Genomic DNA, 57,671 nt, shown 5'->3' with positions numbered 1-57,671 from the left:
CGACGTCAGCACCCTGTACGCCGACATGGCCGACGAGGGCTACGGCTACGGCCCCGCCTTCCACGGCGTCCGCGCCGCCTGGCTGCTCGACGGCGAGGTGTACGCCGACGTCGAACTCCCGGAGCACGTACGCGCCGACGCGGCCGGTTACGGCCTGCATCCGGCCCTGCTCGACGCCGCCCTGCACCCCGCCGACCACGCCCTCGCCACGGTCGGCGACCGGCCCGAGGGCACCTGGATTCCCTTCTCCTGGAACGGCGCGACCCTGTACGCGGCCGGCGCGTCCGCCGTGCGCGTACGCATCGCCGCGCGCGGCCCCGAGGAGCTGGCCGTGACGGTCGCGGACGCGGCCGGTGCCCCCGTCGCCCGCGTCGAGTCCCTGCTCCTGCGCGCCGTCACCGCCGATCAGTTGGCCGCCGACCGCTCGGACCCGCTGCTCGCCGTGCGCTGGAACGCGGCTGAACTGCCTTCGAACGCGGTCGGCCTTGCTGCGTTCGGCGAGGTCACGGGTGAGGTGGTCCCGCCTGTCGTCGTGTACCGCACCCCGCCCACGCCGGACGGCGATGTGCCCGCCGCCGTCCGTGCGGTCACCGCCGACGCGCTGGCCGCCGTGCAGACCTGGCTCGCGGACGAGCGGTACGCCGGGTCGCGGCTCGCCGTCGTCACGCGGGGCGGGGCCGCCGTACCGGGTACGGACGTCGACCTCGGCCAGGCACCCGTCTGGGGGCTCGTGCGGTCGGCTGAGGCGGAGAACCCGGGCCGGTTCGTGCTGGTCGACACCGATGAGGCCGGTGTCTCGCTTCTCGGCCGCGCCCTGGCCGCCTCCTCGGAACCCGAACTGGCCCTGCGCGGCGACCGCTTGTACGTCCCCCGGCTGGCCGCCGTGCCCGCCCCCGACGAGGAGCGCCCGGCGCCCTGGGACGGGACCGGCACCGTACTCCTGACCGGCGGCACCGGCGGTGTGGGCGCCGAACTCGCCCGCCACCTGGTCCGCGAGCACGGCGTACGGCACCTGATTCTCACCAGCCGGCGCGGTGCGGACGCCCCCGGGGCGCGCGAACTCCTCGCCGACCTGGCCGAGTCGGGCGCCGAGGTCACCGTCAGCGCCACCGACGTCGCGGACCGGGACGCCCTGGCCGCCCTGCTCGCCGCCGTCCCGTCCGCGCACCCGCTGCGGGCCGTGGTGCACGCGGCGGGCGTCATCGACGACGGCCTGGTGGGCCACCTCACCGCCGACCGGCTCGACACCGTGCTGCGGCCCAAGGTGGACGCCGCCTGGCACCTGCACCAGCTGACGGCGGACCTGGACCTCGCCGCCTTCGTCCTGTTCTCCTCCGCCTCGACCGTCCTGGACGGCGCCGGGCAGGGCAACTACGCCGCCGCCAACCTCTTCCTGGACGCCCTGGCCGCCCGCCGGGCAGCAGCCGGGCAGGTCGTCACCTCGCTCGCCTGGGGCCTGTGGGCCGGTGGCGGAGGGATGGGCGCCTCGCTCGACGCCGCCGCCCTCACCCGCATCGAACGCCTCGGCCTGGACTCCCTCTCCTTCGAGGAGAACCTCGCCCAGCTCGACAAGGCCCTCGGCACGGACGAGCCTGCCGTCGTGCCCGTACGCGTCAACCAGCGCGCCGTGCGCGCCCGCACGGACGGCACCCCCACCCTGCTGCGCGCCCTCGTGCGCCCCCGCACGGTCCCCGCCGCCCGGACGGCAGGGGCGACCGCCGCCACCACCGGGGCGGCCCCGCTCGCCGCGCGCCTCGCGGAGCTGGGCGCGGCCGACCGCCTCGCGCACGTCCTGCGGATGGTCCGCACCGAGACCGCCGCCGTCCTCGGCTACCAGAGCGCCGACGAGGTCAGTGCGACCCGGGCCTTCATGGAGACGGGCTTCGACTCCCTGGCCGCCGTGGAGCTGCGCAACCGCCTCGCCACCGCGACCGGGCTGCGGCTGAGCGCCACCCTGACCTTCGACTACCCCACGGCGACGGCCCTGGCCGAACACCTGGTGACCAAGCTCGTGGGCGCGGCCACGGGCGCGGGCCCGGCGGCGCCGGTCGCCCGTACCGGGGCCACGGACGACGACCCGATCGTCATCGTCTCCATGGCCTGCCGTTACCCGGGCGGGGTGACCTCGCCCGAGGAGCTGTGGCAGCTCGTCGCCGAGGGCTCCGACGCCATCGGCCCCTTTCCCACCGACCGGGGCTGGGACACCGACCTCTACGACCCGGAGATCGGCAAGCCCGGCCGTACGTACTCCACCGAGGGCGCGTTCCTGTACGACGCCGCCCAGTTCGACCCCGCCTTCTTCGGGATCAGCCCGCGCGAGGCCCAGGCCATGGACCCGCAGCAGCGGCTCCTCCTTGAGGTCGCCTGGGAGACCTTCGAGCGCGCGGGGATCGACCCGCGTTCGGTGAAGGGCAGCTCGACCGGCGTGTTCGCCGGGGTGATGTACCACGACTGGGGGCTGCGGCTCGGCCCGCTCCCCGAGGACGTGGCCGGCTACCACGGCAACGGCAGCCTCGCGAGCGTGGTGTCCGGCCGGGTCGCGTACACGCTGGGCCTTGAGGGTCCGGCGGTCAGCGTGGACACGGCGTGCTCGTCGTCGCTGGTCGCGCTGCACATGGCCGCCCGTGCCCTGCGGGCGGGCGAGTGCTCGCTCGCCCTGGCCGGCGGCGTCACGATCATGTCGACGCCCGACACCTTCCTCGACATGGCCCGGCAGCGCGGCCTCGCCTCGGACGGCCGCTGCAAGTCCTTCGGCGCCGGTGCGGACGGTACGGGCTGGGGCGAGGGCGCGGGTGTCCTGCTCCTTGAGCGGCTGTCCGACGCCCGCCGCAACGGCCACCGCGTGCTGGCCGTGGTCCGTGGTTCGGCCCTCAACCAGGACGGCGCGAGCAACGGCCTCACCGCCCCCAACGGACCGGCCCAGCAGCGCGTGATCCGTGGGGCCCTGGCCAACGCGGGCCTGTCGGCCGCCGAGGTCGACGTCGTGGAGGCGCACGGCACGGGTACCCGCCTGGGGGACCCGATCGAGGCACAGGCGCTGCTTGAGACCTACGGGCAGGAGCGGCCCGAGGGTCGGCCCCTGTGGCTGGGCTCCATCAAGTCGAACATGGGCCACACGCAGGCGGCGGCCGGTGTCGCGGGCATCATCAAGATGGTCATGGCGATGCGCCACGGCGTGCTTCCCAAGTCGCTGTACGCGGAAACTCCTTCGGACCAGGTGGACTGGTCGGCCGGGGAGGTGGAACTGCTCACCGAGGCCCGGGAGTGGCAGCCGGCGGGCCGCCCGAGGCGTGCGGGCATCTCGTCCTTCGGGATCAGCGGGACGAACGCCCACGTGATCATCGAGGAGGCGCAGGAGGCGGCGGAGGCGGTGGCCGCTCCTGCCCCCGCCCTCCTCGCCTGGCCCGTCTCCGGGGCGACCCCCGAGGCTTTGCGGGCCCAGGCCGACCGCCTGCGCGACCGGCTCGCCCAGCTCACCGACGAGGAGCTGGCCCCGGCCGCCCTCACTCTTGCTTCCGGCCGCGCGGCCCTGGAGCACCGTGCCCTCGCCCTCGGCGCCGACCGCGCGGAGCTGGCCGACGCGCTGGAGCTGCTGACGGGCGCCGGGAGCGTTCAGGAGGCCAAGACGGCGTTCCTGTTCACGGGGCAGGGTGCGCAGCGGCTCGGGATGGGCCGTGAGCTGTATGAGGCGTTTCCGGTGTTCGCGGAGGCGTTTGACGCGGTGTGCGGGGAGGTGGACGCGCATCTTGGTACGGGGTTGCGTGAGGTGGTGTGGGGGGAGGACGCGGAGGAGCTGAACAAGACGTCCTTCACTCAGCCCGCGCTCTTCGCGTTCGAGGTGGCGTTGTTCCGGCTCGTTGAGGCGTGGGGGGTTACGCCTGACGTGGTGGTCGGGCACTCGATCGGTGAGCTGGCCGCCGCGCATGTGGCGGGTGTGCTGTCGCTCGCGGATGCCGCGCGGCTGGTGGTCGCCCGTGGTCGGTTGATGCAGGCGCTGCCGGCCGGTGGCGCGATGGTGGCCGTGCAGGCGAGCGAGGCCGAAGTCCTTGCCGTCCTCACCGACGGCGTATCCATCGCAGCCGTCAACGGGCCGCAGTCCGTGGTGGTCTCCGGTACCGAGGAAGCCGCTTCGGCGGTGGGCGAGCACTTCGCCGCGCTGGGGCGTAAGACCAGCCGTCTTTCCGTCTCGCACGCGTTCCACTCGGCGTTGATGGAGCCGATGTTGGACGAGTTCCGGGCGGTGGCCGAGGGGTTGGTCTTCGCCGAGCCGGGTATCCCCGTCGTCTCCACTGTCTCCGGCGAGCTGTCTTCGGAGTGGCAGTCCGCCGACTACTGGGTCGGCCAGGTCCGCGAGGCCGTCCGGTTCGCGGACGCGGTCGTGGCTGCCGAGGCATTCGGCGCGCGTACGTTCATCGAGATCGGGCCGGACGCGGTGCTCACCGCGCTCGGGGCCGGGTCCGCGTTCGCTGACGGCAGCACGTTCGTACCGTTGGTACGCAAGAAGGGCGACGAGGCCCGTGAGGTGCTGGGTGGCGTCGGGGCGGCCTGGGCGCGGGGCGCCGATGTCGACTGGGCTGCCGTTCTCGGTGCCGGCGGGCCCCTGGTCGACCTGCCCACGTACGCCTTCCAGCGCAAGCGCTACTGGCTCGACGTCACCGCCAAGGCGGGCGATGTCGGCTCGGCCGGGCTGGATGCCGTCGACCATCCCGTGCTCAGCGCCGCCGTGCTCGCGCCGGAGTCGGGGTCGGTCGTCCTGACGGGCCGGCTGTCGGCCGCCGGTCAGCCGTGGGTCGCGGACCACGGGGTGCACGGGGCGGTTTTGCTGCCCGGGACCGGCTTCGTCGAGCTGGCCGTCCGCCTCGGTGACCAGGTCGGCTGCGACCTCCTGGAGGAGCTGACCCTGGAGGCGCCGCTCGTCCTGCCCGAGCACGGTGGCGCGTCCCTGCGGGTCGCCGCCGGCGCCCCCGACGCCTCGGGCCGGCGACCGCTGCACATCCACTCGCGCCTCGACGGCGCACCCGAGGACGCCTGGACCCGGCACGCCACCGGCTTCCTCGCCACCGGCGCACCGCCGGAGGTGGCCGGTGCGGACCTCACCCAGTGGCCGCCGCGCGGCGCCACGCCCGTGGAGGTCGAGGGCGCCTACGAGCGGCTGAGTGAGCGCGGGTACGGGTACGGGCCCGCGTTCCAGGGCCTGACGGCGGCCTGGCGGCGCGGCGACGAGCTGTTCGCCGAGGTCGCGCTGCCCGAGTCCGTGCGCGCCGAGGCCACCGACTACGGGCTGCACCCGGCGCTCCTGGACACCGCCATGCACGTGGACGTCCTGGTGGACCAGGGCGAGGGCGGCACCGAGGCCCTTCTGCCCTTCGCCTGGAGCGGGGTGTCCCTGCACGCGGCGGGGGCCGCCGCGCTGCGGGTGTACGTACGGCGCATCCGGGGTGCGGAGGAGTCGGCGATGGTCGTCGCCGACGAGACCGGCAGCCCCGTGATGACGGTTTCCTCGCTGATCTGCCGCCCCGTCTCCGCCGACCAGCTGGCCCCGGCAGACGGGCCCCTCTCCGACGCCCTGCACCACATCGAGTGGACGCAGCTCCGGCAGCCGGCCGCACCGCTGCCGTCCTCCGCCGCCGTGCTGGACGAGTACGGGCTCGCTATCCTCTCCGACCCGTCGGCCGCCGTCCTTGCCTGCTGCCCCACCCCGGGCGGCTGGCCGGTGCCCGAGGCCACGCGCGCGATCACCTCGTACGTCCTCGACCTGATGCAGTCCTGGCTGACGGACGAGCGGTTCGAGTCCACCACCCTGGTCGTCGTCACCCGGGGCGCGGTCGCCGTCGACGGGGCCACCGCCCCCGACCTGACCCAGGCCCCCGTGTGGGGCATCGTCCGGGCGGCCCAGGCCGAGAACCCGGGCCGGATCGTCCTGCTGGACGCCGACCCCGGCGACGCCCTCGACGCGGAAGGGCTCCCGGCCGTCGTCGGTGCGGCCCTGGCCCAGGGCGAACCCGAACTCGCCCTGCGTGACGGCCGCTTCCTCATCCCCCGGCTCGTCCGGACCGCCGTGCCCGAGGCCGACGCGCCCTGGGACGGCGAGCGCACCGTCCTGGTCACCGGCGGTACGGGCGGCCTCGGCGCACGCCTCGCCCACCACCTGGTCGAGCACCACGGCGTCCGCCACCTGGTGCTCACCAGCCGCCGGGGCCTCGACGCACCCGGCGCCACCGACCTGCGCGACCGGCTGATCGGGGCCGGGGCCGTGGACGTCCGGATCGCGGCCTGCGACGTCGCGGACCGGGACGCCGTGGCCGGTGTCCTCGACTCCGTGCCGCACGCGCACCCGCTGGGCGGTGTCGTGCACGCGGCCGGCGTGGTCGACCCCGGCCTGATCGGCGCGCTCACCCCGCAGCGACTGGACACCGTGCTGCGGCCCAAGGCGGACGCCGCCTGGCACCTGCACGAACTCACCGCGGAACTGGACCTGTCGGCGTTCGTGATGTTCTCCTCGGCCGGCGGGCTCGTCCTGCCCGCCGGACAGGGCAACTACGCGGCGGCCAACGTCTTCCTGGACGCCCTCGCCGCCCACCGCCACTCCCTCGGCCTGCCCGCCACCTCACTCGCGTACGGGCTGTGGGCCGTCAACACCGGGCTCGGCGGCGAACTCACCGACGCCGACGTCGAGAAGATGAACCGGCTCGGCCTGCCCGCCCTGCCCGCCGAACGGGGCATCGCCCTGTTCGACGAGGCACTGCGCACCCGGCACGCCCTGGTCGCCCCGCTCCTCGTCGACCCGGCCGCCCTGCACGCCCGGGGCTCCGACGTGCCGCCGCTGCTGCGGGCCGCCGCGGCCGCCGCCCGGCCCGCGCTCCGCCGCAGCGCCGCTGCCGCACCGGTCGGCGACAGCCTGGCCCGCCGGCTGGCGTCCCTGACCGCCGCCGAGCGCGCCCGGACCCTGCGCGAGCTGGTCGCCGGGCAGGTCGCGGCCGTCCTCGGCCACGAGTCCGCCGACACCGTGGGCATCGACCGCGCCTTCAAGGAGCTGGGCTTCGACTCCCTGGCCGCCGTGGAACTGCGTAACGCGCTCAACGCCGCCACCGGGCTGCGGCTGCCCGTCACGCTCGTCTTCGACTACCCGAACACCCGGGTCGTCGCGGATTACCTGGACGCCGAACTCGGCGGCGCGCAGGAGGAATCGGCCGCCGAGCCGGTTCCGGTGGCAGCACTCTCGGACGACGAGCCCATCGCGATCGTCGGCATCGGCTGCCGCTTCCCCGGTGGGGTCCGCAACGCCGACGAACTGTGGGACCTGGTCGCCGAGGGCCGCGACGCCGTCGCCGGCTTCCCCGCCGACCGCGGCTGGGACACCGACGGCATCTACGACCCGGAGCCGGGCCTGCACGGCAAGACGTACGCCCGCGAAGGCGGATTCCTCTACGACGCCGCCGAGTTCGACCCCGCCTTCTTCGGGATCAGCCCGCGCGAGGCCGTGGCCATGGACCCGCAGCAGCGGCTCCTGCTCCAGTCGGCGTGGGAGGCGTTCGAGGACGCGGGCATCGACCCGACCGCCATGCGCGGCAGCCAGACCGGTGTCTACGCCGGCGTGATGTACCACGACTACGCGTCCCGCCTCCAGCACATCCCCGACGACGTCGCCGGCTACCTCGGCAACGGCACCGCGGCCTCGATCCTCACCGGCCGGGTCGCCTACACCCTCGGCCTGGAGGGGCCCGCCGTCAGCGTCGACACCGCTTGCTCCTCCTCCCTGGTCGCCCTCCACATGGCCTGCCAGGCCCTGCGGCGCGGCGAGGTCGGCATGGCGCTGGCGGGCGGTGTCACGGTGATGTCGACGCCGGAGATCTACGTGGAGTTCGCCCAGCAGCGCGGGCTCTCGGCCGACGGCCGCTGCAAGGCGTTCGCGGGCGGCGCCGACGGCACGGGCTGGGCGGAGGGCGTCGGCCTGCTCCTGGTCGAGCGGCTGTCCGACGCGGAACGCCTCGGCCACGACGTCCTCGCCGTCATCCGGGGCTCCGCCATCAACCAGGACGGCGCGAGCAACGGGCTCACCGCCCCGAACGGCCCCTCGCAGCAGCGCGTCATCCAGCGTGCCCTGGCCGCGAGCGGCCTCACCACGGCCGACGTGGACCTCGTGGAGGGCCACGGCACCGGCACCCGCCTCGGTGACCCCATCGAGGCGCAGGCCCTCCTCGCCACCTACGGGCAGGGGCGGACCGCCGACGACCCGGTGTGGCTCGGCTCCATCAAGTCCAACATCGGCCACGCCCAGGCGGCGGCCGGCGTCAGCGGTGTCATCAAGTCCGTCATGGCCCTGCGCAACGGCCTGATGCCCAAGACCCTTCACGTGGACGAGCCCTCGTCCGAGGTCGACTGGGAGGCCGGGCACGTACGCCTGCTCACCGAGGCCCGCCCCTGGCCCCGCCGCGAGGACCGGCCGCGCCGCGCGACCGTCTCCTCCTTCGGGCTCAGCGGGACGAACGCCCACCTGATCGTGGAGGAGGCCCCGCAGCCGACGAGCACGGCCGAGGCCCCGCAGACCCGGCCGGATCTCGGCCACCCGGTGCCCCTGGTGCTGTCCGGCTCGGACCCCGAGGCCCCCGCCCGCCAGGCCGCCGCCCTCCGCACCCGCCTGCTCAGCGCCCCCGAACTGGACCTCCGCGACATCGCCCACACCCTGGCCGGCGGCCGGGCACGGCTCGAACACCGAGGCGTGGTCCTGGCCACGGACACCGAGAGCGCCCTGCACGAACTGGCCGCCTTCGCGGACGGCGAGGGCATACGGGGAGCGGTGACGAAGGGGAAGTCGGCGTTCCTGTTCACGGGTCAGGGTGCGCAGCGGCTGGGTATGGGTCGTGGGTTGTATGAGGCGTTCCCGGCGTTCGCGGAGGCGTTTGACGCGGTGTGCGGGGAGGTGGACGCACATCTCGGTTCGTCGTTGCGTGAGGTGGTGTGGGGGGAAGACGCGGAGGCGCTGAACAAGACGTCCTTCACGCAGCCCGCGCTCTTCGCGTTCGAGGTGGCGTTGTTCCGGCTGGTCGAGGCGTGGGGGGTTACGCCTGACATGGTCGTCGGGCACTCGATCGGTGAGCTGGCCGCCGCGCACGTGGCGGGTGTGCTCTCCCTCGCGGATGCCGCACGGCTGGTTGTCGCCCGTGGTCGGTTGATGCAGGCGCTGCCGGCCGGTGGCGCGATGGTGGCGGTGCAGGCGACCGAGGACGAGGTGCTTCCCGTCCTCACTGGCGGGGTAGGCATCGCAGCCGTCAACGGGCCGCAGTCCGTGGTGGTCTCCGGTACCGAGGAAGCCGCTTCGGCGGTGGGGGAGCACTTCTCAGCCATCGGCCGTAAGACCAGCCGTCTTGCCGTCTCGCACGCGTTCCACTCGGCGTTGATGGAGCCGATGCTCACCGAGTTCCGCGCGATCGCAGGCGAACTGACCTATGCCGAGCCCCGCGTCCCTGTCGTCTCCACCGTCACCGGGGCCGTGTCCTCCGCCTGGCAGACCCCGGAGTACTGGGTCGACCAGGTCCGCGAGCCCGTCCGTTTCGCGGACGCGGTCGTGGCCGCCGAAGCCCTCGGCGCCCGTACGTTCATCGAGATCGGCCCGGACGCGGTGCTCACCGCGCTCGCCGCCGCGTCCGCCACCGCCGACACCAGCACCTTCGTCCCGCTGGTACGCAAGAAGCACGACGAGGCCCAGGCCGCCCTGGCGGGGGCCGGGGCGGTGTGGGTCCGGGGTGGCGAGGTCGACTGGGAGGCGTTGCAGGCGGGTACGGGCGCGCGCAGGGTCGACCTGCCCACGTACCCCTTCCAGCGCACCCGTTACTGGCTCGACGCACCTGCGGCGGTCGGGGACGCGGCCGGGCTCGGGCAGCTGCCCGCCGGGCACCCGTTGCTCAGTGCCGTGGTCGTCTCGCCGGAGACCGGGGCCCCCGTGCTCACCGGCCGGCTGTCCGTCGCCACGCATCCCTGGATCGCAGATCACGCCGTGCACGGCAGCGTCCTGCTGCCCGGTACCGCGTACATCGAACTGGCGCTCCGCGCCGGGCACGAGGCGGGCTGCGCGCGGCTGGAGGAGCTGACGCAGGAGACCCCGATGCTGCTGCCGGGCAAGGCCGGTGTCGCCGTCCAGGTGACCGTGGGCGAGGCGGACGAGGACGGGCGGCGTGAGGTCGTCGTGTACTCGCGGGCCGAGGACCTGCCGGCCGACGCGCCGTGGACGCGTAACGCACGCGGTGTGCTCGCCACCGAGCCCGCGCCCGTAGTGGCGGACCTGGAGTCCTGGCCGCCGGCCGGGGCGCAGGCGGTGGACGTGAGCGGGATGTACGAGGACCTGGCCGGGCTCGGATACGGGTACGGGCCGGTCTTCCAGGGCCTGACGGCGGCCTGGCGGCGCGGGGACGAGCTGTTCGCGGAGATCAGCCTGCCCGAGCACGCCCGCACCGAGGCCGCCGCGTTCGCCCTGCACCCGGCGCTGCTCGACGCCGCGCTGCACGCGGAGCGGATCTTCGACGCGGACCACGAGGGGCCCGTCCGGGCGGCGCTGCCGTTCGCCTGGAACGGGGTCACCCTGCACGCCACCGGCTCCACCGCCCTGCGGGTGCGGCTGACGAAGCCGGGCCCGGACGCCGTCGCGCTGCGGATCACCGCGCCGACCGGCGAGCCCGTGGCCACGGTCGAATCGCTGGTCGTCCGCGAGGTGTCCGCCGCCCAGCTGGCGGGCGACGGGAACGGGCGGGGCGCCGAGCTGTTCCGGGTCGACTGGCAGGCCCCGCAGCCGGGCGGGCCGGCGGCACCGGCCGCGTCCACCGAGGACTGGCTCGTCGTCGGGAGCGCGCTGCCGGGCATCCGGTCGGTCGCCACGCTCGCCGAGGCCGTCGCGGAGTCGTCGGTGCCGGGCACGGTCCTGCTGACCGCGCCCGACATCTCCGACGTCTTCGGCACCACGGGCGGCGTGCCCGAGCAGGTCCGCGCGTCCGTGGGCCGGCTCCTCGACACGCTCGGCCAGTGGCTGGCCGACGCACGGTTCACCGACGCGCGGCTGGTGCTCGTCACCCGCAACGCCGTCGTCGCGGGCGACGGGGACGAGGTGGACTGCGTACAGGCCCCGCTGTGGGGGGTGCTGCGGGCGGCGCAGGCCGAGAACCCGGGCCGGTTCACCGTGGTCGACCTCGACGCGTCCGCCGCATCGGTGGCTGCCCTGCCCACCGCGCTGGCCTCGGCCGAGACCGAGATCGCCGTCCGCGGGGGCCAGGTCCTGGTACCCCGCTACACGGCCGCCACCGGCAGCGGCGAGCCCCTGACCTGGTCCCCGGACGGCACCGTCCTGATCACCGGCGGCACCGGCCTGCTGGGCGCGGTACTCGCCCGGCACCTGGTCACCGAGAAGGGCGTACGCCACCTGGTCCTCACCAGCCGGCGCGGCACGGACGCCCCGGGCACGGCGGAACTCCACGCCGACCTCACCGCCTCGGGCGCCGAGTCGGTCCGGATCGTCGCCGTGGACGCGGCCGACCGGTACGCCCTCGCCGCGCTGCTGGACGACATCCCGGCCGAGCACCCGCTCACCGGGGTCGTGCACGCCGCCGGCGTCATGGACAACGCGCTGGTCGGCGCCGTCACCCCGGAGCAGGTCGGCAAGGTGCTGCGGCCCAAGGTGGACGCCGCCTGGCACCTGCACGAGCTGACCCGGAACCTGGGCCTGGCGGCGTTCGTCCTGTACTCCTCGGCCGGCGGCCAGATCCTCCCCGCCGGGCAGGCCACCTACGCGGCGGCCAACGTCTTCCTGGACGCCCTGGCCGCCGAACGCCGGGCCGCCGGGCTCGCCGCCACCTCCCTGGCCTGGGGTTTGTGGGAGGGCACGGTCGGGGAAGGCCCCGAACTCACCGACGCCGACCTGCGCCGCATGGGCCGTTCCGGAGTCCTTGAGCTGTCCTTCCCCGACGGCCTCGCGCTGTTCGACGCGGCGCTGGCCCAGGACGCGGCGCTGCTCGCACCGGTCCGGCTCGACCGGGCTGCGCTGCGCGAGCGGGCCGACGAGATCCCGGCCCTGCTGCGGGGCCTGGCCGGCCCGCCCGCCCGCAAGGGGCCCAGGCCCGCCGCCGTGCCGGCGGCCGGTGCCGAAGACACCGGGGGCTCCCTCGTACGCGCCAAGCTCGCCGGGCTGCGGACCGGCCTGGAGCAGGGCCGCTACCTGGAGGAGCTGGTACGCGGCCACGCCGCCGCCGTGCTCGGCCACGGCGACCCGGCGGGCGTCCCCGCCGACCGGGGCTTCACCGAACTGGGCCTCGACTCCCTCGGCGCGATCGAACTCCGCAACCGCCTCCAGAAGGCCACCGGGCTGCGCCTGCCCGCCACCCTGATGTTCGACTACCCCAACTCGACCGCCCTGGCCGGCTTCCTGCGTGAGGGCCTGGAGCCGGAACCCGCGGCGGACGCCACGGGCGGCGGGGAGGCCCTGGACGACGAGGCCGTCAGGCGGGCCCTGCTGTCGATCCCGGCCGCCCGCCTGCGCGAGTCCGGCCTGCTCGACACCCTGCTCGGCCTGGCGCGGACCGAACCGGCCCAGTCCTCTGCGGCCTTGGCCGACGAACCGGGCCCCGCCATCGAGGAGATGGCCGTGGACGACCTCGTACGAGCCGCCCTGGCCGGCGGCGAACTCAGCTGACCCGACGCTGGATGATGAGGATGACGTGACCAGCACATCGATGGAACAGGTCGTGGCGGCACTCCGTAAGTCGCTCACGGACAACGAGCGGCTGCGCGAGGAGAACGCCCGGCTCACCGCCGCGAGCAACGACCCGATCGCGATCGTGGCCATGGCGTGCCGCTACCCCGGCGGGGCCGGCACACCGGAGGACCTGTGGCGGCTGGTGGCCGGGGGCGTCGACGCGGTGTCCGGCTTCCCGGCCGACCGGGGCTGGGACCCGGACGTGTACGACCCGGAGCCGGGTGTGCCGGGGAAGTCGTATGCCCGGGACGGCGCGTTCCTGTACGACGCGGCGGAGTTCGACCCGGACTTCTTCGGGATCAGCCCCCGCGAGGCGCTGACGATGGACCCGCAGCAGCGGCTGCTCCTGGAGGTGGCCTGGGAGGCGATCGAGCGGGCCGGGGTCGACCCGACGACGCTCAAGGGCAGCCGCACCGGCGTCTACGCCGGGGTGATGTACCACGACTACGCGGACGGCGCGGCGGGCAGCTTCGTCTCCGGCCGGGTCGCGTACACGCTCGGCCTCGAAGGCCCCGCGGTCACCATCGACACCGCCTGCTCGTCCTCGCTGGTCGCGCTGCACACGGCCGCCCAGGCGCTGCGCTCCGGGGAGTGCTCGCTCGCCCTCGCGGGCGGTGTGACGGTCATGTCGACGCCCGACATGCTCGTCTACTTCAGTGGGCAGCGCGGTCTCGCCCCCGACGGCCGCTGCAAGCCGTTCGCCGCAGCCGCCGACGGCACGGGCTGGGGCGAGGGCGCGGGCGTCCTGCTCCTGGAGCGGCTGTCCGACGCCCGCCGCAACGGCCACCCCGTGCTCGCGCTGGTCAGCGGCTCGGCGGTCAACCAGGACGGCGCGTCCAGCGCCATGACCGTGCCCAACGGCCCCGCCCAGCAGCGCGTGATCCGCAACGCGCTCGCGGACGCGGGCCTGTCGGCCGCCGAGGTCGACGCGGTCGAGGCCCACGGCACGGGCACCCGCCTCGGCGACCCCATCGAGGCCCAGGCCCTGCTCGCCACCTACGGCCGGGGCAGGCCCGGGGACCGGCCGCTGTGGCTGGGCTCGGTCAAGTCCAACTTCGGCCACACGCAGGCGGCGGCCGGTGTCGCGGGCATCATCAAGATGGTCATGGCGATGCGTCACGGCGTCCTGCCCAAGTCCCTGCACGTGGACGCGCCCTCGGACCAGGTGGACTGGTCGGCCGGTGCGGTGGAACTGCTCACCGAGGCCCGGGAGTGGCAGCCGGTGGGGCGCCCGAGGCGGGCGGGTGTGTCGTCGTTCGGGCTGAGCGGGACGAACGCGCACGTGATCGTGGAGGAGGCCCCCGAGCTTCCGGCGCACGCCGCCGAGGCGGTGGGCGAACTCCCGGTGATCCCCTGGCTGGTGTCCGCGAAGACCCCGGACGCGCTGGCCGCTCAGGCGGAACGGCTGCTGTCCGTGGCCGGCGACCACCGTCCCGAGGACCTGGCGTATGCGCTGGCCACGACGCGTACGGCATTCGCCCAGCGGGCGGTGGTCCTCGGTGACCGTACGGCTGCCCTCGCCGCCCTCGCCGCCGGGGACGAACACCCGGGACTGGTGAAGGGAGCCACGCGTACCACCGGAAAGACGGCGTTCCTGTTCACGGGTCAGGGCGCGCAGCGGCTGGGGATGGGCCGTGAGTTGTATGAGGCGTTCCCGGTGTTCGCGGAGGCGTTTGACGCGGTGTGCGGGGAGGTGGACGCGCATCTCGGTGTGGCGTTGCGTGAGGTGGTGTGGGGGGAAGACGCGGAGGCGCTGAACAACACGGCCTTCGCTCAGCCCGCGTTGTTCGCGTTCGAGGTGGCGTTGTTCCGGCTGGTCGAGGCGTGGGGTGTCACGCCTGATGTGGTCGCGGGGCACTCGATCGGTGAGTTGGCCGCCGCGCATGTGGCGGGGGTGCTGTCGCTGGCGGATGCCGCACGGCTGGTGGTGGCGCGTGGCCGTCTGATGCAGGCGCTGCCGGCCGGTGGTGCGATGGTGGCGGTGCAGGCGACCGAGGACGAGGTGCTTACGCGCCTCACCAGCGGGGTAGGCATCGCGGCCGTCAATGGCCCGCAGTCGGTTGTGGTTTCGGGCGTGGAGGCGGAAGCCCTCGCCGTGGGCGAGCACTTCGCCGCTCTGGGCCGTAAGACGACCCGTCTTTCCGTCTCGCACGCGTTCCACTCCGCGCTGATGGAGCCGATGCTCGACGAGTTCCGCTCGGTCGCCCGGCAGTTGGTCTATGCCGAGCCCCGCATTCCCGTCGTGTCCACCGTCACCGGCGAACTGTCGAACGACTGGCAGTCGGCTGACTACTGGGCCGGCCAGGTCCGCGAGGCCGTCCGGTTCGCCGACGCGGTGCGCACGGTCGAAGGGCTGGGTGCGCGTACGTTCATCGAGATCGGGCCGGACGCGGTGCTCACCGCGCTCGGGGCCGGTTCGGCGTCCGACGAGAACAGCGCTTTCATACCGTTGGTACGTAGGAACCGCCCCGAGGCCGAGTCCCTGGTCGGGTCCATGGGCCGGCTGTACGTCGACGGGGTCGTCATCGACTGGGAGGCGTTCTTCGCCGGTACGGGTGCGCGCGGGGTCGACCTGCCCACGTACCCCTTCCAGCGCAGCCGCTTCTGGCTCGACGCGGTCAGGCCGGGGGGCGCGGCCCACCCGCATCCTCTGCTCGGTTCCGTGGTCACCCTGGCCGACTCCGGGGGCGCGGTGCTCACGGGCAGGCTCGCCGTGGCCGCTCAGCCGTGGCTCGCGGACCATGTGGTGCGGGACGCGGTGATCTTCCCCGGGGCCGGGTTCGTGGAGCTGGCGGTGCGCGCGGGCGACCACGTGGGCTGCGAGGCGCTGGAGGAACTGGCCCTGCACGCGCCGCTCGTCCTCGCCGGGGACGGGGCCGTCGCCGTGCAGGTCGTCGTGGGGGCCGCCGACGCGACGGGCCGGCGCACGGTCGGGGTCTACGCGCGGGACGAGAGCCTGCCCGACGCCGACTGGGTGCTGCACGCCGAAGGGGTGTTGGCCGAGGAGGCGGAGGCGCCCGACTTTGAGCTGTCCGCCTGGCCTCCGGCGGGCGCGGTGCCGGTCGCTCTGGACGGCGCGTACGAGAGCCTGCGCGAGCAGGGCCTGGCGTACGGGCCGGCCTTCCAGGGGCTGACGGCCGCCTGGCGGCTCGACGGCGACCTCTACGCCGAGGTCGCGCCGGCCGAGGACGTGGAGGCCGACGCCTACGGGCTGCACCCGGCGCTGCTGGACGCCTCGATGCACGCCGCGCTGGTGGCGGGGGCCGAGGAGAACGACGGGTCCACGGTCCTGCCGTTCGTGTGGAAGGACGTGCGGCTGTTCGCGGACGGGACGTCCACCGCCCGGGTACGCATCTCCCGGCCGACCCCGCAGAGCCTGGCCCTGGAGATCGCGGACGCCTCGGGTGCCCCGGTCGCGTCGGTCGGCGGGGTCGTCGGCCGGGCGTTGGAGGCCGCGCCGGGTGGTGCGGGGGCGGCGGCGGACCCGCTGTACCGGGTCGTCTGGCAGCCGGTCGGGGCCGCGCCGGCGCCGGACGCGTGGCTGCGGTGGGAGGACGTACCCGCCGAGGGCCCCGTGACCGGCACGGTCGTCCTGGACTGCGCCCCGGAGGCGGCAGCGGAGGCGGACGTGCCGTCGGCCGCCCACGCCGTGGCCGTCCACGTCCTGGACGTGATCCGGCAGTGGCTGGCCGACCAGCGCTTCGCCGCCGCCACCCTCCTGGTCGTCACACGCGGCGCGGTGGCCGTGGCGGACGGCGAGCCGGTCGACGTACGGCAGGCCCCGGTGTGGGGTCTGGTCCGGGCGGCACAGGCGGAGAACCCGGGCAGGTTCGTCCTGCTCGACACGGACGCCCCCGAGGGCCTTCCACTCGCGGGGGCCGGCGAGGAACCGGAGTCGGCGGTACGCGACGGGCGGGCGCTGACCCCCCGGCTGGCCCGCGTCACCGCACCGGCCGGGACCGCCGGAACCACTGGAACCGCCGGAACCACTGGAACCGCCGGGACCGGACCGGTGTGGGACGAGGCCGGGACCGTACTGATCACCGGCGGTACGGGCGGGCTGGGCGCGCTCGTGGCACGCCACCTGGTCGCGGAGCACGGCGTACGGCACCTGCTGCTGGCCGGCCGCCGTGGCGCGCAGGCGCCCGGGGCCGAGGAACTGCGGGCGGCACTGGCCGAGTCGGGCGCGAGCGTGACGCTCGCCGCGTGCGACGTGGCCGACCGCGAGGCCGTGGCCGCACTCCTGGCCGGGGTGGACCCGGCCCACCCGCTGCGGGGCGTCGTCCACGCGGCGGGCGTCCTGGACGACGCGATGGTCACCTCGCTCACCGCCGAACGGCTCCGCGAGGTCTTCGCGCCCAAGGCGGACGCCGCCTGGCACCTGCACGAGCTGACCCGGGACCTGGAACTGCCGGCCTTCGTCCTCTTCTCCTCCGTCGCCGGAACCCTCGGCTCCACGGGGCAGGCCAACTACGCCGCCGCCAACGCCTTCCTCGACGCCCTCGCCGCCCACCGCCGGGCCGACGGCCTCGCGGCGTCGTCCATGGCCTTCGGCCTCTGGGACACTCCGGGAGGCATGGGCACCGGTCTCGGAGCGGCCGAACTCGACCGCATGCGCGAGGCCGGCACCCCGGCGATCCCCGCCGACCGGGGCCTCGCCCTCTTCGACGCCGCGCTGCGGTCCGACGTGCCGGCCTCGGTCCCCGTACGCCTCGACCTCGCCGTTCTCCGCTCGCACGCCGACGACGTCCCCGCCCTGCTGCGGGGCCTCGTCCGGACCCCCGGCCGCCGGGCCGCGCGTGCCGGGTCACCGGTGCTGCGGACCCGGCTCGCGGGCCTGACCGGTGCCGAGCGGGCCGGTGCCGTCCTGGACCTGGTCCGTACGAAGATCGCGGCGGTACTCGGCCACGCCTCGGGCGAGGCCATCGAACCGGGCCGCGCCTTCGACGAGCTGGGCTTCGACTCCCTCACCGCCGTCGAACTCCGCAACCGCCTCGACGCCGAGACCGGGCTGCGGCTACCGGCGACGCTGATCTTCGACCACCCGACCGCCGAGGCCGTCGCCGCGTTCGTCCTGACGCTCCTCGACGGCACCCCGGACGCGGACCGCGAACCGGCCCCGGCCGTCGTCCGGGCGGGCCGCGAGGACCCGGTCGTGATCGTGGGCATGGCCTGCCGCTACCCGGGCGGGGTGACCACCCCCGACGAGCTGTGGCGCCTGGTCGCGGACGGCGTGGACGCCATAGCCCCGCTGCCCGACGACCGGGGCTGGGACCCGGACGTGTACGACCCGGAGCCGGGTGTGCCGGGGAAGTCGTATGCCCGGGACGGCGCGTTCCTGTACGACGCGGCGGAGTTCGACCCGGCGTTCTTCGGGATCAGCCCCCGCGAGGCGCTGACGATGGACCCGCAGCAGCGGCTGCTCCTGGAGGTGGCCTGGGAGGCGATCGAGCGGGCCGGGGTCGACCCGACGACGCTCAAGGGCAGCCGCACCGGCGTGTACGCCGGGGTGATGTACCACGACTACGCGGGCGGCACAGCAGGAAGCCTGGTCTCCGGCCGGGTCGCGTACACGCTCGGCCTCGAAGGCCCGGCGCTCACCGTCGACACGGCGTGCTCGTCGTCCCTGGTCGCGCTGCACTCGGCGGCCCAGGCCCTGCGTTCCGGCGAGTGCTCGCTCGCCCTCGCGGGCGGTGTGACGGTCATGTCGACGCCCGACATGCTCGTGTACTTCAGCGAGCAGCGCGGCCTCTCGCCGGACGGCCGCTGCAAGTCCTTCGGCGCCGGTGCGGACGGTACGGGCTGGGGCGAGGGCGCGGGCGTGCTGCTCCTTGAGCGGCTGTCCGACGCCCGCCGCAACGGCCACCCGGTCCTCGCCGTGGTCCGTGGCTCGGCCCTCAACCAGGACGGCGCCAGCAACGGCCTCACCGCCCCCAACGGACCGGCCCAGCAGCGCGTGATCCGCCAGGCCCTGGCCGACGCGGGCCTGACGGCGGCGGAGGTCGACGCGGTCGAGGCCCACGGCACGGGTACCCGGCTCGGCGACCCCATCGAGGCACAGGCGCTCCTTGCCACCTACGGCCAGGGGCGAGAAGAGAACCTGCCCCTGTGGCTCGGCTCCATCAAGTCGAACATGGGCCACACGCAGGCGGCGGCCGGTGTCGCGGGCATCATCAAGATGGTCATGGCGATGCGCCACGGTGTGCTCCCGCCGACCCTCCACGCGGAGGAGCGCTCGGACCAGATCGACTGGTCCGCCGGCGAGGTGGAACTGCTGACCAGCGCCCGGGAGTGGCAGCCGGCCGGCCACCCGAGGCGCGCGGGTGTGTCGTCGTTCGGGCTGAGCGGGACGAACGCACACGTGATCGTGGAGGAGGCCCCGGAGGTTCCGGTTACTGCCGCTGAACCGGTGGGCGGACTCCCGGCGATTCCGTGGCTGGTGTCCGCGAAGACCCCGGACGCGCTGGCCGCTCAGGCGGACCGCCTGCTGTCCGTGGCCGGTGACCACCGGGCCGAGGACATCGGCTACTCGCTCGTGGCCTCGCGGTCGGTCTTCGAGCACCGGGCGGTGGTCCTCGGTGACCGTACGGGCGCGCTCACCGCGCTCGCGGCCGGTGAGGAGCACCCGGAGGTGGTGCGGGGAGCGGTGACGAAGGGCAAGTCGGCGTTCCTGTTCACGGGTCAGGGTGCGCAGCGGCTCGGGATGGGTCGTGAGTTGTATGAGGCGTTTCCGGTGTTTGCGGAGGCGTTTGACGCGGTGTGCGGGGAGGTGGACGCGCATCTTGGTACGGGGTTGCGTGAGGTGGTGTGGGGGGAGGACGCGGAGGAGCTGAACAAGACGTCCTTCACTCAGCCCGCGCTCTTCGCGTTCGAGGTGGCGTTGTTCCGGCTCGTTGAGGCGTGGGGGGTTACGCCTGACGTGGTGGTCGGGCACTCGATCGGTGAGCTGGCCGCCGCGCATGTGGCGGGTGTGCTGTCGCTCGCGGATGCCGCGCGGCTGGTGGTCGCCCGTGGTCGGTTGATGCAGGCGCTGCCGGCCGGTGGCGCGATGGTGGCGGTGCAGGCGACCGAGGATGAGGTGCTTGCGCGTCTCACGGGCGGGGTAGGCATCGCGGCCGTCAACGGGCCGCAGGCGGTTGTGGTTTCGGGCGTGGAGGCGGAAGCCCACGCCGTGGGCGAGCACTTCGCGGCGCTGGGCCGTAAGACCAGCCGTCTTTCCGTCTCGCACGCGTTCCACTCGGCGTTGATGGAGCCGATGCTCACCGAGTTCCGCGTGATCTCGGGCGCACTGTCTTACGCGGAGCCCCGAGTCCCGGTCGTCTCCACCGTCACCGGGGCCGTGTCCTCCGCCTGGCAGACCCCGGAGTACTGGGTCGACCAGGTCCGCGAGCCGGTCCGGTTCGCCGACGCAATAGCGAGCGCCGAAGCCCTCGGCGCCCGTACGTTCATCGAGATCGGCCCGGACGCGGTGCTCACCGCGCTCGCCGCCGCGTCCGCCACCGCCGACACCAGCACCTTCGTCCCGCTGGCACGCAAGAAGCGCGACGAGTCCGAGTCCCTGGCCGGCGGCCTGGCCCGGGTGTTCGTGGGCGGCGGGCGGGTGGACTGGGAGGCGTTCTACGCCGGCTCGGGCGCTCGTAAGGTCGAGTTGCCCACGTACGCCTTCCAGCGGTCCCGCTACTGGCTCGAAGCGCCCGCGTCCGAGGGTGGGGCCGTTGCCGCGTCCGGGCAGGTCGCACTCGACCACCCGGTGCTCCGCGCGGCCGTTGTCCTGCCCGACGACGGTGGCGTCGTGCTCACGGGCAGGCTGTCCGCCGGTACGCACGGCTGGGTCGTCGATCACAACGTCCTCGGGAGCGTCCTGTTGCCCGGCACCGGCTTTGTCGAGCTGGCCGTCCGGGCGGGCGAGCAGCTGGACTGCGGGCTGCTCGAAGAACTCACCCTGCAGGCGCCGCTCATCCTGCAACCGCTGGGCGGCATCGCCGTCCAGGTGGCGGTCGGGGCGGCCGACGGGACCGGGCGCCGGGCCGTGGCGATCCACTCGCGCGCCGACGACCAGCCGGACATGCCGTGGACCCGCCACGCCGAAGGGGTGCTGGCGCCCGTGGTGGACGAGGACGGGCCGGGCGGACTGATGGACTGGCCGCCGGCCGGGGCCGAGGAGCTGACCGTCGCCGGTGCCTACGAGGACCTGGCGGCTGCCGGGTACCACTACGGGCCGGTGTTCCAGGGCCTCACCTCGGCCTGGCGCCTCGGTGAGGAGCTGTACGCCGAGGTCCGCCTTCCGGAGTCCGCCCACGAGGACGCCGCCCGCTTCGGACTGCACCCCGCCCTGCTGGACGCGGCGATGCACGTCGGGCTGCTCGCCATCCCGGGCCGTGAGGACGGTGGGCAGACGCTGCTCCCCTTCGCGTGGAACGGCGTCGCGCTGCACGCGGCCGGGGCCAAGGCGCTCCGGGTGCGGATCAGGCCCGTCGCCCAGCAGGACGGCCTCTCGCTGACCGTTGCCGACGAGCACGGCAGCCCCGTGCTCTCGGTCGAATCCCTGCTCTCCCGGCCCGTCTGGGGCCGGCAGTCCGGCCCCGGGACCGCCGAATCGCTGCTCCGGGTGGACTGGCAGGCGGTCTCCCTGAGCGACGGCGACGGATCGGCAGCCGCGCCCGCCCCCGCCGTGTTCGAGTGCGCGGTGGAGGACGGCGACGCGGACGTGCCGGGAGCGGTCCGTGAGGTGGTCGGTCGTGCGCTGGGAGCCGTGCAGGAGTGGCTGTCGGTGGACCGGCCCGAGGGCGCTGTGCTGGCCGTGGTCACCCGTGACGCGGTGGGCGAGTCGGTCGATGTGCGGCAGGCCCCGGTGTGGGGTCTGGTGCGGGCGGCGCAGGCGGAGAACCCGGGCCGGTTCGTGCTGGTCGACTCCGACGGTTCGGTGCCGCTCGACCGCCTGGTGGCCCTGGGCGAACCGGAGTTGCTGGTACGCGAGGGCGAAGCCCGGGTACCGCGCCTCGTTCCGGCCGCTTCGGGTGACGAGGCGGCGGCTCCGGTGTGGGACGCGGACGGGACCGTACTGATCACCGGGGGTACGGGCGGCTTGGGTGCCCGTGTGGCTCGGCATCTGGTGGCCGAGTACGGTGTGCGCAGCCTGCTGCTGGTGGGTCGCCGGGGAGCGGATGCGCCGGGCGCCGGTGACCTGGTGGCCGAGCTGTCCGGCCTGGGCGCCTCGGTGTCCGTCGCCGCGTGCGACGTGGCGGACCGGGAGTCCTTGGGCGCGGTCATCAGCTCGGTGGACCCGGCGCGCCCCCTCTCCGGCATCGTCCACGTCGCCGGCGTCGCCGACAACGGCGTGGTCGGGGCCCTGACCCCCGAGCGGGTGGACGCGGTCCTGCGCCCGAAGGCGGACGCCGCCTGGCACCTGCACGAGCTGACCGCCCACCTCGACCTGTCCGCCTTCGTGATGTTCTCCTCCGCAGGCGGCCTCGTACTCGCGGCCGGGCAGGGCAACTACGCGGCGGCCAACGTCTTCCTCGACGCCCTCGCCGCTCAGCGCCGGGCCGAGGGCCTGCCCGCGTCCTCGATGGCCTTCGGGCTCTGGGCCGTCGACACCGGCATGGCGGCTCATCTCGCCGATGCCGACCTGGAGCGCATGCGCCGCGCCGGGATGCCCGCGCTCACCGAGGCGGAGGGCCTTGGGCTGTTCGATGCGGCGCTGGCATCGGGGCTGCCGGCCACCGTCCCCCTCCGGGTCGACCCGGGCGCCCTGCGCACCCGTACCGACGAACTGCCCGCCCTCCTGCGGGCGATGGCCCCGCCCGCACGGAAGCGGACCGCTGCCGGTGCGCCGAAGGGTGCCTGGCTCGCGGCGCGGATCGCCGGGTGCGACGAGGAGGAGCGGACCGGGATCATCCTGGACGTCGTACGGGGGCACGCGGCGGCCGTGCTCGGGCACGCGTCCGGGGAGGCGATCGAACCGGACCGGGCGTTCGGGGAGCTGGGCTTCGACTCGCTCGGCTCGGTCGAACTGCGCAACCAGCTCACGGCGGTCAGCGGGGTGCGGCTGCCGGCCACGCTGATCTTCGACTACCCCAGCGCGGCGGAGGTCGCCGCGTACATCGCGGCCCGCCTGGTTCCGGCCGTGCCCGTGTCCCGGGCGGAGGCGGACCTCAAGAAACTGGAGTCCCTGCTGACGACCGACGCCCCGCCGGCCGGGCCCGAACGCGCCCGGCTCGTGCAGCGCCTGCGGGAGCTGGCCGGCCGGCTCGACGCACCGCAGCCGGAGGAGGCGGACGACGCGGGCCAGGACCTGGACGAGGTCACCGCGGACGAGCTGTTCGACATCCTCGACAACGAGCTCGGGAGCCCCGCGACCCCCTGACGTCCGTCCGCCTCACCCGGCGGCATGGACCCCACCGGCCGGGGTGTGCGACAGCTGTACAGCAGCCGTCGCGCACCCCGGCTTCTCCGTGTGGTTTCACCCCGCCGGTCCGGGGCCCGCGGCAGGGGTGGGCTAAGGGTAGGCCGTCCCTCAACGCCCTCAGTAGCGTGCGAAATCCGATCGACGTTGGACGCCGCGTGAGTGAGTCGCCACGGATCGTCTACCAGAGGGAGTAGGTCTCTGTGAGCAACGAGGAGCGACTTCTCGAGTACCTGAAGCGGGCCACGACCGACCTGCGGGACGTGCGCCGCCGGCTGGCGGACGCCGAGCGCCGGCTCGAAGAGGCGGGCACGTCCGGCCGTACCCGGTACGACGACGACCCGGTGGTCATCGTCGGGATGGGCTGTCGCTACCCGGGCGGGGTGACCACGCCCGACGAGCTGTGGCGCCTGGTCGCGGACGGCGTGGACGCCATCGGTGAGTTCCCGGCGGACCGTGGCTGGGACGCGGAGGTGTACGACCCCGAGCCGGGCACGCCCGGCAAGACGTACGCCCGCGAGGGCGGCTTCCTCTACGACGCCCCCGACTTCGACCCGGTGTTCTTCGGGATCAGCCCCAACGAGGCCCTGGTGACGGACCCGCAGCAGCGGTTGCTGCTGGAGGTGGCCTGGGAGGCGATCGAGCGGGCCGGGATCGACCCGACGACGCTCAAGGGGTCCTCGACCGGGGTGTTCGCCGGGGTGATGTACCACGACTACGCGCTCGGCGCCGAGCCCGGGTCCACCACGGCGGGCAGTGTGGTGTCCGGCCGGGTCGCCTACACGCTGGGGCTCGAAGGCCCCGCGGTCAGCGTCGACACGGCGTGCTCGTCCTCGCTGGTCGCGCTCCACATGGCGGCCCGGGCGCTGCGGACGGGCGAATGCTCGCTGGCCCTGGCCGGCGGGGTGACGGTCATGTCGACCCCGGACATGTTCGTGTACTTCAGCACCCAGCAGGGCCTGGCCTCCGACGGGCGCTCGAAGTCCTTCTCCGCATCGGCTGACGGCGTCGCCTGCTCGGAGGGCGCGGGCGTCCTGCTCCTGGAGCGGCTGTCCGACGCCCGCCGCAACGGCCACCCCGTCCTCGCCGTGGTCCGCGGCTCCGCCCTCAACCAGGACGGCGCCAGCAACGGTCTCACCGCCCCCAACGGACCCGCTCAGCAGCGCGTGATCCGCCGGGCCCTGGAGGACGCGGGCCTGACTGCGGCCGAGGTCGACGCGGTCGAGGCGCACGGCACCGGCACGTCCCTGGGCGACCCGATCGAGGCGCAGGCCCTGCTGGAGACGTACGGGCAGGCGAGGCCCGAGGAGCAGCCCCTGTGGCTCGGGTCCATCAAGTCGAACATGGGCCACAGCCAGGCGGCGGCCGGTGTCGCGGGCGTCATCAAGATGGTCATGGCGATGCGCCACGGCGTCCTGCCCAAGTCGCTCTACGCGGAAACGCCTTCGGACCAGGTCGACTGGTCGGACGGTGCGGTGGAGCTGCTGGCCGAATCGCGTGCCTGGGTGCCCGGCGGCGCGGTGCGGCGGGCCGGGGTGTCCTCGTTCGGGATCAGTGGGACGAACGCCCACGTGATCGTGGAGGAGGCGCCGGAAGAGACGGGGGAGACGGTCGTGCGGGCCGCGCTCCCCGTGGTTCCTTGGGTGGTGTCGGCCAAGACTGAGCAGGCCCTCGGTGCTCAGGCCGCCCGCCTGCGGGAACAGGCCGTGGGAGAGCCCGAGGCCGATGCGGCGGACATCGGGCTCTCCCTGGCCACCACACGTACCGCCTTCCCCCATCGGGCGGTGGTCCTCGGTGACCGCGCGGACGCCCTCGCCGCGCTCGCGGCCGGGAACGAACACCCCGGAGTGGTCGTGGGCCGGACCCGTCCCAGGGGAAAGTCGGCGTTCCTGTTCACGGGGCAGGGCGCGCAGCGGCTCGGGATGGGCCGTGAGCTGTACGAGGCGTTTCCGGTGTTCGCGGAGGCGTTTGACGCGGTGTGCGGGGAGGTGGACGCGCATCTTGGTACGGGGTTGCGTGAGGTGGTGTGGGGGGAAGACGCGGAGGCGCTGAACAAGACGTCCTTCACTCAGCCCGCGCTGTTCGCGTTCGAGGTGGCGTTGTTCCGGCTGGTCGAGGCGTGGGGGGTTACGCCGGACATGGTCGTGGGGCACTCGATCGGTGAGCTGGCCGCCGCGCACGTGGCGGGGGTGCTCTCCCTCGCGGACGCGGCGCGGCTGGTCGTCGCCCGTGGTCGGTTGATGCAGGCGCTGCCGGCCGGTGGCGCGATGGTGGCCGTGCAGGCGAGCGAGGCCGAAGTCCTTGCCGTCCTCACCGACGGCGTATCGATCGCAGCCGTCAACGGCCCGCGGGCGGTCGTCGTGTCCGGCACCGAGACAGCGGCCCTCGCCGTGGGCGAGCACTTCGCCGCTCTGGGCCGTAGGACGACCCGTCTCGCCGTCTCGCACGCGTTCCACTCGGCGCTGATGGAGCCGATGCTCGACGCCTTCCGCGCGATCGCCGGCGAACTGGAGTACGAAGAACCGCGCATCCCGGTCGTCTCCACCGTCACCGGGGCCGCCTCCTCCGCCTGGCGGTCCCCGGAGTACTGGGTCGACCAGGTCCGCCGGCCGGTGCGGTTCGCCGACGCGGTGCGTGCCGCCGAGGAGGCGGGGGCGCGTACGTTCGTGGAGGTCGGGCCCGACGCCGTCCTGGCCGCTCTCGGTGCGGGGTCCGTGACCGACGAGGACACCGCACTCGTGCCTCTGCTGCGCAGGAACCGTGCCGAGGTGAAGTCCCTGGTCGGGGCCGTGGGGCGGCTGTACGTGCAGGGCGTCCGGGTCGACTGGGAGGCGTTCTTCGCCCGTACCGGGGCCCGGAAGGTCGAGCTGCCCACGTACGCCTTCCAGCGCTCCCGCTTCTGGGTCGAGGGCAGCGGCTCCGCCGGGGCCGTGGTCCCGGTCGTGCACGACGAGCCCAGCGCCGAGGAGTCGCAGCGTGCGGCGGCCGGGCTGCGGGCGGAGCTGGACGGGCTCGGGGCGGCCGAGGCGGGGCGGGTGCTGCTGGCTCTGGTCCGCACGCATGTGGCGGCTGTACTCGGGCACGCCTCCGACGCCGTGGTCGAGACCGATCTCGCCTTCCGTGACATGGGCTTCGACTCGCTGGCCGCCGTCGAGCTGCGCAAGCGGCTCACCGCCGCCGCGGGGTGCGACCTGCCCGCCACGCTGATCTTCGACTACCCGACCCCGCGTGCCGTCGCCGCGTTCCTGGCGGAGCGCCTGGAGTCCGAGTCCGGTGCGGGGGCCGACGATCCGGCCGCCGCGGTGCTGGCCGAGCTGGACCGGATCGAGGACGTGCTCGGCGGGTTCCCCGCCGCCGGCGGGGACGCGGAGACGGTCGGCGCCCGTGCCGACGCGATCACCGCCCGGCTGGAGGCCATCGTGCGGCGCTGGCGCGACGCGCAGGGCGAACCGGCGTCGGACGGCGAGGGGCCCGACTTCGAAACGGTCACCGACGAGGAGCTGTTCGACGTGCTCGACAGCGAATTCGGCATCTCCTAGCCAGCGATCAGCTGCAGATTGGTTGAGGTTCGATGAGCAACGACGACAAGCTGCGGGACTATCTCAAGCGCACCGCCGCCGAACTCCAGCGCACCCGGCGCCAGTTGTCGGAGGCCGAGGCGCGGGGCAGTGAGCCGGTCGCGATCGTGGCGATGGGCTGCCGCTTCCCCGGTGGCATCACCTCGCCCGAGGGGCTGTGGCAGCTGGTGGACGCCGGCCGGGACGCCGTCTCGCTCTTCCCGGACGGCCGGGGCTGGGACATGGACGCCCTGTACGACCCCGAGCCGTCGACGCCCGGCAAGACGTACTGCCGTGAGGGCGGCTTCCTGCACGACGCGGGGGAGTTCGACGCGGACTTCTTCAAGATCAGCCCGCGCGAGGCACGCGACACCGACCCGCAGCAGCGCCTCCTGCTCGAAGTGTCCTGGGAGGTCATCGAGCGGGCCGGGATCGACCCGACCTCGCTGAAGGGCAGCCGCACCGGGGTGTTCGCCGGGGTCGTCTACCACGACTACCCGGGCGGCGGCGGCACCGGCGGCCTGGCGAGCGTCGCCTCCGGGCGGGTGGCGTACACGCTGGGGCTCGAAGGCCCCGCGGTCACCGTGGACACGGCCTGCTCCTCCTCGCTCGTCGCCCTCCACCTCGCCGTCCAGTCCGTGCGCGGCGGCGAGTGCGCGCTGGCCCTCGCGGGCGGCGTCACCGTCATGGCGAGCCCGGACTCCTTCGTGGGCTTCAGCCAGGACCGGGGCCTGGCCCCCGACGGACGGTGCAAGTCCTTCGCGGCGGCGGCCGACGGCACTACCTGGTCCGAGGGTGCGGGCATGCTCCTCGTCGAGCGGCTGTCCGACGCCCGCCGCAACGGCCACCCCGTCCTCGCCGTCATCCGCGGCTCGGCCATGAACTCGGACGGCGCGTCCAACGGCCTCACCGCGCCGAACGGCCCCTCGCAGCAGCGCGTCATCCAGCAGGCCCTGGCCTCCGGCGGCCTCGCCCCCGCCGATGTCGATGCCGTCGAGGCGCACGGCACCGGCACCACCCTCGGTGACCCGATCGAGGCGCAGGCCCTCATCGCCGCCTACGGGCGAGAGCGGCCCGCCGAACAGCCGCTGTGGCTGGGCTCCTTCAAGTCGAACATCGGCCACGCGCAGGCCGCCGCCGGGGTCGGCGGGGTGATCAAGATGGTGCAGGCGATGAAGGCGGGCGTCCTGCCGCGCACCCTGCACGTGGACGAGCCGAGCCACAACGTGGACTGGAGCGCGGGCAGCGTGCGGCTGCTCACCGAGCCGGTCGCCTGGCCGGAGCTGGGGCGCGCCAAGCGGGCCGGGGTGTCCTCATTCGGCCTGAGCGGCACGAACGTCCACGTGATCGTGGAGGAGGCCCCGGCCGCCCCGGCCGACGAGGTCACGGAGGAGGACGGCACCGCCCCCCGGTTCGTGCCCGTGCTGCTCTCCGCCCGGCGCCCCGAGGCACTGGCGGCGCAGGCCACCCGCCTCGCCGACCACCTGGAGGGCCACCCCCGGGAGCCCCTGGCCGACACCGCCTGGTCGCTGGCCACCACCCGGGCCGCCCTGGAGCACCGTGCCGTGGTCGTCGCGGACGGGCGGACCGCCGACGGGCGCGGCGAGCTGGTACGGGCGCTGCGCGCGCTCGCGGACGGGTCGGCCGAGGGCGGCGCCGCCGTCACCGGTGATGCCCGGCCCGACGCGCTGAGCGCCGTCCTGTTCACCGGCCAGGGCGCCCAGCGCCTCGGTACCGGGCGGGAACTGCACGCCGCGTACCCGGTGTTCGCCCGCGCCTTCGACGAGGCCGTCGACGCGCTCGACGCCCACCTCGACACTTCGTTGCGGGCGGCGATGTGGGGCGAGGACCGGGAGCTGATCGACGGTACGGGGCTTGCGCAGCCCGCCCTGTTCGCCTGCGAGGTGGCGCTGTACCGGCTCATCGAGTCATGGGGCGTGCGGCCCGACTTCCTGGCCGGGCACTCCGTCGGTGAGTTCGCCGTCGCGCATGTCGCGGGGGTGCTCTCCCTCGCGGACGCCGCACGACTGGTCGCCGCCCGGGGCCGGCTGATGCAGGCGCTGCCGCCCGGCGGCGCGATGATCGCGGTGGAGGCGTCCGAGGACGAGGTGCTGCCCCTCCTCACGGACGGGGTAGGCATCGCGGCCGTCAACGGCCCGCAAGCCGTCGTCGTCTCAGGAGTGATGTCCGAAGCCCTCGCCGTCGCCGCCCACTTCACCGGCCTCGGCCGCCGCACCAAGCGGCTCGCCGTGTCGCACGCGTTCCACTCGCCGCTGATGGAGCCGATGCTCGACGCGTTCCGCGAGGTCGCCCAGTCCCTCACGTACGGCACCGCCCGCATCCCGGTCGTCTCCACGGTCACCGGTGAACTCGCCGGTGACGACGAACTGGCCTGCGCCGACTACTGGGTGCGGCATGTCCGGGCGAGCGTCCGCTTCAGCGACGCCGTGCGCGCGCTCGCCGCCAAGGGCGTCCGCACCTTCCTGGAGCTGGGCCCGGACGCCGCCCTCACCCCGCTCGGCCCGGACTGCCTGGCCGGCGCCGACGAGGGGGCGGACCTGCCGGTGTTCACCGCCGCCCTGCGCCGGGGCAGGGACGAGGAACGCGTCCTGACCGAGGCCGTAGCCCTCGCCCACACCCGGGGCGTCCCCGTCGACTGGGACGCCTGCTTCACGGCGACCGGCCACCGGCCGCACCGCGTGGACCTGCCCACGTACGCCTTCCAGCACCGCACCTACTGGGCCGCCGCGCCCGAAGCGGGCCGGGCGACGGCTGCCCCGGCGGACCCGGGGGAGGCCCGGTTCTGGGAGGCCGTGGAGCGCGAGGACGCGGCGGGGCTGGCCGAACGGCTCGGCGTCGACCCCGCCGACCTGGCGCCCGTGCTGCCCGCGCTCACCAGCTGGCGCGCCGGGCAGCGCGAGGCGTCCGCCGTGGACGCGCTGCGCTACCGGGTGTCCTGGGCCCCGGTCGCCGACCCGGCGCCGCCCGCCCCGCTCACCGGTGACTGGCTCGTCGTGCACCCCGCGGCGCGGCGCCCGCTCGCGGACGCCCTGGCCGCCGCGCTGGCGGGCCGGGGCGCCAACCCGGTCCTGGTGGAAGGCGGCCTCCCCGAGGCGTTGACCGCCCCCGCCGGAGTGGTCAGCCTGCTCGCCCTCGACACCACCCCGCACCCGGACCACCCCGCCCTGTCCCGGGGCCTGGCGGACACCACCGCCCTGCTGCGGGAGACGGCGGCCCGGGAGTGGGCGGCCCCGGTGTGGTGCCTGACCCGGGGCGCGGTGGCCACCGACGACGCCGACGCGGCGGCCCGGCCCGTGCGGCCCGAGCAGACCGCCGTCTGGGGCCTGGGCGCGGCGCTCGCCCTGGAGGCCCCCGCGACCTGGGGCGGCCTCATCGACCTGCCGGTTCGCGGTGAGGGCCCGGACGACGAGGCGGTCCTGCGCCGCCTGTGCGACACGCTCTCCGGGGCAGCCGGTGAGGACCAGGTCGCCGTGCGCCCCGAAGGGGTCCACGCCCGCCGCCTGGTCCGCCCCGCACAGCCCGACCCGGCCGCCTCGTGGCGGGCCCGGGGCACCGTCCTGGTCACCGGAGGCACCGGCGGGCTCGGCGCCCACGTCGCACGGATGCTCGCCGCCGACGGCGCCGAGCACGTGGTCCTCGTCGGGCGGCGGGGGCCCGACGCCCCGGGCGCCGCCGCGCTCGTGGAGGAGATCGGCAAGACCGGCGCACGCGTCTCCGTGGCGGCCTGCGACATGGCCGACCGCGAGGCCGTCCGCACCCTGCTCGCCGGACTGCCCGACCTGACCGCCGTGTTCCACGCGGCGGGCCTCCCGCAGCGCATCGCCCCGCTCGGCGAACTGACCCTCGCGGACCTGGCCGAGGTCGCCGACGCCAAGGTGCTCGGCGCCCGCCACCTGGACGAACTCCTCGCCGACACCCCGCTCGACGCGTTCGTGCTGTTCTCCTCCGGCGCCGCCGTGTGGGGCAGCGCCGGCCAGTCCGCGTACGGCAGCGCCAACGCCTACCTCGACGGCCTCGCCCACAGCCGGCGCGCCCGTGGTCTCGCCGCCACCTCCGTGGCGTGGGGCTCCTGGGACGGCGGCATGGTCGACGCCGAACTCGCCGCCGTCATGCGCCGGATGGGCGCCCCCGCGATGGCCCCCGCCCTCGCCGTGGGGGCCCTGCGCCGCATCCTGGCGGGCGGCCCCTCGCACGCGGTGGTCGCCGCGTTCGACTGGGAGCGGTTCGCCCCCACCTACGTACTCGCCCGGCCCCGCCCGCTCCTGGACGCCCTGCCCGACGCCCGAGCCGCGCTCGGTGCGGACGGGGCCCCGGACGGCGGCGGTGCCGGCGATCCGGGCCTCGCGGACCGGCTGGCCGGACTGACCGAGCCGGAGCAGCGGTCCGTGCTCCTCGACCTGGTCCGTACGCACGTGGCGGCCCTGCTCGGCTACGACGACCCGGCCGAGGTCGCGCCCGACCGGGGCTTCACCGACCTCGGGTTCGACTCCGTCGCCGCCGTCGACCTGCGCACGAAGCTCGTCGCCGCGACCGGGCGCCCCCTGCCCACCAGCATGATCTACGACCACCCCAGCCCGGGGGCGCTCGCCGGCCACCTGTGGTCCGAGCTCTGCCAGGACGACAGCCTCGGCGAACTCCCCGTACTGGCCCAGCTCGACCGGCTGGAGGAGGCCGCGGCGGCGCTCGCCGCCGAGGACATCGAGGCCACCCGGATCACCGCCCGCCTGCAGAGCCTGCTGGCCCGGCTGACCGAAACCCTCGACGCGCAGAGCGGCGACGGCGGCCAGAAGGTCGGCGACCAGCTCGAAACCGCCTCGGCCGACGACGTCTTCGCCTTCATCGAGAACGAACTCGGCCTCACCTGACCGACCGCGCGGCCGGTGCCGGGTACGGCACCGGGCCCCGCCCCGTACCCGCGACCCGACTCGACCTCACGGCATGAACCGGCATGAACAAGGACTCGGTGGGACCCAACATGTCCAATGACGACGCACGGCTTCTCGACTACCTCAAGCGGGTCACGGCGGATCTGCACCAGACGCGGCGCAGGCTTCAGGAGGCCGAGAACCAGGACCACGAGCCCATCGCCGTCGTGGCGATGAGCTGCCGCTACCCGGGGGGCGTCTCCACCCCCGAGGACCTGTGGCGGCTCGTCGCCGAGGGCCGGGACGCCATCTCGACCTTCCCCACCGACCGGGGCTGGGACCTCGACGGCCTGCGCGGCGACGAGGCCGACGCCGCCTCCGGCAGCAGTTACGTGAACGAGGGCGGCTTCGTCCGGGACGTCGCCGACTTCGACGCCGGCTTCTTCGGGATCAGCCCCAACGAGGCGCTGACGATGGACCCGCAGCAGCGGCTGCTCCTGGAGGTGTCCTGGGAGGCGATCGAGCGCGCCGGGATCGACCCGGCGTCCCTGCGCGGCAAGCCCGTGGGCGTGTTCGCCGGCTCCGGAATCCAGGACTACGAGTACATCGTCGGGGCGGCCGGGGAGGTCGCCGAGGCCTACATGACCACCGGCAACGCCGCCGCCGTCATCTCCGGCCGCATCTCCTACACCCTGGGCCTCGAAGGTCCCGCCGTCACCATCGACACGGCCTGCTCCTCCTCGCTCGTCTCCCTCCACCTCGCCGCCCAGGCCCTGCGGCAGCGGGAGTGCTCGCTCGCCCTGGCCGGCGGGGTCATGGTGATGTCCACCCCGTCCCCGTTCATCGCGTTCAGCCGCCAGCGCGGCCTGGCCCCCGACGGCCGCTGCAAGGCCTTCGCCGAGGCGGCGGACGGCACCGGCTGGTCCGAGGGCGCCGGCATGCTCGTCCTCGAACGCCTCGCGGACGCCCGCCGCAACGGCCACCCCGTCCTCGCCGTCGTACGCGGCAGCGCGGTCAACCAGGACGGCGCGAGCAACGGCCTGACCGCCCCCAACGGCCGCGCCCAGCAGCGCGTCATCCGCCAGGCCCTGGCCAACGCCCAGCTCTCCGCCACCCACGTCGACGTGGTCGAGGGCCACGGCACCGGGACGACCCTCGGCGACCCCATCGAGGCGCAGGCCCTCCTCGCCACCTACGGCCAGGGGCGCGAGGAGGACCGGCCGCTGTGGCTGGGCTCCATCAAGTCCAACATGGGCCACGCCCAGGCCGCCGCCGGCGTCGGCAGCATCATCAAGATGGTCGAGGCGCTGCGCCACGGCGTGCTCCCCAAGACCCTCCACGTGGACGAGCCGTCGAGCCACGTCGACTGGTCCGCCGGCCGGGTCCGCCTGCTGACCGAGACCCGGACCTGGGAACGCACCGAGGACCGGCCGCGCCGCGCCGGCGTCTCGGCCTTCGGCGTGAGCGGCACCAACGCCCACGTGATCCTGGAGGAGGCCCCGGCGGCGGAACCGGCCGCGACCACGGAGACCCCGGGTGCCCCGGAGGCATCCGAGGCCCCCGCGACCGCCGCCGCGCCCCTGCCCGCCCTCCTGCCCTGGCCGCTCTCCGCCCGCGACACGGCCGCCCTGGCCGCGCAGGCCGACCGCGTCCACGCCCACATCGCGGCCACGCCGGAGCTGAGCGCCGCCGACCTCACGTACTCCCTGGCCACCTCCCGCGCCGCCCTCGAACACCGCGCCGTCGTCCTCGCGGAGACCCGCGACGCGGCCCTGACCGCCCTCGCGGCCCTGGCCGGGGAGGAGACCCACCCCGCGGTGCTGCGGGGCGTCGCCACGAAGGGGAAGGCAGCCTTCCTGTTCACGGGTCAGGGTGCGCAGCGGCTCGGGATGGGCCGTGAGCTGTACGAGGCGTTCCCGGTGTTCGCGGAGGCGTTCGACGCGGTGTGCGGGGAGGTGGACGCGCATCTCGGTGTGGCGTTGCGTGAGGTGGTGTGGGGGGAAGACGCGGCCCAACTGAACAGGACCGCGTTCGCTCAGCCCGCACTGTTCGCGTTCGAGGTGGCGCTGTTCCGGTTGGTCGAGGCGTGGGGCGTGACCCCGGACGTCGTCGTCGGGCACTCGATCGGTGAGCTGGCCGCCGCGCATGTGGCCGGTGTGCTGTCGCTCGCGGATGCGTCGCGGCTGGTGGTAGCCCGGGGCCGCCTGATGCAGGAGTTGCCGGCCGGTGGCGCGATGGTGGCCGTGCAGGCGAGCGAGGCCGAAGTCCTTGCCGTCCTCACCGACGGCGTATCCATCGCAGCCGTCAACGGCCCGCAGTCGGTCGTGGTGTCCGGCGTGGAAGCGGAAGCCCTGGCCGTGGGCGAGCACTTCTCAGCCATCGGCCGCAAGACCAGCCGCCTCGCCGTCTCGCACGCGTTCCACTCGGCGCTGATGGAGCCGATGCTCAACGAGCTCCGGTCGGTCGCAGGCGGGTTGGCATACGCGGAACCGGGCATCCCGGTCGTCTCCACCGTCACCGGGGCCGCCTCCTCCGCCTGGCAGTCCCCGGAGTACTGGGTCGACCAGGTCAGGCAGCCCGTCCGTTTCGCGGACGCGGTCGTCGCCGCCGAGGCGTTCGGCGCCCGTACGTTCATCGAGATCGGCCCGGACGCGGTGCTCACCGCGCTCGGGGCCGGGTCGGCCACCGACGAGGCGACCACGTTCGTCCCGCTGCTGCGCAAGGACCGGCCCGAGTCCGAGGCGCTGGTCGCGGGCCTGGGCCGGCTGTACACGACCGGTGTCAGCCCGGACTGGGAGGCGTTCTACGCCGGTACCGGCGCCCGCAGGGTCGAGTTGCCCACGTACGCCTTCCAGCGCTCCCGCTACTGGGTCGAGGGCAGCGGCTCGACCGGGGACGTCTCCGCCGCCGGTCTCGCCGCCGCCGGGCACCCGCTGCTCGGCGCGGTCGTCTCGCTCGCGGACTCCGGCGGTGTCGTCCTGACCGGCAGGGTCTCCGTGTCGGCGCAGCCGTGGCTCGCCGATCACGTCGTGGGGGACTCCGTGGTCTTCCCCGGAACCGGGTTCGTCGAACTCGCCGTCCGGGCCGGGGACCAGGTCGGCTGCGAATCGCTCGAAGAGCTGATGCTCCAGGCCCCGCTGGTGCTGCCCGCACGCGGTGCCGTCGCCCTCCAGGTCGAGGTCGGCGCGGCGGACGCCTCCGGGCGGCGCCCGGTCAGCGTGCACTCCCGCCGCGACGACCAGCCCGACCAGCCGTGGACGCTCCACGCGGCCGGGGTCCTGGCGGCCACCACCGCGGACCCGGCCCCCTTCGACCTGGCCGCCTGGCCGCCCGCCGGTGCCGAGCCCGTCGACACGGACGGGGTGTACGCGTCCCTGGCCGAGGCCGGTCTCGCGTACGGGCCGGCCTTCCGGGGGCTGACGGCCGCCTGGCGGTCCGGGACCGAGATCTACGCCGAGATCGCCCTGCCCGAGCGGGCGCGGGCGGACGCCGCGGCGTTCGGGCTGCACCCGGCGCTGCTGGACGCGTCCCTGCACGGTTCCGTGTTCACGGACCTCTTCGCCGATGCCAGTGGCCCGGTGTTGCCGTTCGTGTGGACCGGTGTCCGGCTGCACGCCTCCGGTGCCGGACGGCTGCGGGTCCGGATCGCCCCGGACGGCGCGGGTGCCGTCGCCCTGTCCGTCGCCGACGAGACGGGCCGGCCCGTGCTGTCCGTCGACGCGCTCGTCCTGCGTGAGGTCTCCGCCGAGCAGCTGGCCGCCGCCCGCACGGTCGCCCACGAGTCGCTGTTCGGCCTGGACTGGGCCGAACTCCCGGCAGCCGAGACGGGGTCCGCACCCGTCGACTGGTCCGGCCTGCGCGCGGACGGGCCCGTGCCCGAGAGCGTCGTCCTGCGTTCCCGGCACACCGGCACGGACCCGGCAACCGTCCGTGCCGCCACCACCGAGATCCTTGCCGCACTTCAGCACTGGCTCACCGACGACCGGTACGCGACCTCCCGCCTGCTCGTCGCCACCAGCGGCGCGGTCGCCCGTGGCGGCGAGCCCGGCGAGGACGTCACGGACCTGGCCGGGGCCGCAGTCTGGGGGCTGGTGCGCTCCGCGCAGGCCGAGCACCCCGGGCGGGTCCTCCTCGCGGACCTGGACGACCTCGCGGAAGACGCACAGGCCGCCGCCGCGCTGGCCGGCGGCGAGTCCCAGACCCTCGTACGCGGCACGACCGTGTACGGCGCCCGCCTCGTCCGCCTCACGGACGACCCCGAGACGCGCATCCGCCCCGACTTCGGGAACGGCACGGTCCTGGTCACGGGCGCGACCGGCGCACTCGGCACCCTGGTGGCCCGGCAGCTGGTGCGGGCGCACGGCGTACGGAGTCTCCTGCTGGTTTCCCGGCGCGGTGCGGACGCCCCCGGCGCGGCGGAGCTCTGCGCCGAGCTGCGCGAGCTGGGGGCGGAGGTCACGGTCGCGGCCTGCGACGTCGCGGACCGCGACGCCCTGGCCGCCGCCCTCGCCGGAGTGCCGCTGACCGGTGTCGTCCACCTCGCCGGTGTCCTGGACGACACGCTCATCGCCTCGCTGACCCCGGAGAGCCTGGACACCGTCCTGCGGGCCAAGGCCGATGCCGCACTCCACCTGCACGAGCTGACCCGGGACCTGGAGCTGTCGGCGTTCGTCCTGTTCTCCTCCGCCACCGGCGTGCTGGGCGTCCCCGGCCAGGCCAACTACGGCGCCGCGAACGCCCTGCTCGACGCGCTCGCCACCCACCGCACCGCCCACGCCCTGCCCGCCCGCTCCCTCGCCTGGGGCCTGTGGGCGAGCGGCATGTCCGGCACCCTGACCGACGCCGACCTCCAGCGCATGAGCCGCACCGGCATCGGCGCCCTCACCTCCGCGTACGGCTTGGACCTCTTCGACCGGGCCCTGACGGTCGACGCGCCCGTGGTCCTGCCGATCCGGCTGGACGTACGCACCCTCGCCGAGGCGGGCGAGGCGCTGCCGCCGCTCTTCCGCAAGCTGGTACGCGTACGGGCCCGGCGCGCCGCCGTCTCCGCGCCGGAGGCGGCCGGGGCGCTGCGCGGCCGGCTGGCCGGGCTCGACCGGGAGGAGCGGGAACGCGTCCTGCTCGACCTGGTCCGCACCCAGGTCGCGACGGCGCTCGGCTACCCGGACGCCGACGCCGTGGACGAGACCCGCGCCTTCAGCGAGCTGGGCTTCGACTCACTGACGGCCGTCGAGTTCCGCAACGCCGTCAGCGCCGCCGCCGAGGTCCGGCTGCCCGCGACCCTGGCCTTCGACTACCCCAGCCCGCGCGCCCTGGCCCGGCACCTGCTCGGCGAACTCGACGGCTCCGTCGCCGAAGTGAGCCCCGCCGGGCATGCGGCCGGTGCCACCGGGGAAGACGACGACCCGATCGTGATCGTCTCCATGGCATGCCGCTACCCGGGCGGGGTACGCAGCCCCGAGCAGCTGTGGCAGCTCGTCGCGGACGGCGTGGACGCGGTGTCGGACTTCCCCGCCAACCGGGGCTGGGATCTGGACCGGGTGTACGACCCGGCCGCCGAGCGCCCGCACACCAGCTACGCCAACGAGGGCGGGTTCCTGCACGAGGCCGGTGAGTTCGACCCGGCGTTCTTCGGGATCAGCCCCAACGAGGCCGCCACCATGGACCCGCAGCAGTTCCTGCTCCTGGAGACGGCCTGGGAGGCGTTCGAACGGGCCGGGATCGACCCGGAGACCCTGCGCTCCAGCATGACCGGTTGCTACGCCGGGATGATGTACCACGACTACGCGGCCAACAACAGCACGGGCGCCATCGCCTCCGGGCGCGTCTCGTACGTGTTCGGCCTGGAGGGCCCGGCCGTCACGGTCGACACGGCGTGCTCGTCCTCGCTGGTGTCCCTCCACATGGCGGCCCAGGCGCTGCGCTCCGGCGAGTGCTCGCTGGCCCTGGCGGGCGGGGTCGCGGTCATGGCGACCCCCGAGGTCTTCGTGGAGTTCAGCCGGCAGCGGGGCCTCGCCCCGGACGGCCGCTGCAAGTCCTTCGGCATCGGCGCCAACGGCACCGGCTGGGGCGAGGGCGCGGGCATGCTCCTGCTTGAGCGCCTGTCCGACGCCCGCCGCAACGGCCACCCGGTCCTCGCCGTGGTCCGTGGCTCGGCCCTCAACCAGGACGGCGCCAGCAACGGCCTCACCGCCCCCAACGGCCCCTCCCAGCAGCGCGTCATCCGCCAGGCCCTGGCCAACGCGGGCCTGACGGCCGCCGAGGTCGACGCGGTCGAGGCGCACGGCACCGGCACGACCCTGGGCGACCCCATCGAGGCGCAGGCCCTGCTCGCCACCTACGGCCAGGGCCGCGAGGAGGGCCGGCCCCTGTGGCTCGGCTCCATCAAGTCGAACATGGGCCACACGCAGGCGGCGGCCGGTGTCGCGGGCATCATCAAGATGGTCATGGCGATGCGCCACGGTGTGCTCCCGCCGACCCTGCACGCGGAGGAGCGCTCGGACCAGATCGACTGGTCCGCCGGAGAGGTGGAACTGCTGACCAGCGCCCGGGAGTGGCAGCCGGCCGGCCACCCGAGGCGCGCGGGCATCTCCTCCTTCGGCATCAGCGGCACGAACGCCCACGTCATCGTGGAAGAGGCTCCCGGGGTTCCGGAGGCCGAGGCCGGGGAAGGGGCCGAACTCCCCGCCGCCCCCTGGGTGGTGTCCGCCAAGAGCGCGGAGGCCCTGGCCGGCCAGGCGGAACACCTGCTGACCGTGGCCGGTGACCACAGGGCCGAGGACATCGGCTACTCCCTGGTGACGTCGAAGCCCGCGTTCGAGCACCGGGCCGTCGTCCTCGGCGACCGCACGGCCGCCCTCGCCGCGCTCGCTGCGGGCGAGGACCACCCGGGCCTGGTGAAGGGGTCCGCGCGTGCGACCGGAAAGTCGGCGTTCCTGTTCACGGGGCAGGGCGCGCAGCGGCTCGGGATGGGCCGTGAGCTGTACGAGGCGTTCCCGGCGTTCGCGGAGGCGTTCGATGCGGTGTGCGGGGAGGTGGACGCGCATCTTGGTACGGGGTTGCGTGAGGTGGTGTGGGGGGAAGACGCGGAGGCGCTGAATGCCACGTCCTTCACGCAGCCCGCGTTGTTCGCGTTCGAGGTGGCGTTGTTCCGGCTGGTCGAGGCGTGGGGCGTGACGCCGGACATGGTGGTCGGGCACTCGATCGGTGAGCTGGCCGCCGCGCATGTGGCGGGTGTGCTCTCCCTCGCGGATGCGGCGCGGCTGGTCGTCGCCCGGGGCCGTCTGATGCAGGAGTTGCCGGCCGGTGGCGCGATGGTGGCCGTGCAGGCGAGCGAGGCCGAAGTCCTTGCCGTCCTCACCGACGGCGTATCCATCGCAGCCGTCAACGGGCCGCAGGCGGTCGTGGTGTCGGGCGTCGAGTCCGAAGTCCTGGCAGTGGGTGAGCACTTCGCCGCTCTGGGTCGTAAGACGACCCGCCTCGCCGTCTCGCACGCGTTCCACTCCGCACTGATGGAGCCGATGCTCGACGCGTTCCGTGCGGTGGCGGCAGAGCTGACGTTCTCCGAGCCGCGCATCCCGGTCGTCTCGACCGTCTCCGGTGAGCTGTCGACCGCCTGGCAGTCCCCGGAGTACTGGGTCGGCCAGGTGCGCGAGGCCGTCCGTTTCGCTGACGCGGTCGTGGCCGCCGAGGCATTCGGCGTGCGTACGTTCATCGAGATCGGCCCGGAGGCGGTGCTCACCGCGCTCGGCGCCGGCTCCGCCACCGCCGAAGACAGCACTTTCGTACCGTTGGTACGCAAGAAGCGCGACGAGCCCGAGTCGCTGCTCGCGGCCGTGGGCCGGCTGTACGCGGACGGGGCCCGGGTCGACTGGGAGGCGTTCTACGCCGGTACCGGCGCCCGCAGGGTCGAGCTGCCCACGTACGCCTTCCAGCGCACCCGTTACTGGGTCGGCATGGACGAGTACCTGGCCAACTCCTGGATCGGCGGCGGTGGCAGCAGCATGGCGACGGCCGGGCTGGCCGATGCCGGGCATCCGCTGCTGGGTGCGGTGGTGCCGTCCCCGGACACCGATGTGGTCACGTTCACCGGCCGGCTGTCCGCCGGGACGCACGGCTGGATCGTGGACCACGACGTTCTCGGGAGCGTCCTGCTGCCGGGCACCGGCTTTGTCGAGCTGGCGATCCGGGCAGGTGATCAGGTCGGCTGCGCGGTGCTGGAGGAGCTGGCCCTGCAGGCGCCGCTCATCCTTCCCGAGCGCGGGGCGGTGACCGTGCAGATGGTCGTCGGTGCCGCCGACGCCTCCGCCCGGCGCTCGGTGAGCGTCTACTCGCGCGCCGAGGACCGCCCGGACCTGGCGTGGACCCTGCACGCGGACGGCGTACTCGCCCCCGGTACGGAGCCCACCGCGTTCGACCTCTCGGCCTGGCCGCCCGCCGGGGCGGAGGAACTGTCCCTGGACGGCGCCTACGAGGGGCTGCGCGAGCGTGGCTTCGGGTACGGGCCGACGTTCCAGGGCCTCAAGGCCGCCTGGCGAGTGGACGACGTGCTGTACGCGGAGGTCGCACTGCCGGAGCAGGCGCACGCGGAGGCCGAGGAGTTCGGGCTCCACCCGGCGCTCCTGGACGCCGCCATGCACGCGGCCCTCGTCAACGGCACCGGCGGCGACGAGACCGTCCTGCCCTTCGTCTGGCGCGAGGTGACCCTGCACGCGGCGGGCGCCTGCGCCGTGCGGGTACGCATCACGCAGCCCACCCCGGAATCCCTGTCCTTGCAGGTCGCGGACGCCACCGGGGCCCCCGTGGCCACCGTGGGCGCGGTCGTCGGCCGGCCCGTCTCCACGGAGCAGCTCAACGCGGGCGGGAACGACTCGCTCTTCCGTATCGCCTGGAACCCGCTGCCGGTCACGAACACCCCCGCACCGGACCCCGCCGTGTTCGAGTGTGCGGTGGCGGACGGGCACGGGGGCGCGGACGTGCCGGGTGCCGTGCACGGCCTGGTCGGGCGTGCGCTGGGAGCCGTGCAGGAGTGGCTGTCGGTGGACCGGCCCGAGGGCGCTGTGCTGGCCGTCGTCACGCGTGGCGCGGTGGCCGTGGCCGAGGGCGAGCCGGTCGATGTGCGGCAGGCCCCGGTGTGGGGTCTGGTGCGGTCGGCGCAGGCGGAGAACCCGGGCCGGTTCGTGCTGGTCGACTCCGACGGCTCGGTGCCGCTGGGGCAGGTGGTGGCTCTGGGGGAGCCGGAGTTGGTGGTGCGCGAGGGCGAGGTGCGGGTTCCGCGACTGGTCCCGGCCGCTTCGGGTGACGAGGCGGCGGCTCCGGTGTGGGACGCGGACGGGACCGTACTGATCACCGGGGGTACGGGCGGTCTGGGTGCCCGTGTGGCCCGCCACCTGGTGTCCGAGCACGGCGTACGGAGTCTGCTGCTGGTCGGACGCCGGGGCGCCGATACGCCCGGTGTCTCCGGCCTGGTGGCCGAGCTGTCCGGGCTGGGCGCCTCGGTCGAGATCGCCGCGTGCGACGTGGCGGACCGGGAGTCGCTGGGTGCGGTGATCGGGTCCGTCGACCCGGCACGTCCGCTCTCCGGTGTCGTCCATGTGGCCGGTGTCGTGGACAACGGCGTGGTGGGCTCGCTGACCCCCGAGCGGGTGGACGCGGTCCTGCGCCCGAAGGTGGACGCCGCCTGGCACCTGCACGAGCTGACCCGCGACCTGAACCTGTCCGCCTTCGTGATGTTCTCGTCCGCAGGCGGCCTCGTCCTGGCCGCCGGGCAGGGCAACTACGCGGCGGCCAACGTCTTCCTCGACGCCCTCGCCGCTCAGCGCCGGGCCGAGGGCCTGCCCGCGTGCGCCATGGCCTTCGGGCTCTGGGGCGTCGACACGGGGATGACCAGCGCCGACATGCTGGGCCCGGCCGAGGAGCGCATGGCGGCCCAGGGGCTGCCCGCGCTGTCCGAGGCGGAGGGCCTGGCCCTGTTCGACGCCGCGCTGGCGTCGGGCCTTGCGGCCACCGTTCCGCTCCGGGTCGACACGAACGTCCTGCGCGCCCGCGCCACCGAACTCCCGTCCCTGCTGCGGGGCCTGGTCCGCGTCCCCGTACGCCGTACCGCCGCCCAGTCCACGGACGGCGGCGACGGGCTCCTCGCCCGGCTGGCGGGGCTCGACGCGACCGCGCGGGCCGCGGCCCTGCTCGATCTCGTACGGACGCACGTGGCCGGTGTGCTCGGGCACGCGTCCGCCGACGCGATCGAGCCGGAGCGGGCCTTCAGCGAGCTGGGCTTCGACTCGCTCGCCGCCGTCGAACTGCGCAACCGGCTCGGTGCGGTGACCGGTCTCCGGCTGCCCGCCACGCTGATCTTCGACTACCCGACCGCGCACGCCGTCGCCGCGTACATGGGCGACGAGGTGGTCGGCTCGGACCGTGCCCTGCCCGTACCCGCCCGTGCCCTGCGCGCAGGCGGCGGGGCGGACGGGGAGGACGACCCGGTGGTCATCGTCGGGATGGGCTGCCGCTACCCGGGCGGGGTGACGACGCCGGAGGAGCTGTGGCGGCTCGTCGCGGACGGGGTCGACGCCATCGGCGACTTCCCGGCCGACCGGGGCTGGGACGCGGAGGTGTACGACCCCGAGCCGGGCACGCCCGGCCGGACGTACGCCCGCGAAGGCGGCTTCCTGTACGACGCGGCCGACTTCGACCCGGTGTTCTTCGGGATCAGCCCCAACGAGGCGCTGATGACCGACCCCCAGCAGCGGCTGCTCCTGGAGGTCTCCTGGGAGGCGATCGAGCGGGCCGGGATCGACCCGACGACGCTCAAGGGGTCCTCGACCGGGGTGTTCGCCGGGGTGATGTACCACGACTACGCGCTCGGTGTGGAGGCCGCGGCCAGCAGTGGCGGCAGCCTCGTCTCCGGCCGCACCGCCTACACCCTGGGCCTGGAGGGACCGGCCGTCACCGTCGACACGGCGTGCTCCTCCTCCCTCGTCGCACTCCACATGGCCGCCCAGGCCGTGCGCTCCGGCGAATGCTCGCTGGCCCTGGCCGGCGGGGTCGCCGTCATGGGCACCCCGGGCATGTTCATCGAGTTCAGCCGGCAGCGCGGGCTCGCCCCCGACGGCCGGTCCAAGTCCTTCGCCGCCTCGGCCGACGGCGTCGCCTGGGGCGAGGGCGCGGGCGTCCTGCTCCTGGAGCGGCTGTCCGACGCCCGCGCCAACGGCCACCCCGTCGTCGCCGTCCTCCGGGGCTCCGCCCTCAACCAGGACGGCGCCAGCAACGGGATGACCGCCCCCAACGGCCCCTCCCAGCAGCGCGTGATCCGCCAGGCCCTGGCCAACGCGGGCCTGACGGCGGCGGAGGTCGACGCGGTAGAGGCGCACGGCACCGGCACGACCCTGGGCGACCCCATCGAGGCGCAGGCCCTGCTCGCGACCTACGGCCAGGGGCGCCCGGAGGACCTGCCCCTGTGGCTCGGGTCCATCAAGTCCAACATGGGCCACACCCAGGCGGCCTCGGGCATCGCCGGGGTCATGAAGATGGTCCTGGCGATGCGCCACGGCGTGCTGCCGAAGACCCTCCACGTGGACGCGCCCTCGGACCAGGTCGACTGGGACGCCGGAAACGTCGCCCTGCTCACCGAGGCCCGCGCCTGGCAGCCGGAGGGGCACCCGCGCCGGGCCGGTGTCTCCTCCTTCGGCATCAGCGGCACGAACGCCCATGTGATCGTGGAGGAGGCGCCCGAGCCGGCGGCAGAGTCCACCGAGGGCCACGAACTCCCGGTCTTCCCCCTGGTGTTGTCCGGGAAGAGCCAGCAGGCCCTGGCCGCCCGGGCCGAGCGGCTGATGGACCGGATCATGGACGAGCCCGCGCCCGCACCGGCCGACCTCGGCCTGTCGCTGGCCTCCACCCGCACCGCGTTCGCCCACCGGGCGGTCGTCGTGGGCGCCGACACCGAGGAACTGCTGCGCGGCCTGACCGCCCTGGCCCAGGGGCGCAACGCCCCCGCCGTGGCGAGCGGGCAGGCACGCCGGAGCGGGAAGTCGGCGTTCCTGTTCACGGGGCAGGGCGCCCAGCGGCTCGGGATGGGCCGTGAGTTGTACGAGGCGTTTCCGGTGTTCGCGGAGGCGTTCGACGCGGTGTGCGCGGAGATCGACCCGCACCTGGGGATGTCGTTGCGCGAGGTGGTCTGGGGGGAAGACGCGGCCCAACTGAACAGGACCGCGTTCGCTCAGCCCGCGCTGTTCGCGTTCGAGGTGGCGCTGTTCCGGCTGGTCGAGGCGTGGGGGGTCACCCCGGACGCCGTCGCCGGCCACTCGATCGGTGAACTGGCCGCCGCGCACGTGGCGGGGGTGCTCTCCCTCGCGGACGCGGCGCGTCTGGTCGTCGCCCGGGGCCGTCTGATGCAGGCGCTGCCGGCCGGTGGCGCGATGGTGGCCGTGCAGGCGACCGAGGCCGAAGTCCTGCCCCTCCTCACCGACGGCGTATCCATCGCAGCCGTCAACGGGCCGCAGGCGGTCGTGGTGTCGGGCGTCGAGTCCGAAGTCCTGGCAGTGGGTGAGCACTTCGCCCCCTTGGGTCGTAAGACGACCCGCCTCGCCGTCTCGCACGCGTTCCACTCCGCGCTGATGGAGCCGATGCTCGACGCGTTCCGTGCGGTGGCGGCAGAGCTGACGTTCTCCGAGCCGCGCGTCCCGGTCGTCTCCACCGTCACGGGCGAGCTGTCGACCGACTGGCGGGCCCCGGAGTACTGGGTCGGCCAGGTCCGCGAGGCCGTGCGGTTCGTGGCCGCCGTGGAGGCGCTGGAGCGCCACGGCGTGACCCGGTTCCTGGAGATCGGGCCGGACGGCGTCCTGACCGGGCTCGCCCAGCAGGTCCTGGCCCAGGGCGAGGGCAACGGCGGCGAGGCGGTCCTCGTACCGTCCGTGCGCCGGAACCGTCCCGAGCCCGAGGCCCTGGCCACGGCCCTCGGCCGGTTGTACGCGGACGGGGCCCGGGTGGACTGGGAGGCGTTCTACGCCGGTACCGGCGCCCGCAGGGTCGCTCTGCCCACGTACCCCTTCCAGCGCAGCCGCTACTGGGTGGACGCGGCCAAGCCGGCCACCGATGCCGTCGCCGTCGGGCAGGACGCGTTCGACCACCCGCTGCTCGCGGCGGTCGTGGCGTCCCCCGACTCGGAGGCCGTGACGTTCACCGCCAGGGTCTCCCTGGACGCCCAGCCCTGGGTGGCCGACCACGCCGTGCACGGCTCCGTCCTGCTCCCCGGCACCGGCTTCGTGGAGCTTGCCCTCCAGGCCGCCGACCACGTGGGCTGCGGGCTGCTGGAGGAGCTGACGCTGTACGCGCCGCTGGTCCTGCCGGAGCGCGGCGGGGTCTCGCTCCAGGTCGTCGTCGGCGAGCCCGACGCGCAGGCCCGGCGCACGGTACGCGTGTACTCGCGGCCCGAGAGCCACCCCGAGGAGCCGTGGACCCGGCACGCGGACGGCGTCCTCGCCCCCACCGGCGGGGACGCGGGCGACGGGCTCACCGAGTGGCCGCCCGCCGGCACCGAGGCGCTGGACGCCGACGGCCTGTACGACGGCCTCCAGGAACGCGGGTTCGGCTACGGCCCGGTGTTCCAGGGGCTGACAGCGGCCTGGCGGCACGGCGACGCGCTGTACGCCGAGATCGCGCTGCCCGAGCAGGCGCACCCGGACGCCGGCCGCTTCGGCCTGCACCCGGCGCTGCTCGACGCCTCCATGCACGCGCTCGGCTTCGGCGGGCTCGGCGCGGAGGACGACGAGGGGCAGGCACTGCTCCCCTTCTCCTGGGCCGGTGTCACCCTGCACGCCGCGTCCGCGACCGCCGTACGGGTCCGGCTCGCCCCGGTCGAGGGCGTGCGCAACGCGGTGCGCCTGGACCTGAGCGACCCGGCCGGGGCGCCCGTGGCCTCGGTGGAGGCGCTGCGACTGCGGCCGGTGGCCGCCCAGCAGCTGGGCGGCGGCGGGTTCCGGGAGGCGCTGCTGGCCGTCGAGTGGCAGCCGGTCGGCGGCGGCAACGGGCCGCGCGGCGACTGGGCGGTCGCCGGACCGGGCCTGGAGGTCGCCGGGGTGCCGGTGGTCGCGGGGCTCGACGCGCTCGGCGACGCCGTACCGGACCTGGTGCTGCTGCCCGTCCTCGCGGACGGGGCCGGCGGCGGGCACGAGGTGCCGGCGGGGACGCGTACCGCCGTGGACGGGGCACTGGCCGCCGTGCAGCAGTGGCTGGCCGAGCCGAGGTTCGCACGGTCGCGGCTGGTGCTGGTGACCCGGGCGGCCGCGGCCGTCGCGGACGGTGACCCGGTCGACGTACGGCAGGCCCCGGTGTGGGGTCTGGTGCGGGCCGCGCAGGCGGAGAACCCGGGGCGGTTCGCGCTGCTCGACCTGGAGGCGGGCGAACCCGCACCCCGGGTGCTCGCCGCGGCCCTCGCCTCGGACGAACCCGAACTCGCCGTGCGCGGCGGCAAGGTGCTCGCGCCCCGGCTCGCCCGGTCCTCGGCGCCCGGCGGCGACACGCCGTGGGACACCGAGGGGACCGTCCTGATCACCGGCGGCACCGGGGGCCTCGGGGCGATCGTCGCGCGGCACCTGGTGACCGAGCACGGCGTACGGCACCTGGTGCTCGCCGGGCGGCGCGGGCTCGCGGCTCCCAACGCGGCCGGGCTCCGCGGCGAACTGGCCGCGCTCGGCGCCCAGGTGGAGATCGCCGCGTGCGACGTATCGGACCGGGCGGCCGTGGCCGCGCTGCTCGCGGGCATCGACCCGGAACACCCGCTGCGCGGGATCGTCCACGCGGCGGGCGTCGCCCACAACGGGCTCGTCGGGGCGCTCACCCCCGAGCAGATGGACCACGTGCTGCGGGCCAAGGCGGACGCCGCCTGGCACCTGCACGAGCTGACCGCCCACCTCGACCTGTCCGTGTTCGCGCTGTTCTCCTCGGCGGGCGGCCTCGTCATGGCCGCCGGTCAGGGCAACTACGCGGCGGCCAACGTCTTCCTCGACGCGCTCGCCGCCCACCGCCGCTCCCAGGGGCTCGCCGCCACCTCCATGGCGTTCGGGCTCTGGGCCACCGAGACCGGGCTCAGCCAGTGGCTCGGCGAGGCCGACCTCCAGCGGATGCGGCGCACCGGAACCCCGGCGCTCACCGAGGAGGAGGGCCTGTGGCTGTTCGACGCGGCGGTCGCCGCCGACGCCCCGGCGCTCGTCCCGCTCCGCGTCGACCTGGCCGCGCTGCGGGCCCGCACCGACGAGGTGCCCGCGCTGCTGCGGGCCCTGGCCCCCGCCGGGCGCCGGCGGGCCGGTGCGGCGGCCGTGGCCCGGGAGACCGGCGGGCTCGCCCAGAGGGTGCGCGGGCTCGACGAGGCGGCCCGGCTCAAGGCCGTGCTGGACGAGGTGCTGAACCATGCCGCCGAGGTCCTGGGGCACGCCGACGCCGGAGCCGTGGACGCCGAAGCGGGCTTCCTGGAGGCCGGATTCGACTCGCTGACCGCCGTCGAACTCCGCAACCGGCTCAACGCGGCCTCCGGGCTCGCCCTCCCCGCCATGGTGGTCTTCGACAGCAAGAACCCGCTCGACCTGGCCCGCCTGCTCGCCGGCCGGCTGGCCGCCGAAGGGAGCGACGCGGGGCAGAGCGCCGCGCCCGCCCCGGACGCGGCGGGCGCGGCGGGCGCCCTGGACGACACCCTGTACGGGCTGTTCCTGGACGCGATCATGGCGGGGAACATCAAGCCCGGCCTGGCGATGCTGCGGGCGGTGGCCGCGCTGCGTCCCTCGTTCGCCGCGGCCGCCGACCTGGCCGCACTGCCCGAGGCGGTCTCGTACGGGGCACGCACCAAGCCGGACGGGGATGGCCCCGCGCCCCGGCTGATCTGCCTCAGCACCCCGACCGTCGCCGGCGGCGTGCACCAGCACGCGCGGCTCGCGGCCCGGCTGTCGGTGCCGGTGTCCGGAATCCCGACCCCCGGCTTCGGGCGCGGCGAGTGGCTTCCGGAGTCGTTCGACGCGGCCGTCGACGTCCTCGCCGAGGCCGTACTGCGTACGGCGGACGGAGAGCCGTTCGTCCTGCTCGGCTTCTCCTCGGGCGGCCTGCTCGCCCACGCCACCGCGGCCCGCCTGGAACGGGTGCACGGGGTGCGGCCGGCCGGGCTCGTGCTCCTGGACACGTACTACATGGGCGCGGCGAACGACGCGATCTTCGACCAGATGGCGTCAGCCGTCCCCGACAAGGCGGCCACGCTCGGCTCCTTCAGCAGCGCCGAACTCTCCGCGATGGGCCGGTACGTGGAGCTGCTGCCGCAGTTCACGCAGGCCGACATCGAGGCGCCGGTGCTGTTCGTCCGTGCCGGGGACCTCTTCGAGGCGGGCGAGGAGGCCGGCGTCGGGAAGGGCGGCGACTGGCAGGCCGACTGGGAGGGCGCCGACACCGTGGCGACCGTACCCGGCACGCATTTCACGATCGTGGAGCAGCACGTCGACACGACGGCCCCCGTCATCGACGGCTGGCTGAAGGACCTGAAGGAGCGGATCTCCTCGTGACTGTTGAACGCCACACACCCGGACGAGCGCAGGAGGCGGGCCGATGAGCCTGAGCACGGAGCACCCGGCGGCGGTGGGCGCGCCGGCCGAGCGCATCCACGAATTCATGCTGGCGGCGGCCCGCACCGCCCCGGACAGCCCGGCCGCCTGGGAGGCGGCGGAGGACGGCTCGCACCGGGTGCTGAGCTACCGCCGACTGGAGCGCAGGGCCCACGACTACGCCGTCACCCTGGACTCGCTCGGCCTCGACATCGGCGACCGGGTCATCCTGGAGACCGACAACTCGGCGTCGGCCGTGGCCGCGCTGCTCGCCTGCTCGATGCTCGGGCTCACCTTCATCCCGGTGAGCCCCGAGGTCCCCGACCCCCGGTTGCGGGCGATCATCGACACCGCCGGTCCCGCCCTGCACCTCCAGACGGTGAAGGGCAGCCGCGAGGGCATACCGGACTCCCTCGGCACGGCCCGCTTCGGCCCGGAGGGGGTGAGTGTGGAGCGCGTCCCGGTGGCGCGCACCCGGCACCGCCGCGATGCGGTCTCCACCGACGCCGCGTACATGATCTTCACCTCGGGCACCACGGGCCGCCCGAAGGGCGTGGTCATGAGCCACCGGGGGGTGCTCTCCTTCTACCGGGGCATGCTGCGGCAGAACATCGTCACGCCGCAGGACCGGCTCGCGACGACATCCCCGCTCCAGTTCGACTTCGCACTGCTCGACATCGGCCTGGCCCTCGGCTCGGGCGCCCAGCTCATTCCCGTACCGCGCGAACTCATGCACTGGCCGCGCCGGTTCCTGCGCTTCCTCGCGGACACGGGCGCCACCCAGGTCGACGGAGTGCCGTCCATCTGGCGCCCGGTCCTGCGCCACGAGCCGACGGGCCTCGCGGCGCTGTCCGGACAGATACGCGGAGTGCTGTTCTCGGGCGAGGCGTTCCCCCTCCCCGAACTCCGTCAACTGCAAACGCTGCTGGGCCAGGTCCGGGTGGTGAACTGCTTCGGCCCGACCGAGGCGATGGCGTTCTCGCTCACCGATGTGCCCAACCCCCTCCCCGAGGGCGTCGACAAACTCTCCATCGGCTTCGCCTACCCGGGCGCCGAGATGCTGCTCCTGGACGAGGAGGGCCGTCCCGTCGAGAAGCCGGGCGAGGTGGGCGAGATCCACCTGCGCGGCCCGTCCCTCTTCACCGGCTACTGGGACGACCCCGAGGCCACCAGGTCCGTGCTCGTCCCCGACCCCCTCAACCCGCAGTCGGGCCAGGTCGTCTACAAGTCGAGCGACCTCGCCTACCGGGGCGAGAGCGGCGAGCTGTACTTCGTCGGCCGCTCCGACCTCCAGGTCAAGATGCGCGGCAACCGCGTCGAACTGGGCGAGATCGAGCGCCGGCTCCTGGAGTTCCCGGGCGTGGAGGCGGCGGCGGTCGTGGTCCGCCCGCGCCCCGACGAGGACCCGGAGCTGTACGCGTACGTGGTCCCCGGCCGCGGCTTCGACGCCCAGCCGGTGGCGGTGAGCGCCTTCTGCAAGGAGACGCTGCCCGACTACATGGTGCCCCGCAAGGTCGCCCTGGTGCCGTCGCTGCCGCTCACCCCGAACGGCAAGACGGACCGGCGGGCGCTGGCGGCGCGGGTGGCGGGGGAGGGCTGAGAGGCAGTAGCCCGCTCCCACAGAAATGCCGAAGCTAGAGGCCCGTCCGGCCCTGATCCGCCGGACGGGCCCCAGCCGCGTAATACGCCCGCAGCGCGGCCTCAGGGTCGATACGCCCGGGCCGTCGAGCTGGTCGAGGTAGAGCGCGCGGCCGGCCATGGTCCATCACCAGGGCGAGGGTCGAACCGGTGACCAGGGAGCCAGTGCCCGTGGCGAACCGGCCGTCGTCTGCCCGCAGCTGAAGGCCGGCCGCGCGGGTACGGTCGGCGACGGTGAAATCACGACGGCGAAGAAGTCGGCTACGGGCGTCAGCGCGTCGATGCTCGGCCCTGGGGAAGCCCAGTGGGCGGCGGATGTCCTGGGCGTGCACGACCACCTCCCCGAGGTAGGCCGGGGTGTGCCCCGATGGTGCGGTAGTGCTGCTGATGATGGCCACGGTCCGGTGGTTGCTTTCACGAGCGCCAGTTGGTCCTTGTTCGTCGCTGCGGCGAATGAAGCCCCGTTGTCGGTTGGTCCAGCACGATTCTGACTGCATGTACCGGCGGAAGTGGCGGGTCGCTAATGACCTTCCTGCGCGGCAGGAGCCGCGAGAGGCGCCGGGCGGAGACGCTGACGCCTCCACGACCACCCGTCGAAGTCGCGGTCTGGCTCCACACATCGGCGGGCCAGGTCCTGGGCGTGTCCCGTCCCTCAGCGCACGCTCCCGGCCCGGCCCTGGCAAGCACCGGGGCAACCGTAGTCGCCGCAGTGGCGCCTGCGGTCGGCCGACCCAGCCGCAGGACGTTTGGCGAGAATCGGACTACCAGACACATCATCGAGAGGGGAAACTTTGAGAAATCCCTTCCCGGAGGAGAACGCCATGCGGCTACGGTTCGTCGGTAGCACCAGTGGCGGCGGCGGATGCCCGTCGGTCTACGAGACCGACCGGGGTACCGTTGTTGTCCAAGGCTGGAAGATCCACCCGGATGACCAGGCGTACGGAGACGTGCGGGACGTGGCCGACAACGAGGACATTCTCGAAGTGCCCCGAGATCTACTGGAACGGTTTGCCCCGAGGCATGCGGCCGACGTTCCTGAGCTCGTCAGTGGCGCCGCGTTCGACGAGCTGTTCACCAACTTCGAGCACACGGCCCGTCGGCTGGAGACTCGTACGCACTACGACATCGAGAACGAACGCGAGTCCTTCACGCAGTTCCTCAACGGCGAAGAGGTCGATCTCGCCTGGTTCTCCCCGTGGCTCGACACCATGCGCGAGCAGACCGCGGCCGGGAAGATCGTGGCCCGGGTCCGTATCGTGCCGCCGGAACTGACGGACTACCTGCGGTACGAACTCCACCTCGCGGAGAGCAACACCGCTGCGGGCGAGGACATCCGATATCTGAACCGGGAGACCGCCAACCGGTTCGTGTTGCCCGACCGGGACTTCTGGCTGTTCGATTCGCACACCCTCGCAGTCCTGCACTTCACCGACGAAGGTCATCTGCTCGGGGCAGAGATCATCACCGACCCCGCAGTCGTCGTTGAGCACGCCCGCTGGCTCGACGCTGCATTTCACTACGCCCAGCCCTTCCGGGAGTTCGTCAAGGAGCATCCGCCGCGTTGAGCATCGCACGAAAGGGCGTCCACGAAGCCCGAGAAGAATTGGGCGGACGCCTTCGTGCCATCCGTGCGGCCGCCGACATCGACGGTCGCACGCTGGCGCAGCGTCTGGGCTGGCCGCCGAGCAAGGTCTCCAAGATCCAGCTCGGCCGCCAGGGTCCGACCGTCGGCGACATCACGGCCTGGACAGATGCCTGTGGAGCGCCCGAGGCAGCAGCCGAGCTGCTGGTGCTGTTGCGCGACCTGGACAGCCGGTACGCGGAATGGCGGCGGCAGCTGCGGGAAGGACACGCGGTAGTCCAGCGGTCGTGGGCAGAGACGGAAGCAGCCGCCAACACCATCCGCGCGTTCGAACCGTGCTGGATTCCCGGCCTCTTACAGACGGCCGACTACGCCGCCGCCCGCTTCCGCGAGCATGCCCGCCTGAACGGCAGCCCACCGGATACAGACGCCGCCGTCGCCGCGCGCCTGGCCCGGCAAGAAGTGCTGTACTCGCCCGGCCGCAAACGGTGGCACATCCTGTTGACGGAAGCGGCGCTGCTGTACGGACTCGCGCCGATCCCGGTGATGCGTGCACAGATCGACCGATTGGTCTCCGCGAGCACCCTGCCGGCGATGCGGCTCGGCATCGTCCCGCTGAGGGCCCGGCTTCCCGTCTCGCCCGTCCACGGCTTCTGGATCTTCGATGGCCAACAGGTGATCGTCGAGGTCGTCAGCGCCGAACTCCGGTTGGGGCTGCCCGAGGAGGTCGCCCAGTACCGGAAGGTCTTCGACCTGCTGGCGCAGAGCGCACTGTACGACGCCGAAGCCCGGCATCTGCTCACGGCAGCTGCCGAAAGCTGGCTCTGAGAAATAGTCAGAAATCTCATTGCTGCCCCCTTGCTCTTGCATCACCTTGGTTACTGGAACGGCGTTAACGGCCACGCAGCGTGGTGGCGAGGCGTCGGAGTTCAGCCATAGGAGGGGCACATGAGCATCACGGACACCAGCGTGCAGCTGGATGAGCTGGGCAAGTTCTTCGCCGTCACCGCGCGCCGGTTCGACGACGGCCAGGCCGCGCCGGAGATGTTCAGCACGGCGGTCGACGCCGCGTGGCACCAGCTTGCCGAGGACCCACAGGCGCACAGCGCGTTCACCGCCAAGCACGCGGGCCGAGAGCTGGCCCACGCCGAGACATCCGGGCGTGGCCTCATTGCCTGGGTGGCGGCCTACGAGGAGGCGTACGGTCCGCTGCCGGGCATCTGGTTCACCGCCGCCGACGGCAGCCTCGACACCGCTGCGCTCGCCACCTACCGGGAGACCGGCCGCGTGGTCGCGGAGTGGAACTGCTCCCCGGCACCGAGCGACGGCGACGGCAACACGCTGGCGGCCGGCACCAAGCGGTGATCCGTTGATCGCCATGCACGCCGACGGAGCGTCCCGGCCCACCGCCGGGGCGCTCCGTCTCGTCGAAGCCAGATCGGTGAACCCGACGTGCGGGGACGTGGGGAGCTATATCACCGCCATGTTCGAGCACTGCCCGTTCCTCGAAGCATCCACGGCGCGGGGCATGACCGGCTGGACCGTGTACGAGGTCGCCCCAGGAGCTCACCGGGACGCCGTGGAAGCCGAGTTGTTCTACGCCGGAGCGCAGGCGGCGGAATGGGTGAGGCCGCTGATGAGCCGTCGGCACGGCGCGCTCGCATGCGAGAACATCGCCATCATCGGCGACGCTGCGGACGCGGACCACGGTGAGCTGATGGCCTGGCCGCATTGGGCCCTCAAGCACCTCTACGGGCCGGTGGGGGTGATGTTCGGCAAGTTCGCCCGAGGAGTCCACGAGCGCGACAAGTCCGGCCGCAGCATCCCGCCCGCCCCGATCTCGTTCCTTCCGGTACGGGCGTCCGTCCGGTCACGTGATCCGCGGTTCCTGCATGACACCCCTGAGCTCGCACAGAGCCTGGCCGTGGCCGAGGACGACGGCTGCGACGTGTTCGAGCACGTCCCTTGTGACTGGAAGGCGGTACGGGCATGGGCGGCTTCGCTCCCTGTCCCCCGGAAGCGGTAGCGGCAGCGGAGAGCATCTGCGGCCCGGTCTCGCTGACGGAGATCACCAATCGGCGCAGTGCTGCGGTCTGGAAGGCTGTCGGCCCCCTCGGCGGGGCCGCGATCAAGGTCGGGCACGGCACCGACGGCGAAGGGGCCGAGATCACCGCGCGGGAAGCCGCAACGCTCGACGCCCTGCCCGAGTACACCGTCGTCGCCGGCCGCTCCGGCGCCGACGTCTGGTACGTCACGCCCTGGCTGGACGGCCCGTCCACCTGGGCCCTGTTCCGGCCGGTACGGGACGGCTCCGGTGTTCGCGCGACCCCTCTCGCCGGGGCGGTGTCGCTGTGCCGGGCGGTCGCCGACCTCCACGCCGTCGGGTGGGTGCACGGTGACCTGCAACCGGCCCACGGCATCCACATTGCCTCCGGCGTTAAGTTGATCGACTTCGCGTGGTCGTGGCGCGAGGGGACCGACCCGTGGTGGGAGTTCAACGGTGGCATCACGCACCTGGTCGCCCCGGAACTCGCCGCTTGGATCACCACAGGCCCGCAGCCGGTGACGCCTTCGCGCGCAGCGGACGTGTATGCCCTGGCCGGAGTGTTCTGGACCTGCGTCACGGGCCGATGGCCACTGGACTACGAGGCAGTCGGCGTCACCGTGGAGGACAGCAGCCCCGCTGAGTTGCGGAAGGCCATCACTGCGGGCGTCCCGCTGACGGACGCACGATGTTGGCCTCGGTTCCAGAGCGTCCTGGCCGACGTCCTGACTGCCCCCGCCGCAGACCGGCCCACGGCCGGTGAACTCGCCGAGAAGCTCGCGGAGGTGACCCCGTGAACGCGCGCCCGGCGTCCCCGGACGACGCCGAGGAGTTGGCTCGCATCCACGCCGAAATGGTGGGAGTCGACACCATCGGACCGTGGCGCGATCGGCTCGCCGATCACCTGCGCGAACACCTCGGCGGCGACCGGCTCGCCGCGTTCGTGGTCGACGATCCGGACGGCGGTCTCGCGGCCTGCGCGATCGGCCTCGTCCATCAAGGACTGCCGGGCCCCGATCACGCCGGGGTCTTCGGCCAGATTCAGACCGTCGTCACCGGGCGCCGGTTTCGTCGGCGCGGCTACGGCCGCGCCGTCACCAACGCGCTTGTGGACTGGCTGACCGGGCAGGGTTGCACACTGCTGAACCTAACGGCCAGCGAGGCGGGAAGGCCGCTGTACGCGTCGCTGGGCTTCACCCCGAACGCTCGGGCAATGCGCCTGGCTGGGAAGACGTACCACCGGGCATGACGTGGCCCAGGGAGAGTCATCGGCAGGACGAGAAGCCCTCACTGCCGCTCACCCCGAACGGCAAGACAGACCGGCGTGTATGGCGGCGCGGGTGCGGTCGGAGTGAGGAGCGGGTGTTCCTCACACCTTCTCGACCCGCACGGAGTGCCCCGCGAGAAGTTGATGCATGTCGTCCGTGCCGGATGTGAAGACGGTGGCCTGGGCGCCCTGCGCGGCTTCCCGCCCGGCGACAGCCGCCAGAACGGCGTCGATGGCGTACTTGTGCCCGTGCAGGCCGGCTGCCTGCAGCATGTCGCGGGCCATGGTGATCACCTGGGCATCCGTGTGTACGACGCGGATGCGGGACAGCGTCCAGTTCCACAGCGCCTGCCTCGACGCTTCGCGCGGGTCCCATGCCTCCAAGGTGGCGAGGGCCGAGGTGACGACGGGGATGTCGAGCCGAGGGGCCGTTTTGAGGAGCGCGGCCATTTCCCGGTTCGCCCTGGACCGCCTTGGAGAGCACCTCGGAGTCGAAGACGAAGACGCGCTGCCCTGGCCGGGACGACTTCGCTCGGATAGCTCGGCTCACGCGGCTTCGCCCGAAGCCGGCCGCTGCTCGTCATGCCAGTCGCCGATGGCGGCGATGCGGTCCGGTGCTGCCTGCTGCTCGTCGTCCGTCACAGTGCCGTGCTCTGCCTCGAGACGGTCGGCCAACTCGCGCAGTCGGTCCATCGCGTCCTGATGAGCGGCGGCGGCCGCGATGTAACCGGACACTCCCCGCGCGTCGACGCGCTCCTTGATCGATTGCACCGGCTCTTCCGGCACGGTGATGGTGATCTTCCTGGTTGCCATACTTCGAGCGTGGCACGCCCTGTGTGGTGTGGCCCGCTCTCCGGCCACCCGGCCCCGGCCCCTCTGCCCGGTCCCGACCCCTGTCACCGCCCCTGTGACGCGCCCCGCCCCCACCCCTATCCGACTCCCTGTTCCCACCCCTGTTCCCGTGCACGGAAGGCCCCTACGCGCGGGTACTTCCGTTCACTGAGACGTACGTCCCGTCCCCCCAACATTGGACCGTCTCCATGACCAGCTCCCAGAGCGAGAACGGCACTACCGGACCGGAGGCCAGAGCGGGCCGGAAGGAATGGATCGCCCTCGGCGTTCTGCTCCTGCCCGTGCTGCTCGTCTCCATGGACCTGACCGTCCTCTACTTCGCGATCCCCTCCATCAGTGAGGACCTGCGGCCGTCCAGCGGGCAGCAGCTGTGGATGATCGACATCTACGGCTTCGTGCTCGCCGGGGTGCTGCTCACCATGGGCGCCCTCGGTGACCGGATCGGGCGCCGGCGGCTCCTGCTGATCGGTGCCGTGGTCTTCGGTGCCGGTTCGCTGCTCGCGGCGTACGCCAACAGCCCCGAGATGGTGATCAGCGCGCGGGCGTTCCAGGGCATCGGCGGTGCGACGCTGATGCCGTCGACGCTGGCGCTGATCCGGAACCTGTTCCGGGAGCAGACCCAGCGGCGTACCGCCATCGCGGTGTGGTCGACGGGCATGGCCGCGGGTGCGGCGCTCGGGCCCGTGGTCAGCGGGGCGCTGCTCGCCGGGTTCTGGTGGGGGTCGGTGTTCCTGATCAACGTGCCCGTGATGGTGCTGCTCCTGGTCGCGGGGCCTTTCCTGCTGCCGGAGTTCAAGGACCCCACCGCCGGGAAGTTCGACCTGGTGAGCGCCGTGCTCTCGCTGGCCGCGATTTTGCCCGTCGTCTACGGGTTCAAGAAGATCGCCGTGGACGGGTTCACCGTGCCGTACGTCGTCGCGATCGTCGTCGGGCTCGCCTTCGTACCGGTGTTCCTGCGCCGCCAGCGCACCAGCGCCGACCCGATGATCGACGTCTCGCTGTTCCGCAACCGGGCCTTCGGCGCCTCGGTGACCGTCAACATGCTGGCCTGCTTCACCCTCGTCGGGTACTCGCTCTTCTCCACCCAGTACATGCAGTCCGTCCTCGGGATGAGCGCCCTGAAGTCCGCGCTGTGGACGATCCCCGGCACCATCGCGGTCGGCGCCGTCGTGCCGGTCGCCACCGTCCTGGTCCGGACGATCCGGCCGGCCGTCATCATCGCCAGCGGCTTCGGGCTGGCCACGGTCGCGCTGCTGATGCTCACCCAGGTGCCCGAGAAGGACGGCCTGGTGCTGATCCTGATCGGCATCATCGCGCTCGCCGTGGGCCTGACCCCGGTCCTCACCCTGGTCACCGAACTCGTCGTCGGCCAGGTGCCGCCGGAGCGCGCCGGTACCGCGTCCGCGCTGCTCCAGACCTGTCAGGAGCTGGGCGGCGCCCTCGGGGTCGCCGTCCTCGGCAGCATCGGCGCCACCGCCTACCGCAACAGCAGCGCGCTGGACGACCCGGCCGGGGTGCCGGCCGACGCGCTGGACCAGGCGCGCGAGACGATCGGCGGCGCCCTCGCGGCGGCGGGCCGGCTGCCCGGCGAGGCGGGCGGGAACCTGGTCGACGCGGCCCGTGCGGCCTTCACCACCGAGGTGCACGCCGCGTCCATCGCGGGCGCGGTCGTGATGGCCGGGGCGGCCGTGGTGGCGCTCGTCGGGCTGCGCTCCGTCAAGCAGGACAACGCCAAGGCCGCCGAGCCGGCGGCGGACGAGGCGTCGGCGCAGCCGTCGAAGGCCGGCGCGCAGGAGCCCGGCACCGGGCTCGCGTAACACCGCCCGACCCGCACCCCTCAGGGGTCCGAAAGCAGCCGTCCAGGAGCGCGTCCCCCGTCGCTCCTGGGCGGCTTCGCCATGCCCGTAACCGCCGGGAACAGGCCCAGGGGTGGGCCTGCGTCGTAAGGGTCCGGCTGGGGTCGGTTCTGGGGTCCGGTGGCCGATTCGCGTCCCTAGCATCGCATCGTGTTCGAGCAGACGCTCGAACTGCCGGGCATCAGGCTGGAGGAATATCCGCATGTCCCTGCTGGCAACCGATCCTGCCGAGGCGGCACGGTTCCGCGCCTTCGGTCCACGGCAGCTCGAT

The 57,671-nt window shown here is 74.0% G+C and carries 16 protein-coding genes (2 of these 16 running past the window's edge); 14 read left to right on the top strand and 2 right to left on the bottom strand.

Going from position 1 to position 57,671, the window contains the following annotated elements; translation table 11 throughout:
- The 12 genes from E6P78_RS04095 to E6P78_RS04040 all read left to right on the top strand — a co-directional run.
- Window positions 1–12,673 carry the 3' portion of a type I polyketide synthase gene (locus E6P78_RS04095; protein WP_136202113.1) on the top strand. 3,536 nt of this gene lie to the left of the window's left edge, so 12,673 of the gene's 16,209 nt are visible here — the last part of the coding sequence; the start codon falls outside the window, past its left edge; its stop codon occupies window positions 12,671–12,673.
- A 40-nt stretch (window positions 12,674–12,713) separates the two neighbouring features.
- Complete coding sequence (locus E6P78_RS04090) at window positions 12,714–23,102, top strand: type I polyketide synthase (protein WP_136202294.1); 10,389 nt, start codon at window positions 12,714–12,716, stop codon at window positions 23,100–23,102.
- 242 nt (window positions 23,103–23,344) lie between these two features.
- On the top strand, window positions 23,345–26,680 hold the full coding sequence (locus E6P78_RS04085; RefSeq protein WP_136202112.1) for a type I polyketide synthase: 3,336 nt from the start codon (window positions 23,345–23,347) through the stop codon (window positions 26,678–26,680).
- Between the two features lie 32 nt (window positions 26,681–26,712).
- The gene (locus E6P78_RS04080) at window positions 26,713–31,584 is read left to right on the top strand and encodes a type I polyketide synthase (protein ID WP_136202111.1); all 4,872 of its coding nucleotides are present in this window, start codon (window positions 26,713–26,715) and stop codon (window positions 31,582–31,584) included.
- 83 nt (window positions 31,585–31,667) lie between these two features.
- Complete coding sequence (locus tag E6P78_RS04075) at window positions 31,668–48,122, top strand: type I polyketide synthase (RefSeq protein WP_136202110.1); 16,455 nt, start codon at window positions 31,668–31,670, stop codon at window positions 48,120–48,122.
- A 43-nt stretch (window positions 48,123–48,165) separates the two neighbouring features.
- Window positions 48,166–49,761, top strand: a complete 1,596-nt coding sequence (locus tag E6P78_RS04070) for an AMP-binding protein (protein ID WP_136202109.1) — start codon at window positions 48,166–48,168, stop codon at window positions 49,759–49,761.
- 859 nt (window positions 49,762–50,620) lie between these two features.
- Window positions 50,621–51,364 carry a DUF6879 family protein gene (locus E6P78_RS04065; RefSeq protein ID WP_136202108.1) on the top strand — a complete coding sequence of 248 codons (744 nt, stop codon included), beginning with the start codon at window positions 50,621–50,623 and terminating at the stop codon, window positions 51,362–51,364.
- On the top strand, window positions 51,361–52,209 hold the full coding sequence (locus E6P78_RS04060) for a helix-turn-helix transcriptional regulator (RefSeq protein WP_168712557.1): 849 nt from the start codon (window positions 51,361–51,363) through the stop codon (window positions 52,207–52,209). The genes E6P78_RS04065 and E6P78_RS04060 overlap by 4 nt, the downstream gene beginning before the upstream one ends.
- A gap of 120 nt (window positions 52,210–52,329) precedes the next feature.
- A complete protein-coding gene (locus E6P78_RS04055; protein ID WP_136202106.1) occupies window positions 52,330–52,746 on the top strand; it encodes a hypothetical protein in 417 nt (138 codons plus the stop codon).
- Window positions 52,747–52,759: 13 nt separating this feature from the next.
- The gene (locus tag E6P78_RS04050) at window positions 52,760–53,407 is read left to right on the top strand and encodes a hypothetical protein (protein WP_136202105.1); all 648 of its coding nucleotides are present in this window, start codon (window positions 52,760–52,762) and stop codon (window positions 53,405–53,407) included.
- Window positions 53,371–54,222: a hypothetical protein gene (locus E6P78_RS04045; RefSeq protein WP_136202104.1), complete on the top strand. Its 852-nt coding sequence runs from the start codon at window positions 53,371–53,373 to the stop codon at window positions 54,220–54,222. Before E6P78_RS04050 ends, E6P78_RS04045 begins: the two co-directional genes overlap by 37 nt.
- A complete protein-coding gene (locus E6P78_RS04040) occupies window positions 54,219–54,674 on the top strand; it encodes a GNAT family N-acetyltransferase (protein ID WP_206307713.1) in 456 nt (151 codons plus the stop codon). Before E6P78_RS04045 ends, E6P78_RS04040 begins: the two co-directional genes overlap by 4 nt.
- 120 nt (window positions 54,675–54,794) lie before the next feature.
- On the opposite strand, the gene E6P78_RS04035 is transcribed toward E6P78_RS04040, so the two are convergent.
- Both E6P78_RS04035 and E6P78_RS04030 read right to left on the bottom strand, forming a co-directional pair.
- Window positions 54,795–55,142, bottom strand: a complete 348-nt coding sequence (locus E6P78_RS04035; RefSeq protein ID WP_240799039.1) for a hypothetical protein — start codon at window positions 55,140–55,142, stop codon at window positions 54,795–54,797.
- A gap of 96 nt (window positions 55,143–55,238) precedes the next feature.
- Complete coding sequence (locus E6P78_RS04030) at window positions 55,239–55,505, bottom strand: hypothetical protein (RefSeq protein WP_136202103.1); 267 nt, start codon at window positions 55,503–55,505, stop codon at window positions 55,239–55,241.
- Window positions 55,506–55,732: 227 nt separating this feature from the next.
- Here E6P78_RS04030 and E6P78_RS04025 point away from each other — a divergent pair, with 227 nt between their 5' ends.
- Both E6P78_RS04025 and E6P78_RS04020 read left to right on the top strand, forming a co-directional pair.
- Window positions 55,733–57,361, top strand: a complete 1,629-nt coding sequence (locus E6P78_RS04025; protein WP_136202102.1) for an MFS transporter — start codon at window positions 55,733–55,735, stop codon at window positions 57,359–57,361.
- A gap of 241 nt (window positions 57,362–57,602) precedes the next feature.
- On the top strand, window positions 57,603–57,671 hold the 5' end (the start) of the coding sequence (locus E6P78_RS04020) for a lysine 2,3-aminomutase (protein WP_136202101.1). 1,314 nt of this gene lie beyond the right edge of the window; the window shows 69 of its 1,383 coding nt (coding positions 1–69); it begins with the start codon at window positions 57,603–57,605; its stop codon lies off the right edge, out of view.

Source organism: Streptomyces sp. A0958, assembly GCF_004795035.1.
Classification (GTDB): domain Bacteria; phylum Actinomycetota; class Actinomycetes; order Streptomycetales; family Streptomycetaceae; genus Streptomyces.
This window is presented reverse-complemented; position numbering and strand designations above follow the sequence as displayed.

What these genes read in the sequence shown, in the direction of transcription:
- E6P78_RS04090 (WP_136202294.1), top strand. Translation starts at nt 12,714, where the DNA reads ATGGAACAGGTCGTGGCGGCACTCCGTAAGTCGCTCACGGACAACGAG.
- E6P78_RS04080 (WP_136202111.1), top strand. Translation starts at nt 26,713, where the DNA reads ATGAGCAACGACGACAAGCTGCGGGACTATCTCAAGCGCACCGCCGCC.
- E6P78_RS04075 (WP_136202110.1), top strand. Translation starts at nt 31,668, where the DNA reads ATGAACAAGGACTCGGTGGGACCCAACATGTCCAATGACGACGCACGG.
- E6P78_RS04070 (WP_136202109.1), top strand. Translation starts at nt 48,166, where the DNA reads ATGAGCCTGAGCACGGAGCACCCGGCGGCGGTGGGCGCGCCGGCCGAG.
- E6P78_RS04065 (WP_136202108.1), top strand. Translation starts at nt 50,621, where the DNA reads ATGCGGCTACGGTTCGTCGGTAGCACCAGTGGCGGCGGCGGATGCCCG.
- E6P78_RS04055 (WP_136202106.1), top strand. Translation starts at nt 52,330, where the DNA reads ATGAGCATCACGGACACCAGCGTGCAGCTGGATGAGCTGGGCAAGTTC.
- E6P78_RS04050 (WP_136202105.1), top strand. Translation starts at nt 52,760, where the DNA reads ATGCACGCCGACGGAGCGTCCCGGCCCACCGCCGGGGCGCTCCGTCTC.
- E6P78_RS04045 (WP_136202104.1), top strand. Translation starts at nt 53,371, where the DNA reads ATGGGCGGCTTCGCTCCCTGTCCCCCGGAAGCGGTAGCGGCAGCGGAG.
- E6P78_RS04035 (WP_240799039.1), bottom strand. Translation starts at nt 55,142, where the DNA reads ATGGCCGCGCTCCTCAAAACGGCCCCTCGGCTCGACATCCCCGTCGTC.
- E6P78_RS04030 (WP_136202103.1), bottom strand. Translation starts at nt 55,505, where the DNA reads ATGGCAACCAGGAAGATCACCATCACCGTGCCGGAAGAGCCGGTGCAA.
- E6P78_RS04025 (WP_136202102.1), top strand. Translation starts at nt 55,733, where the DNA reads ATGACCAGCTCCCAGAGCGAGAACGGCACTACCGGACCGGAGGCCAGA.